At 59.7% G+C, this 57,671-nt stretch carries 50 protein-coding genes (2 of these 50 cut by a window edge); 9 read left to right on the top strand and 41 right to left on the bottom strand.

What is annotated here, in order from left to right; all coding sequences use genetic code 11:
- The 3 genes in view from hflK (M5G18_RS16820) to hflK (M5G18_RS16810) are tightly spaced (each overlapping or abutting the next) and all read right to left on the bottom strand, a layout consistent with a single transcriptional unit that may run on beyond the window.
- Positions 1 to 658 carry the 5' portion of a protease modulator HflK gene (gene hflK / locus M5G18_RS16820; protein ID WP_273898153.1) on the bottom strand. 401 nt of this gene lie to the left of the window's left edge, so only the first 658 of its 1,059 coding nucleotides appear in the window; the start codon lies at positions 656 to 658; its stop codon lies beyond the left edge, outside the window.
- Complete coding sequence (gene hflC, locus M5G18_RS16815; RefSeq protein ID WP_273898151.1) at positions 655 to 1,701, bottom strand: protease modulator HflC; 1,047 nt, start codon at positions 1,699 to 1,701, stop codon at positions 655 to 657. Before hflC ends, hflK (M5G18_RS16820) begins: the two co-directional genes overlap by 4 nt.
- The gene (gene hflK, locus M5G18_RS16810; RefSeq protein WP_273898149.1) at positions 1,698 to 3,644 is read right to left on the bottom strand and encodes a protease modulator HflK; all 1,947 of its coding nucleotides are present in this window, start codon (positions 3,642 to 3,644) and stop codon (positions 1,698 to 1,700) included. Before hflK (M5G18_RS16810) ends, hflC begins: the two co-directional genes overlap by 4 nt.
- A gap of 210 nt (positions 3,645 to 3,854) precedes the next feature.
- On the opposite strand from hflK (M5G18_RS16810), the gene lpdA reads away from it, so the two are divergent.
- Positions 3,855 to 5,255, top strand: a complete 1,401-nt coding sequence (gene lpdA / locus M5G18_RS16805) for a dihydrolipoyl dehydrogenase (RefSeq protein ID WP_273898147.1) — start codon at positions 3,855 to 3,857, stop codon at positions 5,253 to 5,255.
- A gap of 37 nt (positions 5,256 to 5,292) precedes the next feature.
- On the opposite strand, the gene M5G18_RS16800 is transcribed toward lpdA, so the two are convergent.
- Positions 5,293 to 5,766 (bottom strand): Lrp/AsnC family transcriptional regulator, encoded by a 474-nt coding sequence (locus tag M5G18_RS16800; RefSeq protein ID WP_007954205.1) that lies wholly within the window; start codon positions 5,764 to 5,766, stop codon positions 5,293 to 5,295.
- Between the two features lie 144 nt (positions 5,767 to 5,910).
- On the opposite strand from M5G18_RS16800, the gene M5G18_RS16795 reads away from it, so the two are divergent.
- Positions 5,911 to 6,540, top strand: coding sequence for a LysE family translocator (locus tag M5G18_RS16795; RefSeq protein ID WP_273898145.1), 630 nt, complete (start codon positions 5,911 to 5,913; stop codon positions 6,538 to 6,540).
- Here M5G18_RS16795 and M5G18_RS16790 read toward each other — a convergent pair.
- The 6 genes from M5G18_RS16790 to M5G18_RS16765 form a co-directional block, all read right to left on the bottom strand.
- On the bottom strand, positions 6,537 to 8,675 hold the full coding sequence (locus tag M5G18_RS16790) for a tetratricopeptide repeat protein (protein ID WP_273898144.1): 2,139 nt from the start codon (positions 8,673 to 8,675) through the stop codon (positions 6,537 to 6,539). The genes M5G18_RS16795 and M5G18_RS16790 overlap by 4 nt on opposite strands.
- The gene (locus M5G18_RS16785) at positions 8,662 to 9,858 is read right to left on the bottom strand and encodes a DUF3142 domain-containing protein (RefSeq protein WP_273898143.1); all 1,197 of its coding nucleotides are present in this window, start codon (positions 9,856 to 9,858) and stop codon (positions 8,662 to 8,664) included. Before M5G18_RS16785 ends, M5G18_RS16790 begins: the two co-directional genes overlap by 14 nt.
- A gap of 65 nt (positions 9,859 to 9,923) precedes the next feature.
- A complete protein-coding gene (locus M5G18_RS16780) occupies positions 9,924 to 10,748 on the bottom strand; it encodes a class I SAM-dependent methyltransferase (RefSeq protein ID WP_273898142.1) in 825 nt (274 codons plus the stop codon).
- Positions 10,742 to 11,665, bottom strand: a complete 924-nt coding sequence (locus M5G18_RS16775) for a class I SAM-dependent methyltransferase (RefSeq protein WP_273898141.1) — start codon at positions 11,663 to 11,665, stop codon at positions 10,742 to 10,744. Before M5G18_RS16775 ends, M5G18_RS16780 begins: the two co-directional genes overlap by 7 nt.
- Complete coding sequence (locus tag M5G18_RS16770) at positions 11,662 to 12,966, bottom strand: glycosyltransferase (protein ID WP_273898140.1); 1,305 nt, start codon at positions 12,964 to 12,966, stop codon at positions 11,662 to 11,664. Before M5G18_RS16770 ends, M5G18_RS16775 begins: the two co-directional genes overlap by 4 nt.
- Positions 12,960 to 14,522: a glycosyltransferase family 4 protein gene (locus M5G18_RS16765; protein ID WP_273898139.1), complete on the bottom strand. Its 1,563-nt coding sequence runs from the start codon at positions 14,520 to 14,522 to the stop codon at positions 12,960 to 12,962. The genes M5G18_RS16770 and M5G18_RS16765 overlap by 7 nt, the downstream gene beginning before the upstream one ends.
- A gap of 613 nt (positions 14,523 to 15,135) precedes the next feature.
- Between M5G18_RS16765 and M5G18_RS16760 the strand changes: the two genes are divergently transcribed.
- Together M5G18_RS16760 and M5G18_RS16755 are read left to right on the top strand one after the other, a co-directional pair.
- Positions 15,136 to 16,386, top strand: coding sequence for an ABC transporter ATP-binding protein (locus M5G18_RS16760; protein WP_273898138.1), 1,251 nt, complete (start codon positions 15,136 to 15,138; stop codon positions 16,384 to 16,386).
- Complete coding sequence (locus M5G18_RS16755; protein WP_273898137.1) at positions 16,383 to 17,795, top strand: glycosyltransferase family 4 protein; 1,413 nt, start codon at positions 16,383 to 16,385, stop codon at positions 17,793 to 17,795. Before M5G18_RS16760 ends, M5G18_RS16755 begins: the two co-directional genes overlap by 4 nt.
- On the opposite strand, the gene M5G18_RS16750 is transcribed toward M5G18_RS16755, so the two are convergent.
- The 26 genes from M5G18_RS16750 to rpmH all read right to left on the bottom strand — a co-directional run bounded on the left by M5G18_RS16750 (position 17,792) and on the right by rpmH (position 43,931).
- Entirely contained in the window at positions 17,792 to 19,822 is a 2,031-nt protein-coding gene (locus M5G18_RS16750) for a 2Fe-2S iron-sulfur cluster-binding protein (RefSeq protein WP_273898136.1), read from the bottom strand. The genes M5G18_RS16755 and M5G18_RS16750 overlap by 4 nt on opposite strands.
- Before the next feature lie 45 nt (positions 19,823 to 19,867).
- Positions 19,868 to 20,494 (bottom strand): glutathione S-transferase family protein, encoded by a 627-nt coding sequence (locus M5G18_RS16745; protein WP_273898135.1) that lies wholly within the window; start codon positions 20,492 to 20,494, stop codon positions 19,868 to 19,870.
- A gap of 104 nt (positions 20,495 to 20,598) precedes the next feature.
- A complete protein-coding gene (locus tag M5G18_RS16740) occupies positions 20,599 to 21,525 on the bottom strand; it encodes a LysR family transcriptional regulator (protein ID WP_273898134.1) in 927 nt (308 codons plus the stop codon).
- A 158-nt stretch (positions 21,526 to 21,683) separates the two neighbouring features.
- Entirely contained in the window at positions 21,684 to 22,460 is a 777-nt protein-coding gene (locus M5G18_RS16735) for a hypothetical protein (protein ID WP_273898133.1), read from the bottom strand.
- Positions 22,448 to 23,467: a hypothetical protein gene (locus M5G18_RS16730; protein WP_273898132.1), complete on the bottom strand. Its 1,020-nt coding sequence runs from the start codon at positions 23,465 to 23,467 to the stop codon at positions 22,448 to 22,450. The genes M5G18_RS16735 and M5G18_RS16730 overlap by 13 nt, the downstream gene beginning before the upstream one ends.
- Positions 23,468 to 23,723: 256 nt before the next feature.
- Positions 23,724 to 25,556 (bottom strand): glutamine--fructose-6-phosphate transaminase (isomerizing), encoded by a 1,833-nt coding sequence (gene glmS / locus M5G18_RS16725; RefSeq protein WP_273898131.1) that lies wholly within the window; start codon positions 25,554 to 25,556, stop codon positions 23,724 to 23,726.
- A 2-nt stretch (positions 25,557 to 25,558) separates the two neighbouring features.
- On the bottom strand, positions 25,559 to 26,335 hold the full coding sequence (locus M5G18_RS16720; protein WP_273898130.1) for a DeoR/GlpR family DNA-binding transcription regulator: 777 nt from the start codon (positions 26,333 to 26,335) through the stop codon (positions 25,559 to 25,561).
- Between the two features lie 129 nt (positions 26,336 to 26,464).
- Complete coding sequence (glmU, locus tag M5G18_RS16715; RefSeq protein ID WP_085612472.1) at positions 26,465 to 27,832, bottom strand: bifunctional UDP-N-acetylglucosamine diphosphorylase/glucosamine-1-phosphate N-acetyltransferase GlmU; 1,368 nt, start codon at positions 27,830 to 27,832, stop codon at positions 26,465 to 26,467.
- A 118-nt stretch (positions 27,833 to 27,950) separates the two neighbouring features.
- Complete coding sequence (locus M5G18_RS16710; protein WP_007954164.1) at positions 27,951 to 28,376, bottom strand: F0F1 ATP synthase subunit epsilon; 426 nt, start codon at positions 28,374 to 28,376, stop codon at positions 27,951 to 27,953.
- Positions 28,377 to 28,421: 45 nt separating this feature from the next.
- Entirely contained in the window at positions 28,422 to 29,798 is a 1,377-nt protein-coding gene (atpD, locus tag M5G18_RS16705) for a F0F1 ATP synthase subunit beta (RefSeq protein ID WP_007954162.1), read from the bottom strand.
- Positions 29,799 to 29,825: 27 nt separating this feature from the next.
- Positions 29,826 to 30,686 carry a F0F1 ATP synthase subunit gamma gene (gene atpG, locus M5G18_RS16700; RefSeq protein ID WP_007954161.1) on the bottom strand — a complete coding sequence of 287 codons (861 nt, stop codon included), beginning with the start codon at positions 30,684 to 30,686 and terminating at the stop codon, positions 29,826 to 29,828.
- 50 nt (positions 30,687 to 30,736) lie between these two features.
- On the bottom strand, positions 30,737 to 32,281 hold the full coding sequence (gene atpA / locus M5G18_RS16695) for a F0F1 ATP synthase subunit alpha (protein WP_011336716.1): 1,545 nt from the start codon (positions 32,279 to 32,281) through the stop codon (positions 30,737 to 30,739).
- 21 nt (positions 32,282 to 32,302) lie between these two features.
- Positions 32,303 to 32,839 carry a F0F1 ATP synthase subunit delta gene (locus tag M5G18_RS16690; RefSeq protein WP_007911956.1) on the bottom strand — a complete coding sequence of 179 codons (537 nt, stop codon included), beginning with the start codon at positions 32,837 to 32,839 and terminating at the stop codon, positions 32,303 to 32,305.
- Between the two features lie 12 nt (positions 32,840 to 32,851).
- Positions 32,852 to 33,322 carry a F0F1 ATP synthase subunit B gene (locus M5G18_RS16685; protein WP_003229781.1) on the bottom strand — a complete coding sequence of 157 codons (471 nt, stop codon included), beginning with the start codon at positions 33,320 to 33,322 and terminating at the stop codon, positions 32,852 to 32,854.
- 58 nt (positions 33,323 to 33,380) lie between these two features.
- Positions 33,381 to 33,638 carry a F0F1 ATP synthase subunit C gene (gene atpE, locus M5G18_RS16680; RefSeq protein WP_003097235.1) on the bottom strand — a complete coding sequence of 86 codons (258 nt, stop codon included), beginning with the start codon at positions 33,636 to 33,638 and terminating at the stop codon, positions 33,381 to 33,383.
- 134 nt (positions 33,639 to 33,772) lie between these two features.
- Complete coding sequence (gene atpB, locus M5G18_RS16675; protein WP_007954148.1) at positions 33,773 to 34,642, bottom strand: F0F1 ATP synthase subunit A; 870 nt, start codon at positions 34,640 to 34,642, stop codon at positions 33,773 to 33,775.
- Between the two features lie 16 nt (positions 34,643 to 34,658).
- Complete coding sequence (locus tag M5G18_RS16670) at positions 34,659 to 35,066, bottom strand: F0F1 ATP synthase subunit I (protein ID WP_003229783.1); 408 nt, start codon at positions 35,064 to 35,066, stop codon at positions 34,659 to 34,661.
- Between the two features lie 148 nt (positions 35,067 to 35,214).
- Positions 35,215 to 36,087, bottom strand: coding sequence for a ParB/RepB/Spo0J family partition protein (locus M5G18_RS16665; RefSeq protein WP_273898129.1), 873 nt, complete (start codon positions 36,085 to 36,087; stop codon positions 35,215 to 35,217).
- 9 nt (positions 36,088 to 36,096) lie between these two features.
- On the bottom strand, positions 36,097 to 36,894 hold the full coding sequence (locus tag M5G18_RS16660; protein ID WP_007954142.1) for a ParA family protein: 798 nt from the start codon (positions 36,892 to 36,894) through the stop codon (positions 36,097 to 36,099).
- Between the two features lie 18 nt (positions 36,895 to 36,912).
- Positions 36,913 to 37,557: a 16S rRNA (guanine(527)-N(7))-methyltransferase RsmG gene (gene rsmG, locus M5G18_RS16655; protein WP_007911906.1), complete on the bottom strand. Its 645-nt coding sequence runs from the start codon at positions 37,555 to 37,557 to the stop codon at positions 36,913 to 36,915.
- On the bottom strand, positions 37,554 to 39,452 hold the full coding sequence (gene mnmG, locus M5G18_RS16650) for a tRNA uridine-5-carboxymethylaminomethyl(34) synthesis enzyme MnmG (RefSeq protein WP_007954140.1): 1,899 nt from the start codon (positions 39,450 to 39,452) through the stop codon (positions 37,554 to 37,556). The genes rsmG and mnmG overlap by 4 nt, the downstream gene beginning before the upstream one ends.
- A gap of 551 nt (positions 39,453 to 40,003) precedes the next feature.
- Positions 40,004 to 41,374 carry a tRNA uridine-5-carboxymethylaminomethyl(34) synthesis GTPase MnmE gene (mnmE, locus tag M5G18_RS16645; protein ID WP_273898128.1) on the bottom strand — a complete coding sequence of 457 codons (1,371 nt, stop codon included), beginning with the start codon at positions 41,372 to 41,374 and terminating at the stop codon, positions 40,004 to 40,006.
- 81 nt (positions 41,375 to 41,455) lie between these two features.
- Positions 41,456 to 43,138 (bottom strand): membrane protein insertase YidC, encoded by a 1,683-nt coding sequence (yidC, locus tag M5G18_RS16640; RefSeq protein ID WP_007954136.1) that lies wholly within the window; start codon positions 43,136 to 43,138, stop codon positions 41,456 to 41,458.
- A 2-nt stretch (positions 43,139 to 43,140) separates the two neighbouring features.
- Positions 43,141 to 43,386 (bottom strand): membrane protein insertion efficiency factor YidD, encoded by a 246-nt coding sequence (yidD, locus tag M5G18_RS16635; protein ID WP_010465488.1) that lies wholly within the window; start codon positions 43,384 to 43,386, stop codon positions 43,141 to 43,143.
- Positions 43,379 to 43,780 (bottom strand): ribonuclease P protein component, encoded by a 402-nt coding sequence (rnpA, locus tag M5G18_RS16630; protein WP_011336726.1) that lies wholly within the window; start codon positions 43,778 to 43,780, stop codon positions 43,379 to 43,381. Before rnpA ends, yidD begins: the two co-directional genes overlap by 8 nt.
- Positions 43,781 to 43,796: 16 nt before the next feature.
- Positions 43,797 to 43,931, bottom strand: coding sequence for a 50S ribosomal protein L34 (gene rpmH / locus M5G18_RS16625; protein ID WP_003213577.1), 135 nt, complete (start codon positions 43,929 to 43,931; stop codon positions 43,797 to 43,799).
- Positions 43,932 to 44,500: 569 nt separating this feature from the next.
- Between rpmH and dnaA the strand changes: the two genes are divergently transcribed.
- From dnaA to gyrB, 4 genes are read left to right on the top strand one after another with little or no spacing between them, the layout of a single operon-like run.
- The gene (gene dnaA, locus M5G18_RS16620) at positions 44,501 to 46,024 is read left to right on the top strand and encodes a chromosomal replication initiator protein DnaA (protein WP_273898127.1); all 1,524 of its coding nucleotides are present in this window, start codon (positions 44,501 to 44,503) and stop codon (positions 46,022 to 46,024) included.
- Between the two features lie 39 nt (positions 46,025 to 46,063).
- Complete coding sequence (gene dnaN / locus M5G18_RS16615) at positions 46,064 to 47,167, top strand: DNA polymerase III subunit beta (protein WP_273898126.1); 1,104 nt, start codon at positions 46,064 to 46,066, stop codon at positions 47,165 to 47,167.
- A 14-nt stretch (positions 47,168 to 47,181) separates the two neighbouring features.
- The gene (gene recF / locus M5G18_RS16610) at positions 47,182 to 48,285 is read left to right on the top strand and encodes a DNA replication/repair protein RecF (RefSeq protein ID WP_273898125.1); all 1,104 of its coding nucleotides are present in this window, start codon (positions 47,182 to 47,184) and stop codon (positions 48,283 to 48,285) included.
- A 5-nt stretch (positions 48,286 to 48,290) separates the two neighbouring features.
- A complete protein-coding gene (gene gyrB, locus M5G18_RS16605; protein WP_007954129.1) occupies positions 48,291 to 50,708 on the top strand; it encodes a DNA topoisomerase (ATP-hydrolyzing) subunit B in 2,418 nt (805 codons plus the stop codon).
- Positions 50,709 to 50,770: 62 nt separating this feature from the next.
- Here the strand turns inward: gyrB and M5G18_RS16600 are convergent, their stop codons facing one another.
- On the bottom strand, positions 50,771 to 51,487 hold the full coding sequence (locus M5G18_RS16600; RefSeq protein ID WP_064592400.1) for a response regulator transcription factor: 717 nt from the start codon (positions 51,485 to 51,487) through the stop codon (positions 50,771 to 50,773).
- A gap of 166 nt (positions 51,488 to 51,653) precedes the next feature.
- Here M5G18_RS16600 and M5G18_RS16595 point away from each other — a divergent pair, with 166 nt between their 5' ends.
- Positions 51,654 to 53,195 (top strand): sensor histidine kinase, encoded by a 1,542-nt coding sequence (locus tag M5G18_RS16595; RefSeq protein ID WP_273898124.1) that lies wholly within the window; start codon positions 51,654 to 51,656, stop codon positions 53,193 to 53,195.
- Between the two features lie 157 nt (positions 53,196 to 53,352).
- Here the strand turns inward: M5G18_RS16595 and M5G18_RS16590 are convergent, their stop codons facing one another.
- From M5G18_RS16590 to glyQ, 4 genes are all read right to left on the bottom strand, one after another.
- Positions 53,353 to 54,132 carry a lysophospholipid acyltransferase family protein gene (locus M5G18_RS16590; protein ID WP_179693169.1) on the bottom strand — a complete coding sequence of 260 codons (780 nt, stop codon included), beginning with the start codon at positions 54,130 to 54,132 and terminating at the stop codon, positions 53,353 to 53,355.
- A gap of 82 nt (positions 54,133 to 54,214) precedes the next feature.
- Complete coding sequence (gene gmhB, locus M5G18_RS16585; protein WP_164872121.1) at positions 54,215 to 54,754, bottom strand: D-glycero-beta-D-manno-heptose 1,7-bisphosphate 7-phosphatase; 540 nt, start codon at positions 54,752 to 54,754, stop codon at positions 54,215 to 54,217.
- 4 nt (positions 54,755 to 54,758) lie between these two features.
- Positions 54,759 to 56,813: a glycine--tRNA ligase subunit beta gene (glyS, locus tag M5G18_RS16580; RefSeq protein ID WP_007954113.1), complete on the bottom strand. Its 2,055-nt coding sequence runs from the start codon at positions 56,811 to 56,813 to the stop codon at positions 54,759 to 54,761.
- Positions 56,810 to 57,671, bottom strand: partial view of a glycine--tRNA ligase subunit alpha gene (gene glyQ, locus M5G18_RS16575; RefSeq protein WP_003187265.1) — the 3' portion only. It continues 92 nt past the right edge of the window; 862 of the gene's 954 nt are visible here — the last part of the coding sequence; its start codon lies off the right edge, out of view — the gene reads right to left on this strand; it ends in the stop codon at positions 56,810 to 56,812. The genes glyS and glyQ overlap by 4 nt, the downstream gene beginning before the upstream one ends.

Genomic DNA, 57,671 nt, shown 5'->3' with positions numbered 1-57,671 from the left:
GCCCGCTCGCCTTCAACTCGGCAAGGCGTCGGTTGATGCCTTGCACCAGATCACCCCGCAGCCGTTCGCGACGTTCGGCGGCCTGATTATCAGCACCGATCAACTCCGGTCGCGCCACCAGAATGGTGTCCAGATCCCGCGCCGCCGTCAGTGCAACGGCGCTTCGCGTCACCACTCGATCCAGCGCCGGTAGCACATGCTCGCCTTGCAGTACGAAGTCATAGGGATCGGTGACCTTGTAGAACACCCGCACATCCAGTTGCACCACTCCAGCATCACCGGTGAGCAAATAACCGGAGCCGGCCAGCGCGTCACTCAGCGGCGTGGCGAAGGTGGCGACGCGATCGGCCTGCAAGGCCTGATCGCTGCGCAGCAGATTTTCCACCCGGCGTTCGATGACCCGATCCGCCGCTGGCAACAAAACCACCTGTTCAAACGGCTGCGGCCAGGCCAATAACAACCCGGCATTCTGAATGCGATCCAGCGCTCCGAAATGCAAAACCACCGCGCGATTTTGTGGGTCGATCTGCCGGACATTGGAAAATGCCCAGACCAATGCCGCCAGCACGGTCACCGCATACAGCGCGAAAAACGCCAGACGTCCCGCTTGAATCCACGGACTGTTCAGCGAATGTGTTCCACGTGGAACTTCATTCATGGCTGCGATCCGCTTTTGTTGTCGAGATTCGGCGGCCCGTCGACCAACACCCGGAATGGCGCAGCGTCGGTGCGCAGGATCAGTTTGGTGTCTGGCGAAACGATGGTGCCGAGGGTGTCCAGCGAGCGCAGCAAGTTGTACAGCTGCGGCGAACCGGCGTAAGCGCGCCCGTAAATCTGCGCCGCTTCCACCCGCGATTGAGCCTCGATATCGGCGGCTTTCACCGTGGCATCGGCTTGCACGATTCGCGCATCGCGTTCGGCGGCGGAGCGGATTTGCGCCGCCTCACGCTTGCCGATGGCAGTGCGTTCGGTGGCGATGGTTTCACGCTCGGCGCGCATCCGGTCGACCGTTGCGGTCAGGGTCACCGATGGCAATGTCAGACGCTCGATGCCCACCTGCACCACCCGCACGCCATAAGTGGCGAGCAGTTGCTGATCGATTTGCTGGCGCAACTGCGCTTCGAAATCGGCGATGCGAACCTGACTGGCATCGGTATTCACCAGATTGGCCAGATCGAAACTGCTGGCCGTGGTTTCCAGTGCCGAGCCGACAAAGGTCCGAATCTGCCGCGCAGCTTCGTCCGGCTGATTCTGCACGGCGCGCATGAAGCGCTGCACGTTGTCGGGATCGCCCTGCACCTGCCAAGCCACGTACGCCTGAACGATGATGCGCAAACCGTCGCGAGTGCCGACGTCCTGCAGGCCGCTGGAGGTTGTGCGCAAACGCAGATCCACCGGAATCGCCGCTTCGAACGGTGCCGGCCAGCGCCAGCTCAGACCCGGATCCAGCAACACGCGGGACGGATTGCCGAACCGGGTAATGACCGTGGCTTCACCGGAACGCACTTGCACCAGGCTCGCCGCCGCGATGGCGAACGCCACCAGCAACGCTGCCCAGCCCATGCGCTTCCACGGAAAAGGCCCCGCCTCCTCCGGCGCACCGTGGTGATGGTGATGATGCCCATGATGGTGATGACCGCCGCCATGAGCATGATCGTGGCCGCTGTGGTCATGGTGATCGTGAGTGTGCGACTGGCTCAATGGGTGGCTCCTGGCTGAGCGGTGGTGCGCGCCGGATCTGCCGGCAGCGTGAACGTACGCAGGTCGATGGTCGGTGCGTTACTGCTGCCGCCCAGACGATGGTCGAGTACCAGCAGTTTGGCTTTGCTCAAACCCTGGCTGAGTTGGCTGAGGTATTGCTCCAGCACGAAGGCTTGGCCGGCGCTGACGTAGGCCTTTTGTTCGGCGCTGAATTTCAGATCCGCCGCCCGGGCGGTGGCGTTGATTTCATGGGCGTTGGCACTGGCCTGATCCCGAGCGAGGCTGGCCTGCAACTGCGCCTGGTTACTCGCTTCGGCAGCGGCGCCGCGCTCGCGGGAGATCAACGCCTGAGCACCGATCTGAGCCGCCTGCACGCTGTGATAGGCATTGGCCGCCCCTGCTGGCGGGTGAATCGCTTCGACCACAGTGGCGAGAATTTCCACGCCGCTGTCGAGTTTCTGCAGATCGCTTTGCACGGCGCGGCCGATTTCGTCGGCGAGCCCGGTCCTGTCCTCGCCGAGCAATCCGTCGAGAGTGCGCGAGGCAAAATCATGCACCAGAATCCGGCTGGCGGTGCTGCGGATCAGCGTCGGCACATCAGCGCTGTTGTAGGTGGCGGCCAGCGCGGCTTGATCGCTCAGGCCAATGCGATAGACGAAGCGCACGTCCATGTTGACGATCTGAAAGCTCTGCTGATCGCCACGGCTGCTGGCGATAACCTGGGACTTGTCATTGACGTGGCTGGCGTCCCACAAACGGTTGGCAGTAAATGGCGCCGGGCCTTCAGCCGGATACAACTGTTCGGGGGCCGGGTTTTCACCGACGCTAGTTGCCAGCTCATGCACCACGCCGTTTTCAACGGTCAGCACACGCCCCAGCGGCCAAGGCAAACCGGCGTGTAAACCCGGCCCGAACACCTGCACCGGTTTGCCGAAGCGCTCGTAAATACCACGGCTTTGCATCGGTATTTCGTGAAGGCCGGTGAGCAACCAACCCACCGCTGCCACCAATACCAACACCGGCAAGAACGCGCGACGCATGTAACTGAAGGCCCAGATCTGACGCAGATCGATGCCGAAGCGGTTGTGCAATTCATGCTGCAATGCGAGCAAAGGTTGTGGCGGCCAGCGAAGCAGATCGGCGACGAAACTGCGGGCCAGCAACACCGGTTCGAGTTGTTCGCGGCGCGGGCTGAACAGCGACAGCAGCGCGCGCAACAGCAACTCCAGGGCAACCAGCCCCGGCAGAATGCCGATCAACACCGCCAGACGCACGGGCCAGATTGCACTGTCACTGGCGAACAACAGGCACAACGCGCCCAGTACAAGACTGATGATTGCTACGCGCGTCAGTTGCGCCAGCGCTCCGGCCTCGGGCCATTGCGCCGGGTTTTCCTGCGCCAGTTGCCGCTCCAGTACCAGCAGAGCGAACGCCAGCAGCAGAGCTATGGCCGCGCCGACCGTGGCGGACAACCCCACACCCGCCGCCGGCAGCGTCAGATTCCACATTTGCTCGACGCTTAACAGCACCAGCACCGACCACCCGCCCAGCCACAATGTGGGCGCGCCGATCTGCCCAAGCAGGTGCAGACTGCGCTGGCTCATCCGATCCAGCAGCCGTTCGTACCAGCCTTCCGGCGCAGGTTCTTCAGCAGCCGTAACCGGCACGACGGGATTGATCACCCGTGCCCGCCATCGCGTCACCCACCACGCCGATTGCAGTCCGGCCACCAGCACCAGCAACGCCGCGCTCTGATTGACCAGCAGCGAGGACCACAACGATTGCGGCGCAAACAGCCCGACAAAAAACGCCAGCACCCACCCTGCCCCGGCCAACGCGCCCAGACCGATCGCCAGGCGGCGCAAACGCCGGCCCTGCGTCGCCGCTTGCTGAAAGCGCGGCAACCCGGTCACCGGCGTGCCTTCATCCAGATCGACTTGCATATCCCCCCAATACCCTTGGCTCACTGCACATATCGTTACGATATAACGAAAGTCGTGAAATATTTGTACTCATTTGCATCATTCAAAGATGCGCAACCTGTCGCTTGCCTGAAGCCTTGACCGAAATGTCTGGAAACGCACATATTACGTTCGTAATTTTCAGTGCGAACTACTTTTACCGATCCGCATCCTTCAGCCAGGAGTAAGAGCATGAGCAACTATGACGTGGTGATTCTGGGCGGTGGCCCCGGCGGTTATAACGCAGCGATCCGCGCCGGCCAGCTGGGTCTCAAGGCCGCGTGCGTCGAAGGCCGCGCCACGCTGGGTGGCACCTGCCTGAACGTCGGCTGCATGCCGTCCAAGGCGCTTTTGCATGCGTCCGAACTGTACGAAGCGGCGCTGGGCGCGGAGTTCGCCAACCTCGGCATCGAGGTCAAACCCACGCTCAACCTTGCGCAAATGATGAAGCAGAAAGACGAAAGCGTGAGCGGCCTGACCAAAGGCATCGAATTTCTGTTTCGCAAGAACAAGGTCGACTGGATCAAGGGCTGGGGCCACATCGACGGCCCCGGAAAAGTCAGCGTGACCGGCGATCAGGGCAGCCGGATCGAGCTCACCGCCAAGGACATCGTCATCGCCACCGGCTCCGAGCCCACTCCCCTGCCCGGCGTGGAAATCGACAATAAGCGCATCCTCGACTCGACCGGTGCGCTGTCCTTGAGCGAAGTGCCCAAGCATCTGGTGGTGATCGGCGCAGGCGTAATTGGCCTCGAACTCGGTTCGGTCTGGCGCCGGCTCGGCGCGCAGGTGACTGTGGTGGAATACCTCGACCGCATCTGCCCCGGTGTCGACGGCGAAGCCGGCAAGACCCTGCAACGCTCGCTGAGCAAACAAGGCATCAGCTTCAAGCTGAGCTCGAAAGTGACCAGCGCCACCTCCTCGGCCACTGGCGTACAACTCAGCGTCGAACCCGCCGCTGGCGGAAGCGCAGAAATCCTCGAAGCCGATTTTGTGCTGGTGGCCATCGGTCGTCGTCCGTACACCCAGGGACTGGGCCTGGAAAACGTCGGTCTGAGCACCGACAAACGCGGCATGCTTGCCAATAAACAGCATCGCACCGAAGCACCCGGCGTGTGGGTGATCGGCGACGTGACGTCCGGACCAATGCTCGCGCACAAGGCCGAAGACGAAGCCATGGCCTGCATCGAACAGATCGTCGGCAAGGCCGGCGAGGTCAATTACGACCTGATCCCCAACGTGATCTACACCCGCCCGGAGCTGGCCAGCGTCGGCAAGACCGAGGAGCAGTTGAAGGCCGAAGGCCGGGCGTACAAGGTCGGCAAATTCCCGTTCACCGCCAACAGCCGGGCGAAGATCAATCACGAGACCGAAGGCTTTGCCAAAGTCATCGCCGATGAGCGCACCGACGAAGTCCTCGGCGTGCACCTGGTCGGCCCGAGCGTCAGTGAAATGATCGGCGAGTTCTGCGTAGCCATGGAATTCAGCGCCTCGGCCGAAGACATCGCGCTGACCTGCCACCCGCATCCAACCCGCTCCGAAGCGTTGCGTCAGGCGGCGATGAATGTCGAGGGGATGGCGACGCAGATGTAAGCACTGTGCGAATACTTCCCGCGCAATGCGGGAAGTATCAGGACGGCAGATGCCCCAGCGGCAACGCGCCGGGTGTCTTCACCGTGTGGATCGCAAAATTGCTGCGGATGTCGCTCACCCCCGGCAGCTTCAACAGGCAACCGGTAAGAAAGCGGTCATAGGCGCGCAGATCCGGCACCACCACTTGCAGCAGAAAGTCCGATTCCCCGGACACCAGAAACGCCGAAATCACCTCCGGCAACGCCGTCACTGCCCGGTGAAACGCCTCGGCCTGTTCGTCGTTGTGGCGCTCGACCTTGACCCCGACAAACACCGTCAGCCCCAACCCCACTTCATCGCGATCCAGATTGGCCTGATAACCGCGAATGACACCGGCCTCTTCGAGCATCCGCACCCGGCGCAGACACGGCGATGCCGACAGACCGATTTCGTCAGCCAGCTGCACATTGCTCAGGCGCCCGTCCCGTTGCAGCGCGGCGAGAATCTTGCGGTCGAAGGCATCCAGTTTCATGGTTGGCAGATCCTGATGGTTTACGCGGTAAAAGATCGCAGATTATGCCAATTCAGAGTCCTTTAGAAGCTGACTACGCAACCACCTGCCCTGCCCTTCGGCCCTAGACTGAGGCGACCGAATCGACAACGAAAGGGGTGCGGCATGGCGAGTCTCTGGCTGTTTTTCCTGGCTTTGGCGGTGGTCTATCTGCTGCCCGGCCCGGACATGATCCTGCTGTTGCAGACCGGCGCCCGCCAGGGTCGCGGCGCAGCGCTGGCCACAGCGGTGGGCCTGGCGATTGCCCGAGGTTGCCACGTCGCATTAGCCGCGTTGGGACTGGCGGCGCTGTTCAAGGCCGCGCCGTGGACGTTCGATGCCGTGCGGATTGCCGGTGCGGCGTACTTGCTGTGGATCGGCATTCAATGCCTGCGCACCACGCTGCTGCCGGATCTGAACGCCGACACCGTAACGGACAGCCATGCGCAGTGGTACGCAGCCATCCGTCGCGGCCTGTTGACCAATCTGCTCAACCCGAAAGCGTTGCTGTTCTGTTCGGTGCTGCTGCCGCAATTCATCGTGGCAGATGGTGCGCCGGTGCTGACGCAGTTTGCGCTGCTCGGCGCGATGCTGGTGGGCGCAGGCCTGCTGTTCGACAGCGCCTACGCCCTGTCCGGCGCCGCGCTGGGTCGCTGGCTGAAACACAGCCCGACGGCCCAGCGAGTACAGCAGTGGTTGTTCGGCAGCCTGTTGATCGGCTTTGCCGTGCGCCTGACCTTCGTCCAGCAGGCTTAGGTTTTGCGGGGCTTGCGCTGGCGGCGGGTGATCAGCAACAACGCCACCGCGGTGAAGGCCACGATCGCCCCGATTTGAACGGGCCATTTGTACGGCCGCAGTGTCGAGCGCACCGAATCTGTCACCTGAGTGACGTAGCGCTTGTCGGCATTTTCGAAGTCCGGGTAAGGACATTGATGGCCGAAATCCACTGCCCACAAAACGTACGGCCCTTCATCGACATAGCGTTTGTACAACGCGCTCTGCTCTTCCAGGCTGCTGTTCCAGCCCGCCGCCGAGCACAACACAGCGGCAAACGCCTGACTGGTGTGCGGCAGATTATCCGCCGCACGACTGGCCAGCGCCGTGGCAACAAAACGGTAGTGATAACGCTCGTCCGGCTGCGCTTCACTGGCCTTCTGACGTTGCACTTCGGCCTCGCTGACCAGCGGTCCGACTTTCAGCTCGGTGTTTTCCAGACTGTAGTTGCCACCGAAGGTCGCGTAATCCGGGGCCATTTCGTAGCCCAGAATGTCCATGCCCCACTCACGGGCCGTCCACGCGGCATTGAACAGCGCGCTGGCACGCTTGGTCGGCCACCACGCTGAGTCGGCCTTCATGCGCTGCTCGCCATAGAGCCGGGCCTTGTTCTGCAGATCGGCGCTGTCGAAATAGCCGACCGCTTCTTCGTAATGCCCCTCACGCAACAAACGCCGCCCCAGCAAATTACGCAGACTGGCGGCCACCGGCAGCGGGACGTAATTGTCGCGATCTTGCTGACTCAGCGCGGGCGGTGCCGGGACGTTGGTATCGACATAGTTTTTCAATTCTTCGACCGTCAGTACCCGCTCGGCCACGGTCGCGGCGTCGAACCAGTAAATGTGCTGGCTGCGATACAACTGATCGAACGCCTGCAGATACTCGCCACGTTGCAGGGCCAGAATCGCGCTTTCACCCTCGACCCGGCACTTGGGCTGCACGCTTTCGAGATTCCAGTCGGCGGTGCGCCGTTCGCCCCAGGACTCGTCCTGCGGGAACGCTTGCGCGGCTTTCGCATAGGCCGCAGCTGCCGCGTTTTTGTCGCCATCGCGCACGGCCAGTTTCGCCCGCAGCCACCACGCCAGACCGCTGTCGCCAGCGTGTTCGAGGAACGCCTTGGCGCTGGCGTAATCGCCCTGTTGATAATTCATCGCCGCCAGTCGATCGGCGTTATCGAGGCTGCCACGCGTGCTCGCTTGCAGCACCTTGACCAGCTTCTTCTCGTTCGGCGGCTCATCGCCGAACGACCAGCCGATCCGGCTGATCAGCGAGGCGGTCACCAGTTGCTGCACGGCTTTGCCACGCAGCAACTTCTCCAGTCGATCCTCGGGCTCTTCGGCCAGATCGTTCATCAACAGCTTCAGCGAGGTGTAGCCGACGTTCGAGCCATGCAGGTTTTGCGTGGCATAGAGTTCGATGGCTTTGTCCCAACTGCCCGCCGTACGCAGCGCTCGCGCTTCTTCGCCAAGGCTGGCCACGCCCAGTTCCAACGGATCGCTGAAACCGTCGATGCTCAGTTGTCGCGTCTGACGGAAGGCTTCGATGGCGTTTTCCAAGGCTTCGAGCGCATCGCCCGCTTCGCTGCTCATGGCAAAGAACGCCCGGCCCAGGGAATAAGCGGCCCAGGTGCTGCGCAACGCGCGTTGATCGGCCGGCAGCGCCAGCAACTGACGGAAATACTCGACAGCCAGTTGATGGTCACCGGCACCGAACGCCACGGCGCCCGCCACATACAGACGCAGTTCCGCCGGCAGGCTCGCACCCTGCACCTCGACCTGATGCGCATCGGTCAGGCTGCGCAATTGTTTGACCAGCGCTTGCTGTTCAGGCGTCAGGCCGATCTGCTCGGCCTTGTTGCGCAGATCGGCCGGCTCATCAGGTTCGCCATAGATGTCGTCCGGGTTATACGTGACCGCGGTGACGTTCTTCAGCCCGGCAATGGTTTTGCCGAGGCGGCTGATCTCGAACCTGAAGTTGCCCTCCGGCAGTTCCGCCAGCGATTGCCCGCGATCGTCGAGCAGACGCATCGGAAAATCCGGGCCGCAGGCCAGTGCCGATCCCACCGGCAGGCTGAGGCTCAGGCAAAGCAGATGGCGGGGCCAGTTACGGGTCAACATGCGAACCTCCTTGATCAATATTTGCGCAGCGTGCCCAACCGATCGCACGCTGCCCGCCCGCCGGCAATCGGCCGTCGCGCAGGCGGGTGAAGGTAAGCAGATCCGCCGTCTGTTGCAACGCATAACCGGCGAGCGCATCGGCGCCTTCGCAGTCCTGCGCCTTGACGATCAGCCGTGCAGGCCATGGGTTGTCGAGATTGCCCGGATTTTCGAGGTGGATGTCATAGAGGCCGCTCTTTTCGCTGAACGCCAGCACCGGTTTGCCAACCAGTGAATCGCCCCGGGCAACCGCACGCAAGGTGGTCAGGCTCCACGCCCGGCGATCATTGGCCAGCGGCAGACGAAACCAGATCAGCCCGGCCAGATGCGCCGGCCGATCTTCGCGCAGGGCTTTGGCCAGCGCACTCAATTGCAGCGGATCGGCCAGCAACTCGCGCCGCTCCCCTGCCCGCTCAAGCGACACCTCACTTTCCACCACCGGCGCACCACCGGCGTCAGGCAGCAACGCTACACCGTAGGCAGGTAACGCCAGATAGAACGGTTTATCGCTAATCCGTCCCCAAGCCTTGGCCCAGCGCTGCGCCTGCTGCGGATCGAACAAGCCGCGACGCGGATCGCTGACCGCATGCACCTGCAGCACGCTGCTGTCGACCGTGGCCAGCAACGCCGGCAGTTGCGGGCTGTCGAGCCACGCCGGCAGCGCGGTGATGCTCAACGGCAGCGTCGCCGGTAATGCCGAACGCAGATGACTCAGAAACCCGGCGTAGGCCGGCAGCCTTGCATTGCCGGCATCGTGGTCGATCTCGACCCCGGCCAGCGTAAGCCCCAGCCCGCGCCAGTCCTCCAGCAGCTGAAGAATCTGCGCCGTCAGTTGATCCTGATCCAGCGCCTTGAGCTGTCCATCGAGCCGGATCACCGCAATCAGCGGCCGCCCATCCTGCTTCAACAATTGCGGATCGATCCGCGCCCGGCTCGAGCCCACCTGGGGAAAGGCTTGCAACGCCAAAACGCGCAAGGTCGAAAAATCGTTTCGGCTATCGCGCAGAGCCGCTTCGTGGGCCGGTATCCACTGGCGCTGCCAGATATAGAGCTGTTGATCGAGCGGCCCGGCGTCCTGCCGTTCGCACCCCGAGAGCAGCGCCAGCGCTGTCAGCAAACCGATCAAACGCGTGAAAGAAACCATGAAAAGTCGTATCCCTGAAATGCAAAAAGGGCCGTTCAAGGCCCTTTGTCGCGTTGCCGCCTACCTTAGTCAGCCAGCGGCTTGCGGGCAATGATCACCTGACTTTTTGCCACGACGCCATCTAGCGCTTCCTTGATCTGCGCGCCGCGCGGCGAGTTGAGCACTGCCTGCCAGGTTTCGGCCCAGTGATTGAGCAACGGATGATCGGGGTTCGTCAGATCGACCTTGGCGTCCCAGAACAGCAGCATCCACATCGACCAGTAAAAACCGTACTGACTGTGGCTGATGATCTCCAGGCCCGACTCGCTGACCATCGCCTTGAACTGGTCTTCACTGATGATCCGAATATGGTTGGGATGCTCGAAATAGGCCGGCGCGGCGATATCCTTTTGCAGCTCTTCGGAGCTCGGGTGCGGCACGCTCAGCAGATACAGCGCCCCCGGCTGGCCGACGCGCACCAGCTCGGCAAGAAACTGCGCCGGGTCATCGACGTGTTCCAGCACTTCGGTAGAGACCACGCGGGTCGCGGTGTTGTCGGCAATTGGCAACGGATTGCCGTCGGTGACATGGCACTCGACACTTTGCGCCGTGGTTTCACCGAGCCGCTGACGGGCGGCGTCGATCTTCCCGGCGTCGATGTCGGCGACGATCAGACGCGCGCCACGATTGCCACAGAACTGCATATTGCCGCCATCGCCACAGCCGACATCCAGCACCGTGTCATCAGCGCTTACCGGAAAGCCTTTGTACAGCTCGCCGGTGGCGTGGTTGAACCAGCCGCTGAGCATCGCGTCGCGCAGGCCGAGTTCGAACGAGTTGATCTTGTCGGCCACCGGCGCAGCGGGCGGTGCAGGCGTCGCTGTCGTGAGTTTCTTCAAAAGGCTCAGCATGAGGTGGCTCCAGAATGAGGTTCGGCGGTGGACGAAGCGGTTTGCAGCGGTTTGCGGGCGATGATCACCTGACTCTTGGGCATCATGCGGTCGAGCACCTGCTTGATCGCCGGACCATCAGGCAGGGCCAGCAAGTCTTGCCAGGTGCGCGCCCAGCTCTCCATCAACGGTGGGTACGGCGCCTGGATCCGGTCACGCACCGCGCCTTCCAGATCCCGACCTGCCGCCCGCTCGCTGGCCCAGAAGAAGATCATGCCCATGACCCAGAAGAACCCGTTGGCCTGACGATGCTCGATCACCAGCCCCGCGCCCTCCACCAGTTCGGCAAAGCGCTCGGCGGTGAAGATCTGCACATGATTGGGCGACCGGTAATAGCTGTCCGGGGCGATGCCCTTCTGCAGATGCTCACCCACCGGCGCCGGGACGCTCAGCAAATACTGCGCGCCGGGCCGGCCCATGCGCACCAGTTCGGCCATGAACGGTTCTGGCTCATCGATGTGCTCCAGCACTTCCATGCACACCACTTTGCTCGCGCAACCATCGGCCAGAGGCAGTGGCAGGCTGTTGCTGACCAGGCCCAGATTGTCCTTTTGCGATTGCGCCCGGACCTGGCGGGCGAGATCGCGCACCTTGTCCAGTTCGCTGTCGGTGAAGATCACCGAGGCGCCCTGGCGCACCGCGAATAAAGTCGCCACGCCTTCACCGCAACCGACATCGAGCAACGTATCGTCGGCGCCGATGGCAAACCCCTTGAGCAGTTCACCCGTGTCACCGCGAAACCAGCCGTCGAGCACTGCGTCGAGCAGGCCGATATCCCGGGGCGAAGCGGTCGCCGTTGCAGGCGCGACTGGTGCAGGAGCAGGCGTTGGTGCTGGTGGCGCAGCCGGCAGCAGACGTCGGATCAAGGCGCGGATCATGAGTCGGTGGCTTCCACGGCGGTCACCGCGCGACGCTCGAACAATTGCGCGAGAAAAGCCTGCAAGCGCTGTTCGGCCACGGCCTGACTGCAGAACGCCTGGAGGCTCTGGACTGCTTGCGCCGACATTTGCGCGTAGCGTTGCGGTTGGTTCTTCGCCACGTCGTAACTGTCGCGATAGGCGACGCAGACCGACGCCCAGTTGGTCATGTAGCGTAACGTGCGGAACGCCTTGCGCGGATCGTGAGGCCAGGCAGTGAGTTCATCAGTGGATTCGACCAGGAACGCGTTGTCGGTGCTCAGGTAATCGATCATCGCCGTGGTGCGCGGCGCCACGGCCGGCTTGCCGCAGGACATGAATTCCATCAGCGGCAGGCACTGGCCCTCGCCGTAGGAAGTGTTCACCACGTAACGGGTGGCCTGCACCAGACGCTCGTAGTCCGCGTCCGCGAGGTAGCCATAAATCAGCACGATGCGGCAGCGGTAGGACTGGTTTTTGTAAAGGTGATGAAGAATGTCGCCGAGCGCTTCTTCGGCATCGTGGTGCGTGAGCTTGAGCACCAGCGTTGCGTCTTCGACCTCGCGAAAGGTCACGCAGAAGGCGCTGAGCATGTCTTCCCAGTTCTTGCGGCCGTCACCGGGATTGAACACCGACGTGTAGACGACCCCGTCCAGCAGCAATTCCTGCTCGCTCACCGGTGCCTGGAAATCGATGCCTTTGCCACGGCGCAGATGTTTCGGGCCAAACGCGTTGACGTCGAGCTGACGACTGTCGGCAACCAGCCCCTTGATCGTCAGTCGCACCGGCCCTGTCGAGGGCTGCCCCTGAAGCTGTGCGCCCCGGGCCGCGAAGCGATCCCACACCGGCGCCGGCACCGCGACAATCGGGTAATCGGTACCCATGGCCTCGCGCACGGCGTTGACCGTGTAGCTGGAATGAGTGATCGCCGCGCCACAGGCCCGGAGCACCGTGCGCCAGTCATTGCGTGGCTCGTTGTCGAAGGGTTCGTTGGGGATGGTGCTGAACTCCCAGGCGAACACCGGCAGCGTCGGACACGCCAGATGAATCGGCGTGCGGTGCGGCGGCGAGAACGACAGGAACACGCAGGGCTCGCCACGGGACAGGCATTCCAGATACAACGCATCGACTTCGCGCGCCGGGTCGACGACTTCCACCACACGCCCAAGGCGTTCGAGTACCGGCCGGTATTCCTTGAGCACGAAGTAATAGCTGTACTCCGAACGCCCCAGGTTCTGCGCGATGGTGTGCTGGTTGGTTTCCGAATGAATGATGATCAGCATGAGGCGTTGTCCGTCACGGGGGCGGCATCGGCAGCCAGCGGCACGAGGCCGAAAAAGTCCGCCATGCGCCGCTGCACCGGAGCAAACGCGCAGTAGTCGTGCATGCGTTCGACAGCGGCGGCAGACATGCGCGCGTATTCCTGCGGCTGCGCCTTGGCCATCCGGTAGCTGTTCTCATAGGCGCTTTTGAGCGAAGCCCAGTCCGGCCGATAGCGCAGGGTGCGGTAGATGATGCGGGTGTCCTGGGGCCAGATCGTCAACTCTTCGCTGGACTGCACGACGAAGGCCACCGAGTCATCGATGTAGTCTTCCATGGCCGTGTGATCCGGGGCGATCACCGGTTTGCCGCTGGACATGAACTCCATCAGCGGCAGGCACAGGCCCTCGCAGCGTGAGGCGTTCACATAAAAACTGGCGGCCTGGTAGAGCCGCGCGTATTGCGCGTCATCCAGATAACCGTGCATCACCAGCACCCGGCAGGCGAACGGTGTCAGTTGCGCGAGCAGGGTCATCAGTTCGCTGTAGTAGGACGCCAGATCGTTCTGGGTAATCTTCAGCACCAGCGTCGCGTCAGGCGTTTCGCGAAAGGCCCAGCAGAACGCGGTGATCAGATGGTGCCAGTTCTTGCGGCCGTCTTTGGGGTTGAACACGGTCACGTAGATCACGCCGTCGACGGTGGTTTCCACCACGGCTGACGTATCCGGCAGATCCAGTGGCGGCGGTTCGTCCACCGCCACTTCATGGGGGCCGGCAATGTTCGGCAGACGTCGCTCGAGCCATTCGTGAGCCTTGTCTGACAGCAGGTCGCGAAACCCTTCCCAGTACCCGTGATGCAAATATTTCACCCGGGCCATGGGCTTGGGTTGATCGCTCGGGTTCAACGCCCACAGGCGCAGATAATGACGGGCGATGACCAGTCGACGCTTGAGTGTCAGAGGTGGTGGGCGGCGCGCCTCGATGTCGGCCAGCTGTTCGGCAGTCAACGGTTTTGGCAACAAGTCATCGGCGCAAAGGCCCAGCGTGCGGCTGTCGAAAACACAGCCCTTGATCGCCAGGGTCGCGCCAGGATTGATCGGCGCACCGACATGTTGCTCACGAATGGCGGCGAAGTTTTCCCACAATGGAGTCGGCAGCACGAGTACCGGAAAATCCTCACCCATGGCGCGACGGATCGCGCGGGCGGTGTGGCTCGACAGCGTGATGACCCGCCCCTGTCGTGCAAGCATCTGCGTCCAGTCGTGGCGCGGATCATCGTCCCAGGACTCGTCGGGGATCGAATCGAACTCCCATGCGATCACGCAGATCGTCGGGCACTCGAGATCGGTCGGAGTATTTTGCGGCGGAGTAAAAGACAGAAACACACTGCGCTCACCGGCGGCGAGCAGCTGTCGATAGAGCGGATCGACCTCGGCGGTGGCGGACACCACATGCACCCGACCCAGGCTTTCCAGCACCGGACGATAGGCCTTGAGCACGAAGTAATAGCTGTATTCGGGACGCCCGAGACTCTGGCTGATGGAGCGGTCGTTGACGTCCGAGTAAAGAATGAAATTCATGGCATCCCACGGTGAAACCGCCATCCCGGCAGCTTCACGCTGTGACGGCCAGGCATTGGCCCAAGTCGGCAGGGCCGATACTTGTCCAGTGTTCCGGGGCACGTCTTCGTTCTTGTTTTAGTGGTCAGGTTCACCCGGTTGCACACCCACTCCGGCAGCGTTCGGGAAACTCGACGAAGGGCATTCTAAACACATCCGTCGAGGATTCGGGAACCGCCCTGCGAGAAAAACCCGGCTACGCTGACGAGAACTGACCAGTCACGGTTTGGCCGGTTGAAATTGCGGCGCAATTGGCACAGATTGGCAACCAAACAACTACAACAACGACTTCACCCGTCTTCTGGCCTGATTTTTCTCTCGGTCTGACAGACATCCCCTTAAAGCCTGAGGGAAGAGGTGAAGGTTAAAGACCAAGGGGTCGCTGTTTGAAAAGAAGTCTGTTCATCGCGAGTCCGGATGGATTCGCAGGACAACCTATCAAGTCGCGCTGGAGGCTCGACGGCTCGGCATGGGAACTGCCGCCTGCAGCTGCGCCCTTTGACCTGAGGAGCCCACAACGCCTTGGCGGCCTCTGGCGGCAACCGTCCGACGCCATGATTCAGGACGAACGCTGATGGGGCACATACGCGTCACGGACCTGGGCAAGGCCTACAAGCAATACCCCTCTCGCGGGAGTCGCCTGGCCGAATGGCTGATCCCTTTTTCGCCAATGCGTCATCGCCAGCACTGGGTACTGCAGGACGTTAATTTCGAAATTGCTCCCGGTGAAGCCGTGGGCATCGTCGGGGTCAACGGTGCTGGCAAAAGCACTTTGCTGAAAATGATCACCGGCACCACTCAGCCCACCTGCGGCCAGATTCAACTGCAAGGACGGGTCGCAGCACTGCTTGAACTGGGCATGGGGTTCCACCCGGATTTCACTGGCCGGCAAAACGCTGTAATGGCCGGTCAACTGTTGGGCATGCAGGTCGAAGAGATCGAAAAACTGATGCCCGCCATCGAGGACTTCGCAGAAATCGGCGACGCCATCGATCACCCGGTCCGTACCTATTCCAGCGGCATGCAGATGCGCCTGGCCTTCAGCGTCGCGACTGCGCGCCGGCCAGACATTCTGATCGTCGACGAAGCACTTTCAGTGGGCGATGCGTATTTCCAGCACAAGAGCTTCGATCGCATTCGCAGCTTCCGCAAGGCCGGTACCACGCTGCTGATCGTGTCCCATGACCGGTCGGCGATCCAGTCGATCTGCGATTCGGCGATCCTGCTCGAAGGTGGCCGCATGGCCATGCACGACAGACCCGAAGCCGTGATGGATTACTACAACGCCCTGCTCGCCGAGCGCGAAGGCCAGACACTGCGTCAGGAAAAACTCCCCGGCGGGCAGGTGCAAACCGTGTCCGGCACCGGGGAGGCCGGCATACTCAGCGTGAGTCTGCTCGATGAACACGAACGCTCCATCGACGCTGCCGAAGTCGGTCAGCCGGTGGTTCTGGAGGTGCAGGTCAGGATCCGTCAGGACATCGAACGGTTGGTGCTGGGGTTCATGATCAAGGATCGCCTTGGCCAGGCCATGTACGGCATCAACACCCACCGCCAGAACCAGGCTTTGGAAAACCTGCATGCGGGCGAGCAGGTCACCTACCGTTTCGCCTTCGTGATGGGCCTGGGTAAAGGCAACTATTCCGTGGCCCTGAGCCTCTCGCGGCTGGACTCGCACCTGGATCGCAATTTCGAATGGCGCGATTACGGGCTGGTGTTCCACGTGATCAACAACCGTCAGGAAGATTTCGTCGGCTGCTCCTGGCTGGGAGCCAGCACGTCAATCACCCGGCGCACTTCAGCCCTGGTGGAGCCCGCGCCATGACCCGCCTACTGGTCGAATGCACCCACGTTTTCAGAAACCCGCGAGTCAATTCTGGGATTCAGCGAGTCGTGCGCAACGTCATCAACCAGTTGCCGCCAAGCGCTGGAGGTGTCGAGTGCATGCCGGTCGTGCTGCTCAAGGGCAAGCTCTACCGCGTGACGCGCCTGGCTCCACTGGACTCGCCATTGTCCAATGCCATCGTGACGTTCGGCGAACGCGTGGAGCGACTGGCCCACCGCTTCGGGCAGCTCTATCACCGGCTTGACCGCCGTTGCCGGACCAAGCTGACGCAACGCGCACTGTACGTTGGCTACCGCCTCTCTGCGTTCGCGCTGTTCGGCCTTGCGCTGCGGCTTGTCGAGAGGGTCAACCGCTACCAGCTGCCCCAGCGCTGTGAGCCGTTGCAGCACCGGCCGGGCGATCACCTGGTGTTGCTGGATTCATCCTGGCACTCGGATTTTTTTCAGCATGCCGAACAGCTCAAGCACGAGGGCGTAGGCATCATTGCGGTGATCTACGATCTGATTCCGCTGACCCACCCGCATTTTTATGAAACGCGACTGGTGCAGGTTTTCAGTGAATGGTTTGACTGGATCACCCGCACCGCCGACGGTTACGTGGCGATTTCCGCCACGGTGCGTGATCAGTTGCGCGAAGAGGTGCAGCGGCGCATCGGTCCAAAGCAGGCCGAAAAACGCTGGTTCGACTATTTCCATCTCGGATCGGAACTGGATCTGCGCAGCATCAAGGCCATCGTCGAACCGCGCCTGGAGCGTTTGTTCACGACCCCGGAGCCGGTGTTCCTGATGGTCAGCACCATCGAGCCGCGCAAAAACCACGAATACCTGATGGATGCCTTTGACCGGGCCTGGGCCGCCGGTTCAAGCGCACGATTGTGCATTGTCGGAAGCATCGGCTGGAAGTGCGACGCCCTGCTCACCCGGGTGCGCACTCATCCCGAGTACAACCGGCGTCTGTTCATGTTCAACGACCTGAGCGATACCAGCCTCGAACATGCCTACGCCCATGCCAGTGCACTGGTGTTTCCGTCGTATGTCGAAGGCTTCGGGTTGCCGCTGGTTGAAGCCATGCAACGCGGGTTGCCGGCCATGGGCAGCGACATTGCGGTGTTCCGGGAGATCGGTGGCGAGTTCATGGCCTATTTCGATCTGCAGGATCCACAACGTCTCGCCGACCTTGTAACCGGCTTCGAGCTGAGCGGCCAATTCCCTGCCAATCGCGAAGTGACAGACTGGCAGTGGATTGGCTGGCGTGAGGCGAGTCTGCAACTGGTTGAACGCACTGCAGGCCATGTATTGCAAGCGCCTGCGGTACCGGCGAAGTCGCCGGCGTCGAACCCGACGCCCGAAGTCCACAGACCTGGCGCTGTCGTACGCTTCGGCCGCTAAAGATCCAGCACCAACGGCTGGGCGCTCTGCGCCGGCACCGCGCAGCAGATCAGCACTTGCCCTTCCTCCGGCACTTCCGCCGGAGGCTGTGGATAATTCACCGCGCCGCTGATCAGCCGCGTTTTGCAGGTGCCGCACGAACCTCCTCGGCAACTGAATTCCGGGCGCAGGCCGCGGCTTTCCGCCAGCTCCAGCAAACTACCGCCATCGGGCTGCCAGCGCGCTTCCTTGGCCGAACGCTCGAACAGCACCGGCACCGATGTGGTCGCGGCGGGCAATTGCTCGATCACGATCGCATCCGGATCGGGTTCGCGCTTGAGAGTCGAAGGCCCGAAGGTTTCCGCGTGTATTTGTCCGTCCCGCACATCCAGTTCACGCAAAGTGTCGTAGATGCCCTGGGTAAAACCGCCGGGGCCGCAGAGTACGAAGTCGACCTGATCGAAGTCCTCGTCGGTCAGCAGATTGCGCAATAGATCGCCATCGATGCGGCCACGAATATCGAAATCCTCGCCTTGCACCAGATCGTCCTCCGGCTGGCTGAGCACTCGCAACACCTTCACGGCGTCACCGGCGTCCTCCAGCAACCGGTCCAGCTCCGCGCGAAACGGCTGGTCGGCGAGGCTGCGGGAACTCTGAACAAACAATGTCGGACGAATACGCCGTGTCCGTAGGCCCTGATACACCACCTCACGCAGCATCGACAGCAACGGCGTGATGCCGACCCCGGCGGCGAGCAGCACCAATGGCTTGCGCTCCAGCGCGGCTACGGTGAAATGCCCCTGTGGAGAACGTGCCTCCAGCACATCGCCAACGCGGATCTGTTCGTGAAGGTGCGTCGATACCCGCCCTTCGCGTTTCACGCTGATCCGGAAGAAATCATCCGACGGCGCGCCCGACAGGCTGTAAGTGCGAATATGCACATCGCCATCGAGGTTGAACCGCAGCGGCAGATGCTGCCCGGCCAGAAACACCGGCAGACCGGCGCCATCGTCCGGCTCCAGATAGATCGAGCGGATGTGGCGGCTTTCCTTTTCAATCCGTGTCACGCGCATCGGACGCCAGGCATCGCCCAGCGCTTGCGCCTGCAACCGCGCATCAGCCTGGGCCCAGGTGCCGGTCAACAGGCTGGTGGGCGACATGCCGTCGAAACGCCAGCGCAGAGCCAATGCCGCCGGACGTCGAACCAGTTTCTCCACCTCGAACGTCCACAACCGTTCGGCGCCCTGAAAGGCTTCGATCTGCGGCGCTTCGAGAATGACCTCGGTGCGGCCGCTGAGCTGCAACACGTCGCCTGTGGAAAAGTCGATAAAAAGCAAACCCGCCAAGGGATTGAGCAGCAGATTGCCGAGGGTATTGAAGTGCAGGTTGCCGGCAAAATCCGGGATCGTCAGGCGATTGCCCTCGATCCGCACAAAACCCGGCTGACCGCCACGATGGGAAACATCGACTGAACGCTCACCGTCGACATCAACGTAACTGGCGACAAAGAAGGTGTCGGCGCTTTCGATCAGCGCAATGGCGGCGTCGTCGAGGCTGTCACGGTGCTCGGCCTTCCGGGTCTGCGGATCCGTCAGTGACACCCGCTGAAACTGGCGCAACTGAATGTACTGCGGGCAGTTACCGAACGACTGATCCACCGTCAGCGAAAAACCGTCCGCCCCAAGGCTGCCGATGTGGCCATTGAGCCGATTGCGTCGGCGAGTGTGCAGCTCGATGCCAAGCAGGCCGATCGCGGCACCGGCCTGCAACTGCGCCGGATCATCGGCAGCCGGCAGACTGGCGAACTGCAGTTGCGTCGGCTCGGGAGAGTGGGCGAACCCGGGTTCGCCCTCCAGCATGCTGGCCCAGGGACGACCCTCGGCATCCACCGCGCCGTACAGCATGAAGGGCAATTGCTGAAAGAACTGACGGTGCTGATCCGGCATCCAGGTGCGAATCACCTTACGCCCGAATTCCGCCATGCGCTCGGCAACGCCGACATGGGCCTGCAACTGTTGCTCGCCAGCGTGCCACGGTGAACGTTCCATCTCGGCCTCTCCCCTGCACCGTCGGCGCAGTGTGGATGATCAAAGTCAGGCGGTGGTTTGCAGGCCGGCGACGGTGCGCGGCATGCCGACAAAACCGGGCAACGCCTCGATGCGCGCCAGCCAGGCGCGAACGTTGGCGTAGTCGTCCAGCGCCACATTGCCTTCCGGCGCATGGGCGATGTAACTGTAGGCCGAGACATCGGCGATGGTAGGCTCAGTGCCGGTCAGGTACGGGGTTTTGCCCAGTTCCACATCCATCACCTTGAGAAAGTTGTGCGCACGGGTGATGACTTCTTCGGCGTTGAACTTCGCCCCGAACACCGTGATCAAGCGTGCGGCGGCGGGACCGAAAGCAATCGGCCCGGCAGCCGCCGACAACCAGCGCTGTACGTGCGCGGCGCCGACCGGATCGCTTGGCAGCCAGCGACCGTTGCCGTATTTCTGAGCCAGGTAGACGAGGATCGCATTGGAGTCGGCCAGCACCACGCCGTTGTCATCAATGGCCGGCACTTGCCCGAAGCTGTTGATAGCCAGGTAACCCGGCTGCTTGTGCTCACCTTTCGCAAGGTCGACAAACACCAGCTCGGTCGGCAATTGCAGCAGGGACAACATCAGTTCGACGCGATGGGCGTGGCCGGAACGCGGGAAGTTGTAGAGTTTGATCGCTTGCATGGTCGACTCCGCTGAACGAATGCGCCGTTCAGGATCGACGGCGGCCGTGGCAGCCATCTTCCACCTATCGCGAAAACAACAGAATCACCAGCAAACGCAATCCATTATTTCTTCGGATGAAATAAAGCCGCATTTTTCAGCGCTGGATGTTCACGCAATGCGTTCACCATGAAGTCGACAAAACTGCGGACCCGCGCCGGCGCCTTGCGCCCGCCCTGATACACCACATGGATCGGCAGCGCAGGCAGTTCGAACTCGGCGAGGACGATTTCCAGTTCACCGCAAGCCACCTTGCTGGCCACCTGATAAGACAGCACCCGGGTCAGCCCCAGGCCCAGCGACGCTGCCGTGATCGCAGCCTGATTGGCCGTGACCACCAGACGCGGCTCCGGTTTTACGCCAATGAGTTCACCGTGTTCCATGAATGGCCAACTGCGCTGCTGGCCGATGGCCGACGTCGCGACCACCGGCGCCCCGGCCAAGGCCTGTGGATGAGTTGGCCGGCCATGGATCGCAAAGTACTCCGGCGAGCCGCAAATCACCCGCCGCACCTCGCCGACCCGGATCGCATGCTGATTGCTGTCCGGCAACTCACCGATACGCACCGCGACATCGACACCCTCCTCGACCATGTTCACCACCCGGTCGAGCAACAGGGCATTGATGGAAACGTCCGGGTATTGCGTCAGATAACGCGCCATCACCGGTGTGACGAACTGTTCACCGAATAAAACCGGCGCCGTCACCGTCAACTGCCCACGGGGCTGGGTATGACTGCCGGCAGCGGAGTCCTCCGCTTCCTGCACCTCGGCGAGAATTCTCCGACAGTCTTCCAGGTATCGCAGACCCGCTTCGCTCAAATGCACGCTGCGGGTGGTACGGATCAACAACTGCGTGCCGATCCGCTGCTCCAGCGCCGCCACCGCCCGGGTCACGCTGGCCGCCGACAGCCCCAGGCGCCGCGCGGCAGCGGAGAAGCCCTGCTCCTGGGCGACGATGGCGAAGACCTGCATTTCCTGGAAGCGATCCACTTTTCCACTCCTAAACCGCGGCGTTCATCCGCTGATGCAAGTCCGGTCCAAGCAGAATCACGGATTTTTCCGCGGATTCAAGGCTACGTTCGAAGCCTTTAGTTACCTGGCTTTGAGTGCCGTAAGAAATTCAATTATCAGGCGTAGTTCGCGGATTTTTATGAGGACCGTTGAAGACCAAACGACTCTGCGATGCGACTGATAATGGACGGAAGATCGCCCCGCATCTTCAGTGTTTTGAGGTCGATGTTTTCAGCTGCCATAAGCTCAAGGAACTGTGCCATATCTACGGTGAGGCTTTCGGGCAACTCGAACACCTCGCCGGTCAATAGGCCGGAAAGGCGCAGGACGTCGTTTCGGTGCTTTTTAATGTCCCGACTATCGATCCCACTTTCTCCGTTTTCTTTGCGCTGAGAAAGGTCGAGCCAGGCTTTGGCCTTGAAGGGGATGAGCCGATCAGCGCTGATGTAGGTAAGCTCCTCACTCTGCTGGCGGCCCGCTAGAAGGAAACTGTAGTAGTCCTGATTTAGAAGGATGGCACTCAAGCTCGAAACTGACTCACCTGTAGGGATAAGGGTCAGCGTCGCGTTCTCCTCATGCTCCAAACCTTCAGGTACACGTGAAAAGAGTTCGATCATGACCGGGTACGCTTCGTCTTTCGGGCCCTGGAATCGATAAAAGACAGGGTTAGGACGATCACCGCCTCTCTGCCTGATCTCATACCCGCCCGCTTTGATGAAGTCCCAGAAATGCGCGACGAATTCAGCATCCAGGGCTTCGATCACCAGGACGATGTCCAGGTCCTTGGTGGCCCTGAAGCTTTCACCCGCGTCTTCCATTGCCAGAGCGGAGGCAACGCCACCGATCAGGACGTAGCGATCGCGGTATTCGCGAAAATGCCGACCGAATACGTCTAGACCTCTCACGCTAACCATTCAACTTGCTCCTTGAGTTCATCCAACGCAATCTGAATGCGTTCGTCAGGATTATCTTCCAAGCTCAAAAACAGCGATGCTGCATCAGCTATGTAGCGTCTTTCACTGAGCGACGGATACGCCCAAATCTCCACCCATTCCTTGATCGCATCCACCGACTCGACTACCTCGAACGCATCAAGCGCCAGCATGTCGTCAAACACTTTCTTGGTCATGCCCCATACGGCCTGCTCGGGCTCCGCCAGCATCGTGCACTTCGCCAGAGCAGTTTCTCCTGCGAGACATACACCGGGCGCCATGGGAATAGTGTTGCGAGTGATGCCAACTCTCTTTTTGACGGGTGAGCGCAGGTATTGCTTGGCTTTTCGGAACACCTCAGAAGGAGATCCGCTGAAAGCGTAGGTTCTCCAGTGCAGTTGGCTTTTCACTGGGATAATCACCTCCAGCGAGGTCAGTTGCTCCACTGCTTTCGATAAGGTCACACGGCTGTATCCCAAATCACCCAGCAAAGCGTTGGTCGTGAAGTAGGTTTTGTCGGGGATGCCCGCATAAAGGCACGAGAGAAGCATGGCTTGAGCGGCGGGAAGGAGGGCAATAACCTCGCTTCGCTCTCGACGCTGGCGGAAACTTTCGCGTAGGTCTAGCGCCATCTCCGGTATGAACATCTGGAAGCCGGGCTGGATAAAATTGATCTGATGCGTGATCAGGCTGCGCCTGTCTTGGATCGTCAGAGATCTGCAGACGAAGGTTATTACCTGGTTGGTTGCTTTGCGCACCAACTCGACGTGCTTCTGCAGTTTCACGATGCCTGGGTAATCAACGTCGTCACGGGTGACTAGTAGCATCATGTTAAGCGCTGAGTGATGCCCCATCGGGATGCTCAGTTCGTAGGTTTTGTAGTTATCCCGGATGTTGAAAGGAACTCTAGGGTGCGCCAGCTCAAGTCGCGCAGTCACGCCGAGCACGGACTCGATGTAGGCCTTGGCTTCGTCTTGTAAATTCGGCATGTCCTAGCTTCTTGTTAACCATATTTTCAAACTGTAAACCACAGTGGTTTACACGTCAAAAAAATGGTTAACAGACCAGTATGTACCGGAAGAAAATGGATAATGTGCCATCTATAGGGAATTTGAGGCAGCGCGCATCTCAGCATGCGCGCTGGGTGCACGGCCCCCTACTAGAGGCCGTGGTCACGCATGACAGGTTTTATTGTCGCAATACCGCTTGTTTCGGAAACCCAAATCAACCGCAGTACAACCTCAATCACTCCACCGTCACCGACTTCGCCAGATTGCGCGGCTGATCCACGTCCGTGCCCTTGAGCACAGCAACGTAGTACGACAGCAGTTGCAGCGGAATGGTGTAGAGGATCGGCGACAGGATGTCGTGGATGTGCGGCATCTGTACCACGTGGGTGCCTTCGCCGTTGGTCATCCCGGCTTTTTCGTCGGCGAACACGATCAGTTCGCCGCCACGGGCGCGGACTTCCTGCAGGTTGGACTTGAGCTTCTCCAGCAGCTCGTTGTTTGGTGCGACGGTCACGACTGGCATGTCGTTATCCACAAGCGCCAGCGGGCCGTGTTTCAGTTCACCGGCCGGGTAGGCTTCGGCGTGGATGTATGAGATTTCCTTGAGCTTCAAGGCCCCTTCCATCGCCACCGGGAATTGCGCGCCACGGCCCAGGAACAGCGTGTGGTTCTTCTCGGCGAACAGCTCGGCAATCTTTTCCACGGTGCTGTCCATCGCCAGGGCTTCGCCGAGGCGGGTAGGCAGACGGCGCAATTCTTCGACCAGCTTCGCTTCCACGCCATCGGCCAAGGTGCCACGAACCTGACCCAGGGACAGTGTCAGCAGCAGCAGACCCACCAGTTGCGTGGTGAAGGCTTTGGTCGAGGCCACGCCAATTTCACGACCGGCCTGGGTCAGCAGGGTCAGGTCGGACTCACGGACCAGCGAACTGATGCCGACGTTGCAGATCGCCAGACTGGCGAGGAAGCCCAGTTCCTTGGCGTTGCGCAGGGCGGCCAGGGTGTCGGCGGTTTCGCCGGACTGGGAGATGGTGACGAACAGGGTGTCCGGCTGCACCACCACCTTGCGGTAGCGGAACTCGCTCGCGACTTCGACCTGGCACGGAATCCCGGCCAGCTCTTCGAGCCAGTAACGGGCAACCATGCCGGCGTGGTAGCTGGTGCCGCACGCCACGATCTGCACGTTGCGTACTTTCGCGAACAGCTCGGCGGCTTGCGGGCCGAAGGCTTGTACCAGAACCTGATTCTCGCTCAGACGCCCTTCGAGGGTACGTTGCACCACGACCGGTTGCTCGTGGATTTCCTTGAGCATGTAGTGGCGGTACTCGCCTTTTTCTGCCGCTTCGGCGCCATCGCTGTACTGCACGGTCTGGCGCTCGACCGCCTGGCCGTTCACGTCCCAGATCTGCACGCTGTCACGGCGGATCTCGGCGATATCGCCCTCTTCCAGGTACATGAAGCGGTCAGTCACCTGACGCAGGGCCAATTGATCGGAGGCGAGGAAGTTCTCGCCCAGGCCCAGGCCGATCACCAGCGGGCTGCCGCTACGGGCAGCAACCAGACGGTCCGGCTGCTGCGCATTGATCACCGCCAGACCGTAAGCACCGTGCAGTTCCTTGACGGTGGCCTTGAGGGCAACGGTCAGGTCGTGCAGATCCTTGAGTTTGTGGGTGAGCAGGTGGGCGATGACTTCGGTGTCGGTGTCCGATGTGAACACGTAACCCAACGCCTTGAGTTGTTCGCGCAGCGCCTCGTGGTTTTCAATGATGCCGTTGTGCACCACGGCGATGTCGCCGGAGAAATGCGGGTGGGCGTTACGTTCGTTCGGCGCACCATGGGTTGCCCAGCGCGTGTGGGCAATACCGAGGCGACCGACCAGTGGGTGTTCGGCCAGCGCAGCATCCAGTTCACTGACCTTGCCCACACGACGTGTGCGCTCCAGAGTGCCGTCATTGGTGTAGACCGCAACACCGGCGCTGTCATAGCCCCGGTATTCCAGACGCTTGAGGCCTTCGAGCAGGATGGCGGTGATATTACGTTCAGCAACGGCGCCGACAATTCCACACATGCTTATTTCTCCTGACTGACAGTCGCGCAAATCAAGTTGATACCGCGAGCCTGAATCTGATCCCGTGCCTCTGAAGGCAGGCGATCATCGGTAATTAGGGTATGAACGCTGCTCCATGGCAGCTCCAGGTTGGGAATCTTGCGGCCGATCTTGTCGGCCTCGACCATCACGATCACTTCCCGCGCCACTTCGGCCATCACCCGGCTCAGGCCGAGCAATTCATTGAACGTGGTGGTACCACGCACCAGGTCGATGCCATCGGCACCGATAAACAACTGGTCGAAGTCGTAAGAGCGTAGTACCTGCTCGGCGACCTGGCCCTGAAAGGATTCCGAGTGCGGATCCCAGGTGCCGCCGGTCATCAGCAGCACCGGCTCGTGTTCGAGTTCGCTCAGGGCGTTGGCCACGTGCAGGGAGTTGGTCATCACCACCAGTCCCGGCTGTTGGCCGAGCTCGGGGATCATGGCGGCGGTGGTACTGCCGCTGTCGATGATGATGCGGGCGTGCTCGCGAATGCGTGTGACCGCTGCGCGGGCGATCGCCTGTTTGTATTTGGAAACGTTGAGGCTGGTGTCTGCCACCAGCTCCTGCGGCATGGTGATGGCTCCGCCGTAGCGACGCAGCAGCAAGCCGTGGCTTTCCAGGGCGGCGAGATCCTTGCGAATCGTAACTTCCGAAGTTTCGAAGCGCTTGGCCAGTTCATCCACACTCACCTCGCCCTGCTCATTGAGCAAAGCCAGAATGTTGTGACGGCGCTGAGGTGTATTGCGTTTCGACATGGTTGATTAAGTTTCGATTCGAAAGATAACGGAAGCAATCAAAACCTATCAGCTGCAAATCGTCAAGCAGGCGCCCATAAAAAAGACCGCTGGCGGCGGTCTTATTTTGATTCGAGCGTTGTGGATAACTCAGCTTTTCTTGATCTTCTCCGGCCGCTTCCAGCCATCGATGTTCTTCTGCCGCGCACGGCCAACGGCCAATTGCGCGTTATCCACATTCTGGGTGATGGTCGAACCGGCTGCGGTGGTCGCCCCGGCGGAGATATCCACAGGCGCCACCAGCGAGTTGTTCGAACCGATGAACACGTCCTCACCCAACACGGTTTTCCACTTGTTGGCGCCGTCGTAGTTGCAAGTGATGGTGCCGGCGCCGATGTTGGTGCGCGCACCGATCTCGGCATCGCCCAGGTAAGTCAGGTGCCCGGCCTTGGCGCCTTCACCCATGCGCGCGTTCTTCAACTCGACAAAGTTACCCACATGGGCACGGGCCTCCAGCACAGTGCCCGGACGCAGTCGGGCAAACGGGCCAGCATCGCTGCCTTCGCCCAAAACCGCGCCTTCAATGTGGCTGTTGGCCTTGACCACCACACCTTTGCGCAACGTGCTGTCCTTGATTACGCAGTTCGGGCCGATGACCACGTCGTCCTCGATGACGACCTTGCCTTCGAGTATCACGTTGATGTCGATCAGCACATCGCGACCGACGGTCACTTCGCCACGCACATCAAACCGGGCCGGATCGCGCAGGGTGACACCCTGAGCCATCAAACGGCGACCGGCGCGCAACTGGTAATGACGCTCCAGCTCGGACAGTTGCTTGCGATCGTTGGCGCCCTGCACTTCCATCGGGTCGTGCGGTTGTTCGGTGGCGACGGTCAGACCATCGCTGACTGCCATCTCGATGACGTCGGTCAGGTAATACTCGCCCTGAGCGTTGTTGTTCGACAGGCGACTCATCCAGTCCGCCAGACGGTTGGCCGGCACCGCCAGAATGCCGGTATTGCCTTCGGTGATCGCGCGTTGCGCTTCGCTGGCGTCCTTGTGCTCGACGATCGCGGCGACCTTGCCGTCGGCATCGCGCACGATACGGCCGTAACCGGTAGGGTCGTCCAGTTCGACTGTGAGCAAACCCATCTGCCCGGGAACAACGTGCTTGAGCAAGCGCTGCAGGGTCTCGACTTCAATCAGCGGCACATCGCCGTAGAGAATCAGTACGGTATCGGCGGTGATGAACGGAACAGCCTGGGCAGTGGCGTGGCCGGTGCCCAGTTGCTTGTCCTGCAAAACGAAATTCAGATCGTCAGCGGCCAGACGCTCGCGTACCACATCAGCGCCGTGGCCGATGACCACGTGAATGCGCTGTGGATCTAATTGACGGGCGCTGTGGATAACATGACCAAGCATGGAATCGCCGGCAATCGGGTGCAGCACTTTTGGCAGCGCGGAGCGCATGCGGGTGCCTTGACCGGCCGCGAGGATTACGATTTCAAGAGACATGACTGGCTACCAATCCTGGGTGGTCAGCAACTGCGACCGGGTTTTTGAAAGTCGGAAAAGAAAAAAGGGTAGCCGAGGCTACCCTTTTTTATCAATCGCACAACAAGTGGCTGACGGATTAACCGCCAAACTTCTTGCGGATCTGCTGGACGGTGCGCAGCTGAGCTGCAGCCTCGGCCAGACGTGCGGACGCAGCTCCGTAGTCGAAATCTGCGCTCTTCTCATGCAGAGCAGCTTCGGCAGCCTTGAGAGCTGCTTGAGCCTGAGCTTCATCCAGGTCGGCGGCACGTTGCACGGTATCGGCAAGCACCTTGACCATGTTCGGCTGAACCTCGAGGAAACCACCGGAGATGTAGAACACCTCGGCTTCCCCGCCTTGCTTGATCAGGCGGATCGGACCTGGCTTCAGATTAGTGATCAGCGGCGCGTGGCCCAGAGCGATACCAAGATCACCCAGAGCACCGTGCGCAATCACCATCTCGACCAGGCCGGAAAAGATTTCTCCTTCCGCGCTGACGATGTCGCAATGGACTGTCATAGCCATCTGATTGCCTCAACCTAAATTAGCGCCCGTTGCCAGGCGCCTGGATTACAGTTTCTTGGCTTTCTCGATCGCTTCTTCGATGCCGCCGACCATGTAGAACGCTTGTTCTGGCAGGTGGTCGTAGTCACCGTTGAGGATGCCTTTGAAGCCAGCAATGGTGTCTTTCAGGGAAACGTATTTACCCGAAGCACCGGTGAAGACTTCAGCCACGAAGAACGGCTGCGACAAGAAGCGCTGGATCTTACGAGCACGGTTTACCAACTGCTTGTCGGCTTCCGACAGCTCGTCCATACCCAGGATCGCGATGATGTCCTTCAGCTCTTTGTAACGCTGCAGCACGTACTGAACACCACGAGCGGTCTCGTAGTGATCGTTGCCGATCACGTTCGGGTCCAGCTGACGCGAAGTCGAGTCCAGTGGGTCTACCGCTGGGTAGATACCCAGGGAAGCGATGTCACGGGACAGAACGACGGTGGCGTCCAGGTGAGCAAACGTGGTCGCTGGCGACGGGTCAGTCAAGTCGTCCGCTGGTACGTATACGGCCTGGATCGAAGTAATCGAACCTTGCTTGGTCGAAGTGATGCGCTCTTGCAGCACGCCCATCTCTTCAGCCAGGGTCGGCTGGTAACCTACTGCCGAAGGCATACGGCCCAGCAGTGCGGATACTTCGGTACCGGCCAGGGTATAACGATAGATGTTGTCGACGAACAGCAGAACGTCGTTACCTTCGTCACGGAACTTCTCGGCCATGGTCAGACCGGTCAGCGCTACGCGCAGACGGTTTCCCGGTGGCTCGTTCATCTGACCGTAGACCAGGGCTACCTTGTCGAGAACGTTGGAGTCCTTCATCTCGTGGTAGAAGTCGTTACCCTCACGAGTACGCTCACCCACACCGGCGAACACGGAATAACCGCTGTGCTCGATGGCGATGTTACGGATCAGTTCCATCATGTTTACGGTCTTGCCTACACCGGCACCACCGAACAGACCGACTTTACCGCCCTTGGCGAACGGGCAAACCAGGTCGATAACCTTGATGCCTGTTTCCAGCAGCTCGTTGCCACCAGCTTGTTCAGCGAAGGAAGGAGCGGCGCGGTGGATACCCCAGCGCTCTTCTTCGCCGATCGGGCCAGCTTCGTCGATCGGGTTGCCCAGTACGTCCATGATCCGGCCCAGAGTCGCTTTACCGACCGGTACGGAGATGGCTGCGCCAGTGTTGTTGACGTCCAGACCGCGCTTCAAGCCTTCGGTGGAGCCCATCGCAATGGTACGAACCACGCCGTCGCCCAGCTGCTGCTGAACTTCCAGAGTGGTTTCGGCGCCTTGAACCTTCAAGGCGTCGTAGATGCTCGGTACGCTGTCGCGTGGAAATTCCACGTCGATAACGGCGCCGATGATTTGAACGATACGTCCGCTACTCATAGCTGGATCCTCTGAATATTTGAACCGTTAAACCGCGGCAGCGCCGCCGACGATTTCCGAGATCTCTTGGGTGATCGCAGCCTGACGCGCCTTGTTGTAGATCAGCTGCAAATCGCTGATCAAATCACCGGCGTTGTCGGTAGCGTTCTTCATCGCGATCATCCGCGCAGCCTGTTCAGCCGCGTTGTTCTCGACCACCGCCTGGTACACCTGCGACTCCACGTAACGCACCATCAAGCCGTCAAGCAGCTCTTTGGCGTCTGGTTCGTAGAGGTAGTCCCAGTGGTGCTTGAGTTCTTGATCCGGGGTCGCCACCAGTGGAATCAACTGCTCCACGGTAGGCTGTTGCGTCATGGTGTTGATGAACTTGTTGGACACCACGGACAGGCGGTCAATACGGCCGTCCAGATAGGCATCCAGCATCACCTTGACGCTGCCGATCAGATCATTGATCGACGGCTCTTCACCCAGGTGGCTGATAGCTGCAACGACGTTACCGCCGAAGTTGCGGAAAAAGGCCGCACCCTTGCTACCAACGACACACAGATCGATCTCGACGCCGTTTTCGCGGTTTACCGCCATGTCCTTGACCAGGGCCTTGAACAGGTTGGTGTTCAAGCCGCCGCACAGACCACGGTCACTGCTCACCACGACATAACCGACGCGCTTTACTTCGCGATCGATCATGAACGGGTGGCGGTATTCCGGGTTGGCGTTGGCCAGATGCCCAATTACCTGGCGGATACGCTCCGCATAAGGACGGCTAGCAGCCATGCGCATTTGTGCCTTGCGCATTTTGCTGACCGCCACTTTTTCCATGGCGCTGGTAATTTTTTGCGTGCTTTTGATGCTCGCAATCTTACTGCGAATCTCTTTTGCGCCTGCCATGTAACACCTATCAGGTTAGCAAGCGGGAGCCTTGCGGCTCCCGCTGCGGCTTACCAGGTTTGGGTGGCCTTGAACTTCTCGATACCAGCCTTCAGGCCAGCGTCGATTTCGTCATTGAAGTCACCTTTAACGTTGATCTTGGCCATCAAATCGGCGTGATCGCGGTTGAAGAAAGCGATCAGCGCTTGTTCGAAGCTGCCGATCTTGGTGATTTCGATGTCGGTCAGGAACCCACGCTCAGCGGCATACAGCGACAGCGACATGTCGGCGATCGACATTGGCGCGTATTGCTTCTGCTTCATCAGCTCGGTAACGCGCTGACCATGCTCAAGTTGCTTGCGGGTCGCTTCGTCCAGGTCAGAAGCGAACTGGGCGAATGCCGCCAGTTCACGGTACTGAGCCAGAGCGGTACGGATACCACCGGACAGCTTCTTGATGATCTTGGTCTGAGCGGCACCACCCACACGGGATACCGAAACACCGGCGTTCACTGCAGGACGGATGCCCGAGTTGAACATGGCCGATTCCAGGAAGATCTGACCGTCGGTGATGGAAATCACGTTGGTCGGAACGAACGCGGAAACGTCGCCAGCCTGAGTTTCGATGATCGGCAGTGCGGTCAGGGAACCGGTTTTGCCGGTCACTGCGCCGTTGGTGAACTTCTCTACGTACTCTTCCGAAACGCGGGATGCGCGCTCCAGCAGACGGGAGTGGAGATAGAACACGTCGCCTGGGTAAGCTTCACGGCCTGGTGGACGGCGCAGCAGCAGGGAAATCTGGCGGTAAGCCACTGCTTGCTTGGACAGATCGTCATAAACGATCAGCGCGTCTTCACCGCGGTCGCGGAAGAATTCACCCATGGTGCAACCGGAGTACGGAGCCAGGAATTGCAGTGCTGCAGATTCCGAAGCGCTCGCTGCAACGATGATGGTGTTAGCCAGTGCACCGTTTTCTTCCAGCTTGCGAACCACGTTGGCGATGGTCGATTGCTTCTGACCGATTGCCACGTAGACGCAGAAAATGCCGCTGTCTTTCTGGTTGATGATCGCGTCGATCGCCAGAGCGGTTTTACCGATCTGACGGTCACCGATGATCAGCTCACGCTGGCCACGGCCGACAGGGATCATGGCATCGACAGCCTTGTAGCCAGTCTGTACAGGCTGGTCTACCGACTTACGCCAGATCACGCCCGGAGCAACTTTCTCGACCGCGTCGGTCTCGGTGTTGCCCAGTGGACCTTTGCCGTCAACAGGGTTACCCAGTGCGTCGACAACGCGACCCAGCAGTTCCTTACCAACCGGAACTTCGAGGATGCGGCCGGTGCACTTGGCGCTCATGCCTTCAGCCAGAGTCGTGTATGCGCCCAGTACAACGGCACCTACGGAGTCTTGCTCCAGGTTGAGGGCCATACCGTAGACGCCGCCCGGAAACTCGATCATCTCGCCGTACATGACGTCGGCCAGACCGTGAATCCGCACGATACCGTCAGATACGCTGACGACAGTGCCTTCGTTACGGGCTTGGGAGGTCACATCGAGCTTTTCGATGCGGCCCTTGATAATTTCACTTATTTCGGAAGGATTGAGTTGCTGCATTGCTCTGCTGCCCCTTCAAACTCAAGATTTCAATGCTTCGGCAAGTTTCGCGATTTTGCCGCGAATCGAGCCATCGATAACCAGGTCGCCGGCGCGGATGACGACACCACCTATAAGGGCAGCATCCTCCGCAACTTGCAGGCGCACTTCCCGGTTGAGTCGTGCACTGAGAACCTTGGCGAGTTTGTCTTGCTGTTCTTGGTTCAATGCAAAAGCACTGGTCACTTCAACGTCTACCGATTTCTCTTGTTCGGCCTTGTACAGGTCGAAAAGAGCGGCGATCTCCGGCAGAAGCGGGAGACGGTCGTTTTCGGCAACGACATTGATGAAGTTCTGTGCCTTGGCATCAAACTTGTCGCCGCACACGTCAATGAACGTGGCGGCCTTTTCTGCGCTCGTCAGTCGCGGGGCCTTGAGCACGCGCTGCATGGTGTCATCTTGTGACACCGCTGCAGCCAGGCCGAGCATGGCTGACCAATTGGCCAGTTGCTGGTGGGCCTGAGCGTGCTCGAAGGCCGCCTTAGCGTAAGGTCGGGCCAACGTGGTCAGTTCTGCCATGATCGCCCTCGCTTAGATTTCAGCAGCCAGTTGGTTAACCAGCTCTGCGTGCGCGTTTTGATCGATTGTGGCACCCAGGATCTTCTCGGCGCCGCCGACAGCCAGCAAGCCCACTTGGGCGCGCAGCTTGTCTTTGACACTGTTCAGTTCCTGTTCGATCTCGGCTTGAGCCTGAACCTTCACACGGTCAGCGTCGACACGGGCCTTTTCAACGGCCTCTTCGACAATCTGGTTACCGCGTTTCTTGGCTTGCTCGATGATTTCAGCTGCCTGAGCTTTCGCTTCGCGCAGTTGCTGACCCGCTTTCTCTTGGGCCAACTCCAGGTCGCGAGCTGCACGGCTGGCAGCGTCCAGACCATCAGCGATCTTCTTTTGACGTTCGTGCAGAGCAGCGATGACCGGAGGCCATACATACTTCATGCAGAACAGTACAAAAATCAGGAACGCAACGGACTGGCCAATCAGGGTCGCATTAATGTTCACGCCAACACCTCGCAGTTACGTTGTCCATCACACCAAATCACTCGGAAAATCCGAATGATTAGCCAGCGATTTGACCAACGAACGGGTTCGCAAAGGTGAAGAACAGAGCGATACCAACACCGATCATGGTTACGGCGTCGAGCAGACCGGCAACGATGAACATTTTAACTTGCAGCATTGGAACCATTTCTGGCTGACGCGCTGCGCCTTCCAGGAACTTGCCGCCCAGCAGGCCGAAACCAATTGCGGTACCCAGTGCGCCCAGGCCGATCAACAGTGCAACAGCGATAGCGGTTAGACCAACTACAGTTTCCATCTTTCCTCCCGACTTTTACGTCGTATGGTTTAGGTTTTTTAGATTAAAGCGGTAAAACAAATCGTTTCATGGTGCCCCGTGAGGAGCCCCTTCCCGTTTGACCGGGAAGGACATCAGACTAGTCGAGACTGGTCTTAATGGTTTTCTTCGTGCGCCATCGACAGGTAGACGATGGTCAGCATCATGAAGATGAACGCCTGCAGGGTGATGATCAGGATGTGGAACACAGCCCACGCCCACTGCAGAACAACACCCAGGCCGCTCAGCCAGAGCAGGCCGCTGCCGAACATCACAGCGATCAGGATGAACACCAGCTCGCCGGCATACATGTTGCCGAACAGACGCAGAGCCAGAGAGATCGGTTTGGCGATCAGGGTCACGAATTCCAGCAGGAAGTTCACCGGGATCAGCAGGGCCTGAACGAAGATGTTCTTGCTGCCGAACGGGTGCAGGGTCAGCTCGCCGATGAAGCCGCCGAGGCCCTTGACCTTGATGCTATAGAAAATGATCAGTGCGAAAACCGAGAACGCCATGCCCAGGGTCGCGTTCGGGTCGGTAGTCGACACGGCGCGGAACGGGATGTGGTGGTCGCCGGAGATCAGGATGGCCAGCTGAGGAATCCAGTCGACCGGTACCAGGTCGACGGCGTTCATCAGGAACACCCAGACGAAGATGGTCAGTGCCAGCGGTGCGATCACCGGGCTACGGCCATGGAAGCTGTCTTTCACGCTGCCATCGACGAATTCGACCAGGACTTCAACGAAGTTCTGCAGTGCACCCGGCTGACCGGAAGTCGCCTTCTTGGCCGCCATGCGGAAAAGAAGAACGAAGATCAGACCCAGCGCGACCGACCAGCCGAGAGTATCGACGTGGAAAGCCCAGAAGCCCATTTCCTTGGCTTCTGCTGCGGTGTGGGCAAAGCCCCAGCCGCCGTTGGGTAGCTGACCGAAGGTCAGGTTCTGCAAGTGGTGCTGGATATAGCCCGAAGCGGTTGTTTCTGCCATGGTTGCCTCAAACGCCCTAAGGTCTCGAAAGTCTTGTTCTCATCAGCAGGGGAGCGAACCAGCTGACCGACTGAGTCAGCACGAAGGCGCCGAATACAGCGATCGGCGCCAGTGGCTTCACACCTGCAAACACCAGTGCAAACAGCACTGCCGTCAAAATCAGTTTGCCTGCCTCGCCGGCATAGAAAGACCGGACGATGGACTGGGCTGCTCGGGCGCCGGAAAACCGAAATGCCTTGTGAGCGAAATAAACATTGGGCAGCAAGGCTATCAGGCCTCCGCAAAGTCCCGAGTATCCGGCAACGACTCCGTGCCATTGCCAGAGCGCCAAAGCGGCAATGAGCAAAATGACAAATTGAGCCATTAACACCGGAAAAACCGCCAGGCGATGGAACGGCAGGCGGTTTGGCTTGCGGGTTTCCATCACTATTGCTCTCCAATGGTCGGCTGCCGAAATTCAATAACTTGGCATAATTTGTGCCGACAAAATGCGCGCAGAGTATAGGGGCGGTTCTGCCCCTATTCAACTGTCAGGTAGTGATTTCCGACTGCGCGCTACAAGAGGAATTGTTTCAGCGGATGTGTGCGAGCACACCTTGAAGCTCGTCGAGGGAGTTGTAACCAATCACCAACTGACCCTTTCCCTTCTTGCCGTGGCGGATCTGCACCGCAGAGCCTAGGCGCTCGGCCAGACGTTGCTCGAGACGAGCGATATCCGGGTCGGGTTTGGACGGTTCGACGTGCTCGGGTTTGCCACTCAACCACTGACGAACCAGTGCCTCGGTTTGGCGCACGGTGAGGCCGCGTGCGACAACATGTCGCGCCCCTTCCACCTGCTGATTGTCCGGCAGACCGAGCAATGCACGGGCATGACCCATTTCCAGGTCGCCGTGGGACAACATGGTCTTGATGACTTCCGGCAGCGCAATCAGGCGCAACAGGTTGGCCACGGTGACGCGGGACTTACCCACAGCCTCGGCAACCTGTTGCTGGGTGAGCTGGAATTCCTGCTGCAAGCGCTGCAGGGCCACCGCTTCTTCGATCGGGTTCAGGTCTTCGCGCTGGATGTTCTCGATTAGCGCAATGGCGATCGCGGTTTCATCCGGCACGTCGCGGACCATCGCAGGAATGGTTTCCTGGCCAGCCTGCTGACTGGCGCGCCAGCGACGTTCGCCCGCAATGATTTCATAACGACCACCACCAATCGGGCGAACCACGATCGGCTGCATCACGCCCTGGGCCTTGATCGACTGCGCCAGCTCTTCCAGCGCCTGTGGATCCATGTCCCGGCGTGGTTGATACTTGCCGCGTTGCAGCAGATCCAGTGGCAGGTGCTGCAACTCACGGCTGTCAGCCTGCGCCGCTTGTTCTTCCAGCGCGCTGACAGTCGGACCGCTCAGCAGTGCATCCAGTCCTCGTCCGAGACCTCGTTTCTTGACGGCCATGGGGATTCCTTAAGTTGGCTGGGCAGCGGCGATACGTGAATTTTTGCGCTGACGGCGAACCATCTCGCCCGCCAGGGCCAGATAGGCCAGCGCGCCACGCGATTGCTTGTCGTAGGCCAGCGCCGGCATGCCGTAGCTTGGAGCTTCGGCCAGGCGGATGTTGCGCGGGATGACAGTGTCGTACAGCTGATCACCGAAATGCTCCTTGAGCTGGGCCGAAACGTCGTTCATCAGGCTCAGACGCGGGTCGTACATGGTCCGCAGCAGGCCTTCGACTTTCAGGTTCGGGTTCAGCAGCTCGGCGATGCGCTTGATGTTATCCACAAGGTCGCTTAACCCTTCGAGCGCAAAGTACTCGCACTGCATGGGGATAATGACCCCGTCAGCAGCGACCAGTGCGTTCAGTGTGAGCATCGACAGCGACGGCGGGCAGTCGATCAGGATGTAATCGTAGTTTTCACGGATCGGCGCCAGCGCGCTGCGCAGACGGCTTTCCTTCATCTGCATTTCCAGCAGCACCACTTCGGCCGCCGTCAGGTCGCGGTTGGCCGGCAGCAGTTGATAACCGCCGTGTTCGGAGTAGTGCATGGCCTGGGCCAGATCGCATTCGCCGATCAGCAGGTCGTAGACCGAGTTTTCCAGGCCATGTTTATCCACACCGCTACCCATGGTGGCGTTGCCCTGTGGATCGAGATCGATCAACAGCACCCGGCGCTTGGTCGCGACCAGGGATGCTGCGAGGTTGATGCAGGTGGTGGTCTTGCCCACACCACCCTTCTGGTTCGCTATCGCGAATACCTTAGCCATTCTTGCTTGTGTTCCCAATCATGCCGTGCGGCGCAGTATCAGCAGATGGCGTTGGCCTTGGCAACCGGGTACGGCCAGGGCGTGTTCGCTATCGAGTTTGAAGTCTGCCGGCAATGCTACCAGCTCATCGGCCGGATGGACGCCCTTCATTGCCAGCCAGCGCGTATCGGCGTCGCCGAGGTGGCGAGTCCAGTTGGTGAAGTTCTCCATGCTGCTGAACGCCCGGGAAATGATCCCGTTGAACGGCTGTGCAGGCTGGAACGCTTCGACGCGACTGTGGATAACTTGCAGGTTATCCAGTTTGAGTTCGAGTTTGACCTGGGTCAGGAAGCGGGTTTTCTTGCCGTTGCTGTCCAGGCAGGTCACTTGCGAGTCCGGATACAGGATCGCCAGAGGGATCCCCGGCATGCCGCCGCCGCTGCCGACATCCAGCCAACGACCGTTTTCGATGAACGACATCACGCTGAGGCTATCGAGCAGGTGACGGGAAACCATTTCATCCGGATCGCGAACGGCGGTCAGGTTGTAGGCCTGGTTCCATTTGATCAACAGGGCCAGATAACCCAGCAGCAACTCGTGCTGGGTTTCAGTGAGATTGACACCGAGCTCGCGGGCTCCTGTGGATAACTCTTCGGCGTGTTGCGAAGTGACCTTAGAACTCAAGCGCTTTGCTCCAACTGACGGCCCGCGCCGCGTTTTTTCAAATGAATCATCAACAGCGAAATCGCTGCCGGGGTCACACCCGGGATCCGCGAAGCCTGGCCAAGCGTCTCGGGACGAGTCGCGCCAAGCTTGCTCTGGATCTCCTTGGATAGACCGGAAATGTTGGTGTAATCGATATCCACAGGCAGTTTCGTGTCTTCGCTTGCACGCAGACGGGCGATTTCATCCTGTTGACGGTCGATGTAACCGGCGTATTTGGTCTTGATTTCGACCTGTTCGGCGACCTGTGGATCTTCGGCGCCCTGCCCGGTCACTTCGACCAGACCAGCGTAGTCGATTTCCGGACGGCTCAAGAGATTGAGCAAGTTGTATTCGTGAGTCAGCGGCGTGCCGAATTTCTCGGCAATCGCATCGCCCTGCGGAGTGCCCGGGCGAACCCAGGTGCTTTTCAGGCGTTGCTCTTCGAGCTCGATGCTTTCGCGTTTCTTGCAGAACGCCGCCCAGCGCGCGTCATCGACCAGACCCAGTTCGCGACCTTTTTCGGTCAGACGCAGGTCCGCGTTGTCCTCACGCAGGATCAGGCGGTACTCGGCACGGGAAGTGAACATGCGGTACGGCTCTTGGGTACCTAGGGTGATCAGGTCGTCGACCAGTACCCCGATGTACGCTTCATCGCGACGCGGGCACCAGGCTTCTTTGCCCTTCGCGCGCAGTGCGGCGTTCGCGCCAGCCAGCAAACCCTGGGCGCCGGCTTCTTCGTAACCGGTGGTGCCGTTGATCTGGCCAGCGAAGAACAGACCGCCGATCACTTTGGTTTCCAGGCTGTACTTCAGGTCGCGCGGATCGAAGTAGTCGTACTCGATCGCATAACCCGGACGCACGATGTGCGCGTTTTCCATGCCGCGGATCGATTGCACGATCTGCAATTGCACGTCGAACGGCAGGCTTGTGGATATCCCGTTCGGATACAGCTCATGGGTGGTCAGGCCTTCCGGCTCGATGAACACCTGATGGCTTTCCTTGTCGGCAAAGCGGTGGATCTTGTCTTCGATCGACGGGCAATAACGCGGGCCGATGCCTTCGATCTCGCCGGCAGCGGAATACATCGGCGAACGATCGAGGTTCGCGGCAATGATTTCGTGGGTACGGGCGTTGGTGTGGGTAATCCAGCAACTGACTTGCCGTGGATGTTGTTCCTTGTTGCCCATGAACGACATCACGGGAATCGGCGTATCGCCTGGCTGCTCGGTCATCACCGAGAAATCCACAGACTTGCCGTCGATACGCGGTGGTGTACCGGTTTTCAGGCGCCCGACACGCAGCGGCAGTTCACGCAGACGATGCGCCAGGGCGATCGATGGTGGATCACCGGCGCGACCACCGGAAAAATTCTGCAAACCGATGTGGATAAGTCCGCCCAGGAACGTACCGGTGGTCAACACCACGGAATCGGCGAAGAAGCGCAGACCCATTTGGGTGACAACACCGCGTACTTGTTCCTGCTCGACGATCAGGTCGTCAGCAGCTTGTTGAAATATCCACAGGTTCGGCTGGTTTTCCAGAATTTCGCGGACAGCGGCCTTGTACAAAATCCGGTCGGCTTGCGCACGGGTCGCCCTTACGGCCGGGCCTTTGCGGCTGTTCAACACGCGAAACTGGATACCACCCAGATCGGTGGCCATGGCCATCGCGCCGCCGAGGGCGTCGATTTCCTTGACCAGATGGCTTTTGCCAATGCCGCCGATGGCCGGGTTGCAACTCATGGCACCGAGGGTTTCCACGTTATGCGTCAGCAGAAGGGTTTTTGCGCCCATGCGTGCTGAGGCCAGTGCTGCCTCGGTACCGGCATGACCGCCGCCGATGACGATCACTTCAAAACGGGAAGGGAAATCCACCACGCACCTCGTGCCTGCTTAAGTAGGTAATTCAGGAATAGTTTGAGATCAGGTTTCTGGACCTGGTCGGCAAGTATAGGGACTTCGCCCTTCCTAAAGAACCCTTTGCACAAAATTTAACCAGCTGTGGAGAACTCGCGGTTAAAAGAATAAAAAAGAGAGAAATTTATAAAACCTTTGTTTTAAAGCTTATTCTTACTGCCCATGATTTCTGTGGATAGATTTCTACAGGCCTTTATTTTCAATGTGTACAGAGATTCAAAACCCTGTGGCCATATCGCCATGAGGCCCTTGGATAACCGGTGTAAGCCTGTGGATTAATGAGGTGGTTATCCACAGTGGCAGTTATGTTCAGTTTTCACGCCCTGTTATCAACTGCCCTTAGCGGCAGTTATTCACAGGGCTTAATCCACAGAAATCGGATGAATGAAGGAATCGCGGACACGGAAAATCCGCTCAGGAACAGAAATCTGTTCGGCAATGGAGGAAGGAAATACGAGGAAGGAGGACAGACAGGTCGCGAACGGACCTGTCTGTGGACAACGGAAGGATTATTTACCGATGCAGAAGCTGGAAAAGATCCGTCCCAGCAGATCATCGGAGCTGAAGGCGCCGGTGATTTCCCCGAGAGACTGCTGGGCCTGACGCAGGTCTTCGGCCAACAGCTCACCAGCACCCGCCAAGGTCAGTTGGGCACGTCCATGTTCCAGGGCATCACTGGCATGACGCAGGGCTTCGAGGTGTCGGCGGCGTGCGCTGAAGCTGCTTTCCGATGTTTGTTCATAGCCCATGCAGGCCTTGAGGTGATCACGCAGCAGATCCAGACCTTCACCGGCGGATTTGGCGCTCAGACTGATCGTCACGTGGCCATCGTCACTGACTTCCAGGGCAATGGGTTCACCGGTGAGATCAGCCTTGTTACGAATCAGGGTGACCTTCGCCGGATCTGGCCGTGTTTCAAGGAATTCCGGCCAGAGGGCGAACGGATTGGCGGCCTCTGGTGCAGTGGCATCGACGACCAGCAGCACTCGGTCAGCTTCGCCAATGGCTTTCAAAGCTCGCTCAACGCCGATCTTTTCCACATGGTCATCGGTATCGCGCAGACCAGCGGTATCCACAACATGCAGCGGCATGCCATCGATGTGGATATGTTCGCGCAGGATGTCCCGGGTGGTGCCGGCAATTTCGGTCACGATGGCGGCTTCACGACCGGCCAATGCGTTTAGCAGGCTGGATTTGCCGGCATTCGGACGACCGGCAATCACCACGGTCATGCCGTCACGCAGCAATGCGCCTTGCCCGGCTTCGCGCATTACGGTGGATAACTCGTTACGAACCTTGTCGAGCATGCTCAGGACGTGGCCGTCGGCGAGGAAGTCGATTTCTTCTTCCGGGAAGTCGATAGCCGCTTCGACATAGATCCTCAGGCCGATCAGCTGTTCGGTGAGGTTATGCACACGCTGGGAGAACGCCCCCTGCAGAGAGCGCAAGGCATTGCGTGCGGCCTGTGCAGAACTGGCTTCGATCAGGTCGGCAATGGCCTCTGCCTGCGCCAGGTCGAGTTTGTCATTGAGGAAGGCGCGTTCGCTAAATTCGCCGGGACGGGCCAGACGGCAGCCTAGTTCCAGACAACGCTTGAGCAACATGTCGAGGACGATAGGGCCGCCGTGTCCCTGCAATTCCAGTACGTCTTCGCCGGTGAACGAGTTCGGCCCGGGGAAATACAGCGCCAGGCCTTCATCCAGAACCTGTTGATCGTCACTGAGGAACGGGCCGTAGTGGGCAAACCGTGGTTTCAGTTCACGGCCGTTGATGGCTTTGGCCGCAACGCTGGCCAGCGGCCCGGAAATTCGAACGATGCCCACGCCGCCACGGCCCTGGGCGGTGGCGACAGCTGCGATGGTTTCACGAGGTGCGCTCATAAACCGGTATCCAGACAAAAATGGCAGATAGCAAAACGCCCCACTAGGGGGCGTTTTGAGTGGTGTTATCCACAGAGTAAGTTACGCCTCGGCTTTTTTCGTCGCCGCTTCGATCTTACGCGTGATGTACCACTGTTGGGCAATCGACAGGCAGTTGTTCACAACCCAGTACAGCACCAGACCCGCCGGGAACCACAGGAAGAAGAAGGTGAAGATGATTGGCATCATTTTCATCACCTTGGCCTGCATCGGATCCGGAGGTGTAGGGTTCAGACGCTGCTGGATGAACATGGTCGCGCCCATGATGATCGGCAGGATGAAGAACGGATCCTTGATCGACAGGTCAGTAATCCACAGCATGAAAGGCGCCTGGCGCATTTCAACGCTTTCCAGCAGAACCCAGTACAGGGAAAGGAAAACCGGCATCTGCACCAGGATCGGCAAGCAGCCACCCAGCGGATTGATCTTCTCTTTCTTGTACAGCTCCATCATGGCTTGCGACATTTTCTGCCGGTCATCGCCATGTTGCTCTTTCAGTGCAGCCAGTTTCGGAGCCACGGCGCGCATGCGGGCCATCGACTTGTAGCTGGCGGCCGACAGAGGGAAGAAGATCCCTTTGATCAGCATGGTCAGGAAGATGATCGACCAGCCCCAGTTGCCGACGATGCTGTGGATATGTTGCAGCAGCCAGAAGATTGGCTGGGCAATGAACCACAGAATGCCGTAGTCGACAGTCAGTTCCAGACCTGGGGACAACTCTTTCAGCACAGCCTGGCTCTTCGGACCGGCGTAAAGAACAGCGCTGGTCTCGACTTTCGCACCCGGTGCAGCGGTCAACGAAGGACCGGTGTAACCGATGATGTAGTTGCCTTTGCTGTCTTTACGGGTCTGGACGATGTTGTTTTCGCCCTTCGGAGCAACCCATGCAGTCACGAAGTAGTGTTGCAGCCAGGCTACCCAGCCACCGGTGACGGTTTCCTTGAGCTGACCTTTGTCCATGTCCTTCATGGACACTTTCTTGTACGGCTCGGAACTTGTCCACAGGGCGGCGCCCAGGTAAGTCGCGGTACCGGTAGCAGTGGTCGACGAAGGATCGGCGCTTGCATCGCGTTTCAGCTGGGCAAACATCGAACCGGACCAGGGCTGAGCACTCTGGTTGTCGATCAGATAAGTGACGGTTACGTCATACAGGCCACGTTTCAGAGTGAAACGCTTGATGTAATTGACGCCGTCCTTGCTGAACTTCAGGTCGACGACCAGTTGGTCCTGACCGTCAGCCAGTTGATAAGTCTTCTTCTCCGAGGAGTAGATCGGACGACCGGCCGGGTTTGCATCCGGACCATTGGTGCCAATCAGACCGCTCTGTGCCAGATAAGTACGTTCGCCACCGTTGTCGAACAGCTGGAACGGAACGTCCGGACGATCCTGACGACGTGGATACAGCGGCAAGGTCAGCTGGGCAACATCGCCACCTTGTGGATCGATCGCGAGATCGAGCACGTCGGTTTTGATCTGGATCAGATCCTTGCTGACGGCGACCGGTGTTTCGGCAGGTGCGCTGGTATCGCTTGCGGCGCGCGGAATATCGTCACTGGCAGCAGCATTATTGCCAGTGGCGGTGTCCGGTAAACCGGATGTAGTCGTACTGGAAGCAACATTCTGAGTCGGCAGGGCAGCCTGGCCATAGTCCTGGTTCCATTTAAGGACCATGACGTAGGACACGATTGCCAGGGCGACGATCAGGATCGTGCGTTTGATATCCATGATTACTCGGCCATCGAAGAAGAACGGGAGGTAGGGATAGGTGGAACCGGGTCATAACCACCGGGATTCCACGGATGACAGCGACCTAAACGACGAAAGGTCAGCCAGCCACCGCGCAGAAGGCCATGATTTTCGATGGCTTCATACGCGTAGCAAGAACAACTGGGGTAGAAACGACAGTGACTGGCCATCAGGGGACTAATGGCGTAGCGATAAAACTGGATCGGAACGAGTGCCAGTTTACGCATCTGGACTGTCTACCCCTACAGTTTCGGTTTTGACTGCTGGTACTGGCTTGTTGCGCGCCAGACGTTTCCAGAGTTTGCCGAAATGCTGAATCAATTCGGGGTTTTCTACGTCACCCAAACCTTTGCGCGCGACGATAACGATGTCCCAGCCGACCAGTGAATCCTGGTGCAGGCGAAACGATTCGCGCATAAGACGTTTGAGGCGATTGCGCTCGACGGAGAGCTTGACGCTCTTTTTCCCGATAACCAGCCCGAGACGGGGGTGATCGAGATCGTTATTGCGCGCAAGGAGCAGGAGATTTTTCCCCGGAACCTTGCCGGTAGGGGAGTCAAAGACTGCCTTGAAATGCCGGGGAGTAAGCAGACGCTTTTCCCGACTGAAGTCCTGACTCACCTCCAGTGCCGGATTATCAAACTGCCAGACGTGCGCGGCCTTTGGCGCGACGACGCGACAGTACGGCACGACCGTTCTTGGTAGCCATGCGAGCACGGAAACCGTGGGTACGAGCGCGTTTGATAGTGCTTGGTTGGAAAGTACGTTTCATGTCGTGTTACCTGGTTCGTCCACAACGGGCCGGAATGGCCCCCGTTTTTAGAGACCGGGGATTCTAGAGAAAGCAAGCCAATAGGTCAATTTCCAACCAACGTTTCCTTATAAATAGATCTTCGGAGCTGTCGGGATCTGATTTACCCGGTTTGCCAAAGATAAAAATAAAGAAGGGAATTATTTAAAGCTTTTCTGTAAAGTTTGTAAAAGCTAGGCACACCGTTCTCTGTGGATAACTGGCTCAAGGCCTTGTTTCAAGCGATGTACAGAGAATGACAACTACAGTGGAAAACCGTGTTCAGCCTGTGCTGCGCTGTCGGATAACCTGTGTGTGGAACAGGTGGTTATCCACAGGCTGGTTATCCACCGACTTTCGCCCCCAGTTGTCCAGTGTGCTCAGATAGGGTTATCCACAGAGCTTATGCACACACCGTCGGTCGACTTTTTCGCGTTTAACGCATTGATAAATCATGTCCACCGGGCAACCTGCATGTGGATAAGTGGACGACTGGCCGCTACAATGGCCGCTTGTTTTTGCCTCACCGGCTTTCAACTTAGGGGATATCCGTGTCAGTGGAACTTTGGCAGCAGTGCGTGGAGCTTTTGCGCGAAGAGCTGCCTGCCCAACAATTCAACACCTGGATCCGTCCACTACAGGTCGAAGCCGAAGGCGACGAGTTGCGCGTCTATGCACCGAACCGTTTTGTTCTGGACTGGGTCAACGAAAAGTACCTGGGGCGCGTCCTTGAACTGCTGGATGAGCATGGCAACGGTCTGGCACCGTCGCTTTCCTTATTAATAGGCAGCAAACGCAGTTCGGCGCCGCGTGCCGCACCGAATGCGCCATTGGCTGCTGCACAAGTGTCCCAGGCTCAGGCCAACGCTGCGCCGGCCAGCTCGCCAGCGCCTGCTCCAACGCCTGCACCGACCAAACGTTCGACGCAGAAAACCGAAGAAATCAGTGAAGAGCCGTCCCGCGACAGCTTCGATCCGATGGCCGGTGCCGCGTCGCAACAGGCCCCGGTGCGCGCCGAACAGCGCACCGTGCAGGTCGAGGGCGCGCTCAAGCACACCAGCTACCTCAACCGCACCTTCACCTTCGAAAACTTCGTCGAAGGTAAATCCAACCAGCTCGCCCGTGCGGCGGCCTGGCAGGTGGCAGACAACCCGAAGCACGGCTACAACCCGCTCTTCCTTTATGGCGGCGTGGGTCTGGGTAAGACGCACTTGATGCACGCGGTGGGTAACCATCTATTAAAGAAGAACCCGAATGCCAAGGTTGTGTACCTGCATTCCGAGCGTTTCGTGGCCGATATGGTCAAGGCGCTGCAACTGAACGCGATCAACGAGTTCAAGCGCTTCTACCGTTCGGTGGACGCTCTGCTGATCGACGACATTCAGTTCTTCGCCCGCAAGGAACGTTCCCAGGAAGAGTTTTTCCACACCTTCAACGCCCTGCTTGAAGGTGGCCAGCAGGTCATTCTCACCAGTGACCGCTACCCGAAAGAAATCGAAGGCCTTGAAGAGCGCCTCAAATCCCGCTTCGGCTGGGGCCTGACGGTTGCCGTCGAGCCGCCGGAGCTGGAAACCCGCGTCGCCATCTTGATGAAGAAGGCCGACCAGGCCAAAGTCGAGTTGCCACACGATGCGGCGTTCTTCATTGCCCAGCGTATTCGCTCCAACGTCCGTGAGCTGGAAGGCGCGCTGAAACGTGTGATCGCCCACTCGCACTTCATGGGCCGCGACATCACCATCGAGTTGATTCGCGAATCCCTGAAAGACCTGTTGGCGTTGCAGGACAAACTGGTCTCTGTGGATAACATTCAGCGCACCGTCGCCGAGTACTACAAGATCAAGATCTCCGACTTGCTGTCCAAACGCCGTTCGCGTTCGGTTGCTCGTCCGCGTCAGGTGGCCATGGCATTGTCCAAGGAACTGACCAACCACAGCCTGCCGGAAATCGGCGATGTGTTTGGCGGCCGCGACCACACGACCGTGTTGCACGCCTGCCGCAAGATCAACGAACTTAAGGAATCCGACGCGGACATCCGCGAGGACTACAAGAACCTGCTGCGTACACTGACCACTTGATGAACACCAGCGCAGCTTATTAAGGCAAGGGACTAGACCATGCATTTCACCATTCAACGCGAAGCCCTGTTGAAACCCCTGCAACTGGTCGCAGGCGTCGTCGAGCGCCGACAGACCTTGCCGGTACTGTCCAACGTGCTGCTGGTTGTCGATGGCCAGCAACTGTCGCTGACCGGTACCGACCTGGAAGTCGAGCTGGTCGGTCGTGTGCAACTCGAGGATCCGGCTGAAACAGGTTCCATCACCGTGCCGGCGCGCAAGCTGATGGACATCTGCAAGAGCCTGCCGAACGATGCGCTGATCGACATCAAGGTCGACGAGCAGAAGTTGGTGGTGAAAGCCGGCCGTAGCCGTTTCACCCTGTCGACCCTGCCGGCCAACGATTTCCCGACTGTGGAAGAAGGCCCGGGTTCGCTGACCACCAGCCTGGAACAGAGCAAGCTGCGTCGCCTGATCGAACGCACCAGTTTCGCCATGGCCCAACAGGACGTGCGTTACTACCTCAACGGCATGCTGCTGGAAGTCTCGACCGGCGTGATCCGCGCCGTGGCTACCGACGGTCACCGTCTGGCCATGTGCTCGATGCAAGCCGACATCGGTCAGCAGGAACGCCATCAGGTGATCGTGCCGCGTAAAGGCATTCTCGAACTGGCACGTCTGCTCACCGAGCCGGACGGTAACGTCAGCATCGTTCTGGGCCAGCACCACATCCGTGCGACCACTGGCGAATTCACCTTCACCTCGAAACTGGTCGACGGCAAATTCCCGGATTACGAGCGCGTTCTGCCGAAGGGCGGCGACAAGCTGGTACTGGGCGATCGTCAGGCGCTGCGCGAAGCGTTCAGCCGTACCGCGATTCTGTCCAACGAGAAATACCGCGGCATCCGTCTGCAACTGGCCAGCGGTCAGTTGAAGATCCAGGCCAACAACCCGGAGCAGGAAGAAGCGGAAGAAGAAGTAGGTGTGGAATACAACGGCGGCTCCCTGGAAATCGGCTTCAACGTCAGCTATCTGCTGGACGTGCTGGGCGTGATGACCACCGAGCAGGTTCGTCTGATCCTGTCCGACTCCAACAGCAGTGCGCTGGTGCAAGAGTCCGACAACGACGATTCGGCTTACGTTGTCATGCCGATGCGTCTGTAATCAGCTGACTCTAGATGTCGCTAAGTCGCGTCTCGGTCACCGCGGTGCGCAATCTGCACCCGGTGACCTTCTCCCCCTCCCCCCGAATCAACATTCTTTACGGCGCCAACGGCAGCGGCAAAACCAGTGTTCTGGAAGCCATTCACCTGCTGGGGCTTGCCCGTTCGTTTCGTAGCACGCGGCTGTTGCCGGTCATTCAGTATGAGCAGCTTGCCTGCACCGTATTCGGTCAGGTCGAGCTCGCCGAGGGTGGCCACAGCGCACTGGGGATATCCCGCGATCGTCAGGGCGAGTTCCAGATCCGCATTGACGGTCAGAACGCTCGTAGCGCTGCGCAACTGGCGGAAACCCTGCCGCTGCAGTTGATCAACCCCGACAGCTTTCGCCTGCTGGAAGGCGCGCCGAAGATTCGTCGGCAGTTCCTCGACTGGGGTGTGTTCCACGTCGAGCCTCGGTTCATGGCCACCTGGCAGCGTTTGCAGAAGGCCTTGCGCCAGAGAAACTCCTGGCTGCGGCATGGTACACTTGACGCCGTTTCGCAAGCGGTTTGGGACAGGGAACTGTGCCAGGCCAGCGCTGAAATAGATGAATACCGCCGCGCTTACATCAAAGCCTTGAAACCAGTCTTTGAACAAACCTTGAGCGAACTGGTTGAGCTCGAAGGTTTGACGCTCAGCTATTACCGAGGCTGGGACAAGGACCGGGAATTGAGCGCTGTACTCGCTGGATCCGTGCAACGGGACCAGCAAATGGGTCATACCCAGGCTGGGCCACAACGGGCTGACTTGCGTCTTAGATTGGGCGCACACAACGCCGCGGACATCTTGTCCCGGGGTCAGCAGAAGTTGGTGGTCTGTGCATTGCGGATTGCCCAGGGGCATCTGGTGAGCCAGGCCCGACGCGGCCAGTGTATTTATCTGGTGGATGACTTGCCGTCCGAACTGGACGAGAGCCACCGTCGCGCGCTGTGCCGCTTGCTGGAAGACTTACGCTGCCAGGTTTTTATCACCTGTGTAGATCACGAATTATTGAGGGAAGGCTGGCAGACGGAAACGCCAGTCGCTCTGTTCCACGTGGAACAGGGCCGTATCACCCAGACCCACGACCATCGGGAGTGAAGGCATTGAGCGAAGAAAATACGTACGACTCATCGAGCATTAAAGTGCTGAAAGGCCTGGATGCCGTGCGCAAACGTCCCGGTATGTACATTGGTGACACCGACGATGGCAGCGGTCTGCACCACATGGTGTTCGAGGTGGTCGACAACTCGATCGACGAAGCCCTCGCCGGCCACTGCGACGACATCAGCATCATCATTCACCCGGATGAGTCCATCACCGTTAAAGACAACGGCCGTGGCATCCCGGTAGACGTGCACAAAGAGGAAGGCGTTTCCGCCGCCGAGGTCATCATGACCGTCCTCCACGCTGGCGGTAAGTTCGACGACAACTCTTACAAGGTATCCGGCGGTCTGCACGGTGTAGGTGTTTCGGTTGTGAACGCGCTTTCCGAAGAGCTGGTCCTGACCGTTCGCCGCAGCGGCAAGATCTGGGAACAGACCTACGTCCACGGCGTGCCTCAGGCACCGATGGCGATCGTTGGCGACAGCGAAACCACCGGTACCCAGATTCACTTCAAGGCTTCCAGCGAAACCTTCAAGAACATTCACTTCAGCTGGGACATCCTGGCCAAGCGCATTCGTGAACTGTCCTTCCTCAACTCCGGTGTCGGCATCGTCCTCAAGGATGAGCGCAGCGGCAAGGAAGAGCTGTTCAAGTACGAAGGCGGCCTGCGTGCGTTCGTTGAATACCTGAACACCAACAAGACTGCGGTCAACCAGGTGTTCCACTTCAACATCCAGCGTGAAGACGGCATCGGCGTGGAAATCGCCCTGCAGTGGAACGACAGCTTCAACGAGAACCTGTTGTGCTTCACCAACAACATTCCGCAGCGCGACGGCGGCACCCACCTGGTGGGCTTCCGTTCTGCACTGACGCGTAACCTGAACAACTACATCGAGCAGGAAGGTCTGGCGAAGAAGCACAAAGTCGCCACCACCGGTGACGATGCCCGTGAAGGCCTGACCGCGATCATCTCGGTCAAGGTGCCGGATCCGAAGTTCAGCTCCCAGACCAAAGACAAGCTGGTGTCTTCCGAAGTGAAGACCGCGGTCGAACAGGAAATGGGCAAGTACTTCTCCGACTTCCTGCTGGAAAACCCGAACGAAGCCAAACTGGTTGTCGGCAAGATGATCGACGCTGCCCGTGCCCGTGAAGCGGCGCGCAAGGCCCGTGAGATGACCCGCCGCAAAGGCGCGCTGGACATCGCCGGCCTGCCAGGCAAGCTCGCTGACTGCCAGGAAAAAGACCCGGCGCTATCCGAACTGTACCTCGTGGAAGGTGACTCCGCGGGCGGCTCTGCCAAGCAGGGACGTAACCGCAAGACCCAGGCCATCCTGCCGCTGAAGGGCAAGATCCTCAACGTCGAGAAAGCCCGTTTCGACAAGATGATCTCGTCCCAGGAAGTGGGCACCCTGATCACCGCGCTGGGCTGCGGTATCGGTCGCGAAGAGTACAACATCGACAAGCTGCGCTATCACAACATCATCATCATGACCGATGCTGACGTCGACGGTTCGCACATCCGTACCCTGCTGCTGACCTTCTTCTTCCGTCAGTTGCCTGAACTGATCGAGCGCGGCTACATCTACATTGCCCAGCCGCCGCTGTACAAGGTCAAGAAAGGCAAGCAAGAGCAATACATCAAAGACGACGACGCCATGGAAGAGTACATGACGCAGTCGGCCCTGGAAGATGCGAGCCTGCACCTGAACGAAGACGCCCCGGGCATTTCCGGCGAAGCGCTGGAACGTCTGGTGAATGACTTCCGCATGGTGATGAAGACCCTCAAGCGTCTGTCCCGCCTTTACCCGCAGGAGCTGACCGAGCACTTCATCTACCTGCCGGCCGTGAGCCTGGAAATGCTCGGCGACCACGCCAAGATGCAAGACTGGCTGGCCCAGTACGAAGTCCGTCTGCGCACCGTCGAGAAATCGGGCCTGGTCTACAAGGCCAGCCTGCGTGAAGACCGTGAACGTGGTGTGTGGCTGCCAGAGGTCGAGCTGATCTCCCACGGCCTGTCGAACTACGTCACCTTCAACCGCGACTTCTTCGGCAGCAACGATTACAAAACTGTCGTCACCCTCGGCGCTCAACTGAGCACCCTGCTCGACGACGGCGCGTACATCCAGCGTGGCGAGCGCAAGAAAGCGGTTACCGAGTTCAAGGAAGCCCTGGACTGGTTGATGGCCGAAAGCACCAAGCGCCACACCATTCAGCGATACAAAGGTCTGGGCGAAATGAACCCGGATCAACTGTGGGAAACCACCATGGACCCAAGCGTGCGCCGCATGCTGAAAGTCACCATCGAAGACGCCATCGGCGCAGACCAGATCTTCAACACCCTGATGGGTGATGCGGTCGAACCTCGCCGTGACTTCATCGAGAGCAATGCTCTGGCGGTTTCCAACCTGGATTTCTGATCCCGGTCGGCACCAACGAAAAGGCCAACGCACAAGCGTTGGCCTTTTTTATTGCCCGCGATTCACTCCCCTGCCGCCACACTCTCCAACCGATATCCATACCCATAAATCGTCAGCAACTGCCAACCCCGATCCGCCGTCAGCCCGAGCTTGTTGCGCAGGCGATAGATATGGGTGTCCAGCGGTCGAGACGTGGACATTTCTTCGTGGGGCCAGAATCGTTCGTACAGATAGTCCCGTGACAGCGGTCGCCCAAGGTTGCTGAACAGGCAATGAGCGAGACGATATTCGCGCTCGGTCATGACAATCGGTTTTCCGTCGCGGGTGACGGTCAGTTCGGCGTCGTCGAACACCAGGTCGTTGAAACGCAGGACTTCGGCCGGGGCGCTGCGTTGCAGGCTGTGCCGACGCAGTACCGCTGCAACCCGCGCCTTCAGTTCATTGGGTCGAAACGGTTTGCTGACGTAATCGTCGGCCCCGGCATTCAGGGCCTGGACGATGTCGCTTTCACCATCGCGGCTGGTGAGCATGATGGCGGCCGGCGGGGCTTCCATGTGTTCGCGGGTCCAGCGCAGCAGCGCCAGGCCGGTGAGGTCGGGCAATTGCCAGTCGAGGATCAGCAGGTCGAAGGTTTCCCGGCGCAACTGTCGCAGCAGGTCTTCACCGCTTTCGAAGCTGTGCAGTGACCAGGGCTGTCCTCCGGCTTCGGCCATTTGTTGCAGGGTCTGCTCGACCCGGCGCAGTTCGGCGGGTTCATCGTCCAGTATCGCAACGCGCATACGCGGTGGTTCCTTGTCGCTCGGGCAATGGGTGCCGACCGGATCGGCTCACTCCATGCAGTGAAAGTAAGCGGCACGCCGTGGGGTGAGCCGCTATGATTCTTCGGGTCTACGTCCTCAGACCGGCCGCCTATGAAACCATTCAACCCGCCCTGCCCTGTTTCCCATGAATAACCAGCGCCGACACGAAAGCCGCGTACCCAGCCAGGTTCAGCGATTGTTCCGGCAACTGGTGCGCGAGTGGGTGTGGATAAGTCTAGTGCTGTTGCCGCTGACTGCACTGCTTTCCTGGCGTGCGCAGATCAATTTGCATGACCCGGCCCCGTTGATGGGCGCGGGACTCTCGGTAGCCATGATCGCGTGCGTACTTGGGTTGCTGCTGTGGCGCCCGCGTCTGGCGCTCTGGCTGACATTGGGCGGAATTGCCTGCGTGCTGTTGACCAGTGCAGGCCTGGCTGAAATGCGGCGTTGGTGGTCGCCGACGCCTGCGGCGCTCGGGATGCTGTTCGGCTATCTGATCTGGAACTGGCGGCGCCTGAGTGTGGTGCTCACTTACTTCGGCTGGGAGCTGGCACGGCTGGACAGTGAACCGAAAGTCTTTCCCGAACGACGTCGGGCGCAGTTTCCCAGCGCCGACCGCTTGCAGGGGCAGATCATGGCGCTTGAGCAAGCCATGAGCCGTACCCGCGATACCCGCCGATTCATTGCCGACGGGCTGGAGTATCTGCCGGTCGCAACGCTGATCAGCGATCCACGGGGGCAAGTCTTGTTGGGCAATCGCAAGGCCCGGAGCCTGTTCGATCACAATCTGGTGGGCGAGGATGTGCTCGATCAACTGGCGAGCCTGGGCTATCCAGAGTTGTCCACAGAGTCGCGTCCGCCACTATCCGAGCTGCCTCTGCTGGAATTTCGTGACCACAAGGAACGTAGCCTGCGCCTGGAACGCGCCGCGTTGTTGCCAGTTGATGGCGACTTGCCGATCGGCTGGCTCCTGAGTCTCACTGACCTGAGCGCCGAACGCGCCGCCGAGGAGCAGCGCGGTGTGTTGCTGCGCTTCCTGTCCCATGACCTGCGCGCTCCCCATTCGGCGATTCTCGCCTTGCTTGATGTACACCGGCATCAGGCGGGAACGGATTCGCCGCTGTTCGAACAGATTGAGCGCCAGGTACGTCGGGCGCTGGAGCTCACCGACGGCTTCGTTCTGCTGGCCCGGGCCGAATCCGAGGCGTATCAGTTTCAACCGAGCCTGTTCGGGATGCTGGTCATGGACGTGCTGGATCAGGCCTTGCCCATCGCCCAGCAAAAACGCATCGAGCTCTTGAGCGACATGGACGAACAATCCCACGAGCGCCTGATCCTGGCCGATCAGGGCTTGCTGACCCGCGCACTGTTCAACCTGCTGGAAAATGCGATCAAGTACAGCCCGGCCGGATCCACCGTCGACCTGCGTGTCAGTTGCCACGACGACTGGCTGCGTTGTGAACTGACCGATCAAGGCAAAGGCATCGCTGCAGAGGAACTGCCCGATCTGTTCAGCCAGTACCGGCGCTTTTCTTCTGCGCAGGGCATCGATGGCGTGGGGTTGGGGTTGTCGATGGTCAAAGCCGTGGTGGATCACCATGGCGGCCGAATCGAATGCCTGAGCGTAGTCGATCAAGGCACGACATTCCGTCTGGAGCTGCCGCTGTTCGCTGAAGAGCAGGCATAAAAAAACCGGCTATATCAGCCGGTTTCCTTACTTCCGAAAAAAACTTATGCACCTTTTACGGTGTTTTAGCAGCTTCGGAAATATATAAGTAAATCAGTCACTTAATTTGATAATTCGGGACTTTGCGAACAAACCGTACACAGGTTATCCACAAATCTCAGACAGCGATCTGATCGTTCGCAGCCGGTGCCTCAGGGGCCGGAGGCAGCGAGCCCATTTCCCGTTGGGTCTTCTCGTTCCACGCTTGCACCCGATCATTCAAATCGGCGATGGCGCGGGGGCCACTGCCCTCGGCGTACATCGGCTCACCGATCACCACAGTGATCACGCCCGGCTTTTTACCCCAACCGATTTTCGGCCAGAACTTGCCGGCATTGTGCGCAATCGGCAGTACTGGAAGCGCGGCATTCACCGCCAACGCGCTGCCACTGCGGGAGAACTTGCCGATGGTGCCGTGGGGAACGCGAGTGCCTTCAGGGAAGATCAGCACCCAGACATTGTCCTTCAGCAGCTCGTCACCCTTCGCAGCGACTTGCTTGAGGGCGGCTTTCGGGTTGTCGCGGTCAATCGCGATCGGCCGCAGCATGGCCATCGCCCAGCCGAAGAACGGTACGTACAGCAATTCGCGCTTGAGCACCTGGCTCAAGGGCGAGAAATAAGCGGAGAGAAAGAACGTCTCCCAGGTGCTCTGGTGGTTCGATTGAATCACGCAGGGCCGGTCAGGCACGTTTTCTGCGCCTTTGACTTCGTAACGGATACCGAGGAACACCTTGGTCAACCACAAGGCGCAACGGCACCAGTACACGTTGATGAAGCGATAGCGCGCCTTGAACGGCAGAAAGGGCGCGATAAAAAAGCTCAGGCTGCACCACAGCAAGGACGTGGTGCCCAGCAGCAGGTAAAAGAGGAAGATTCTGATGGCCTGCAGTATCGACATGGCGACGTTTACCGTTACGGGCAATGCCCGACTGTTCAAGCGCACTCCCGATCAATCCCTGGTCAGGAACTTCAGAAGTACTCTAGTTGTGGATAAGTTCTGCGGCAATCGCCGCGAGATCGTCAAAAATCAGGGTGCCCACCGGCAAGGTCTTGGCCTGAGTCTTTTCGCCTTTCCCGGTCTTTACCAAAACGGGCTGTGAATCGACGGCTTTGGCGGCCTCCAGGTCACCAAGGCTGTCGCCGACGAACCAGACATTCGTCAGCGCGACGTTGTAATGCTGCGCGATGGTTTTCAACATCCCCGGTTTCGGCTTGCGGCAGTCGCAACCCTCGTCCGGCCCATGCGGGCAATACACGATCAGCCCGACTTCACCGCCCTGCTCCGCTACCAGTTCGCGCAGGCGCGCATGCATGGCATCCAGGGTGGCGAGGTCGTAGTAGCCGCGAGCAATGCCCGACTGGTTGGTGGCGACCGCCACCGTCCAGCCGGCCTTGCTCAACTGCGCAATCGCTTCGATCGAGCCGGGAAGCGGAATCCACTCCTCCACCGACTTGATGTAAGCGTCGGAGTCGTAATTGATCACTCCGTCCCGATCGAGAATCAGCAGTTTCAACAGCAATCCCTCAACCCAGCAGCGAAATGTCGGCAACGCCCAGGAACAGGCCACGCAGACGCGCCAGCAGCGCGTAACGGTTGGCCCGCACATTGGCGTCTTCGGCATTGACCATCACCGCGTCGAAGAACGCGTCCACCGGCTCGCGCAGGGCGGCCAGACGTGCCAGCGATTCGTTGTACTGACGCGCCGCGGCCATTGGCTGTACAGCCTGGTCCGCTTGCTGGATCGCCGAGTACAGCGAGAACTCGTTGGCGTTGTCGAAGTACTTGGCCTGGACCTCGGTCGGCACCGAGCCTTCCACCTTGCTCAGCAGGTTCGACACACGCTTGTTCACCGCCGCCAGCGCTGCCGCTTCCGGCAGTTTGCGGAAGGCCTGAACCGCTTGCACACGCTGGTCGAAGTCCAGCGCCGAACCCGGCTTCAGGGCACGTACCGACAGGTAGGTGGCCACATCCACGCCTTCGTCTTCGTAACGCGCACGCAGACGGTCGAAGATGAACTCCAGCACCGCGTCGTTCAGGCCGGCAGCCTTGACCTTGGCACCGAACGCATTCACGGCGAACGCCACGGCGTCGTTCAGGTCCAGATCCAGTTGTTTCTCGATCAGGATCCGCAGCACGCCCAGTGCCGCACGGCGCAGGGCATACGGGTCTTTGCTGCCGGTCGGCAACATGCCGATGCCGAAGATGCCGACCAGAGTGTCGAGCTTGTCGGCGATGGCCACGGCCGCACCGGTCAGGGTGGCTGGCAGTTCAGCGCCGGCACCGCGCGGCATGTACTGCTCGTTCAGCGCCAGGGCAACGTCTTCCGGCTCGCCGTCATTGAGGGCGTAGTAGTAACCGGCGACACCTTGCATCTCCGGGAACTCGCCGACCATTTCGGTGGCCAGGTCGCACTTGGACAGCAGGCCTGCGCGGGCAGCCCACGAAGCGTTGCCGCCGATGCGTGCGGCAATGTAGGCCGCCAGTTTCGAAACGCGCTCGGCCTTGTCGTAGACGCTGCCGAGTTTTTCCTGGAACACCACGTTCTGCAGGCGATCGTTGAACGCTTCGAGCTTCTGCTTCTTGTCCTGCTTGAAGAAGAACTCGGCGTCGGTCAGACGTGGGCGAACCACCTTCTCGTTACCGGCGATGATCTGCTGCGGGTCTTTGGATTCGATGTTGGCCACGGTGATGAAACGTGGCAGCAACTTGCCGTCGGCATCCAGCAGGCAGAAGTACTTCTGGTTGTCCTGCATGGTGGTGATCAGCGCTTCTTGCGGCACGTCGAGGAAACGTTCCTCGAACGAGCACACCAGCGGCACTGGCCACTCGACCAGCGCAGTCACTTCGTCGAGCAGCGCCGGCGGCACAATCGCGGTGCCTTCCTGACGGGTCGCCAGCTCTTCGGTGCGCTTGCTGATGATTTCGCGACGCTCGTTGGCGTCGGCCAGCACGTAAGCGGCACGCAGGTCGGCCAGGTAGCTCGACGGCGAACCGATGCGCACGCTTTCCGGGTGGTGGAAACGGTGGCCACGGGATTCACGGCCAGCCTTCTGCGCGAGGATCGTGCAGTCGATGACCTGGTCGCCGAGCAGCATCACCAGCCACTGGGTCGGACGCACGAACTCTTCCTTGCGCGCACCCCAACGCATGCGTTTCGGGATCGGCAGGTCGTTCAGCGAGTCTTCGACGATGGTCGGCAGCAGGCTCGCGGTCGGCTTGCCGGCGATGTTCTGGCTGTAGCGCAGTTTCGGACCGCTCTGGTCGATTTCGCTCAGCTCGACGCCGCACTTCTTGGCGAAGCCCAGGGCCGCTTGAGTCGGGTTGCCTTCGGCATCGAACGCAGCCTGACGTGGCGGGCCGTCGAGGTTGATGCTGCGATCCGGCTGCTGGGTGGCCAGCGCAGTGATCAGCACAGCCAGACGACGCGGTGCGGCGTAGACGGTTTTGGTCTCGTAATTCAGGCCGGCAGCTTGCAGGCCCTTGTCGATACCGGCCAGGAACGCTTCGGCCAGGGTGTTCAGGGCTTTGGGTGGCAGTTCTTCGGTGCCCAGTTCAACCAGAAAATCTTGAGCACTCATTGTGCAGCCTCCAGCTTGGCCAGTACTTCGTCACGCAGGTCCGGGGTTGCCATCGGGAAGCCCAGCTTGGCGCGGGCCAGCAGGTAGGCTTGGGCGACGGAACGCGCCAGGGTGCGAACGCGCAGAATGTATTGCTGACGCGCAGTCACCGAGATCGCCCGGCGTGCGTCCAGCAGGTTGAAGGTGTGCGAGGCCTTCAGGACCATTTCGTAGCTTGGCAACGGCAGCGGCTGGTCGAGTTCGATCAGGCGCTTGGCTTCGCTTTCATAGAAGTCGAACAGTTCGAACAGCTTGTCGACGTTGGCGTGTTCGAAGTTGTAGGTGGACTGCTCCACTTCGTTCTGGTGGAACACGTCGCCGTAGGTCACTTTGCCGAACGGACCGTCAGCCCAGACCAGGTCGTAGACCGAGTCCACGCCCTGCAGGTACATGGCCAGACGCTCAAGACCGTAGGTGATCTCGCCTGTCACCGGGTAGCACTCGATGCCGCCCGCCTGCTGGAAGTAAGTGAACTGGGTCACTTCCATGCCGTTCAGCCAGACTTCCCAGCCCAGACCCCAGGCGCCGAGGGTCGGCGATTCCCAGTTGTCTTCGACGAAGCGGATGTCGTGGACCAGCGGATCCAGGCCGACATGCTTGAGGGAGCCCAGGTACAGCTCCTGGAAGTTGTCCGGGTTCGGCTTCAGGACTACCTGGAACTGGTAGTAGTGCTGCAGACGGTTCGGGTTTTCGCCGTAACGGCCGTCAGTCGGACGGCGGCTTGGCTGCACGTAAGCGGCGTTCCAGGTTTCCGGGCCGATGGCGCGCAGGAATGTCGCGGTGTGGAAAGTGCCGGCGCCTACTTCCATATCGTAGGGC

Source organism: Pseudomonas aphyarum (assembly GCF_028657055.1).
Taxonomy (GTDB): Bacteria; Pseudomonadota; Gammaproteobacteria; order Pseudomonadales; family Pseudomonadaceae; genus Aquipseudomonas; species Aquipseudomonas aphyarum.
This window is presented reverse-complemented; position numbering and strand designations above follow the sequence as displayed.

Coding starts and splice junctions, on each gene's coding strand:
- atpB (WP_007954148.1), bottom strand. CDS start 34,642: ATGGCAGAAACAACCGCTTCGGGCTATATCCAGCACCACTTGCAGAAC.
- M5G18_RS16760 (WP_273898138.1), top strand. CDS start 15,136: ATGGGGCACATACGCGTCACGGACCTGGGCAAGGCCTACAAGCAATAC.
- M5G18_RS16690 (WP_007911956.1), bottom strand. CDS start 32,839: ATGGCAGAACTGACCACGTTGGCCCGACCTTACGCTAAGGCGGCCTTC.
- dnaN (WP_273898126.1), top strand. CDS start 46,064: ATGCATTTCACCATTCAACGCGAAGCCCTGTTGAAACCCCTGCAACTG.
- M5G18_RS16770 (WP_273898140.1), bottom strand. CDS start 12,966: ATGCTGATCATCATTCATTCGGAAACCAACCAGCACACCATCGCGCAG.
- M5G18_RS16600 (WP_064592400.1), bottom strand. CDS start 51,487: ATGCGCGTTGCGATACTGGACGATGAACCCGCCGAACTGCGCCGGGTC.
- glmU (WP_085612472.1), bottom strand. CDS start 27,832: ATGTCTCTTGAAATCGTAATCCTCGCGGCCGGTCAAGGCACCCGCATG.
- yidC (WP_007954136.1), bottom strand. CDS start 43,138: ATGGATATCAAACGCACGATCCTGATCGTCGCCCTGGCAATCGTGTCC.
- atpG (WP_007954161.1), bottom strand. CDS start 30,686: ATGGCAGGCGCAAAAGAGATTCGCAGTAAGATTGCGAGCATCAAAAGC.
- M5G18_RS16750 (WP_273898136.1), bottom strand. CDS start 19,822: ATGGAACGTTCACCGTGGCACGCTGGCGAGCAACAGTTGCAGGCCCAT.
- M5G18_RS16595 (WP_273898124.1), top strand. CDS start 51,654: ATGAATAACCAGCGCCGACACGAAAGCCGCGTACCCAGCCAGGTTCAG.
- M5G18_RS16665 (WP_273898129.1), bottom strand. CDS start 36,087: ATGGCCGTCAAGAAACGAGGTCTCGGACGAGGACTGGATGCACTGCTG.
- glmS (WP_273898131.1), bottom strand. CDS start 25,556: ATGTGTGGAATTGTCGGCGCCGTTGCTGAACGTAATATCACCGCCATC.
- recF (WP_273898125.1), top strand. CDS start 47,182: ATGTCGCTAAGTCGCGTCTCGGTCACCGCGGTGCGCAATCTGCACCCG.
- M5G18_RS16800 (WP_007954205.1), bottom strand. CDS start 5,766: ATGAAACTGGATGCCTTCGACCGCAAGATTCTCGCCGCGCTGCAACGG.
- M5G18_RS16785 (WP_273898143.1), bottom strand. CDS start 9,858: ATGGTTTCTTTCACGCGTTTGATCGGTTTGCTGACAGCGCTGGCGCTG.
- rpmH (WP_003213577.1), bottom strand. CDS start 43,931: ATGAAACGTACTTTCCAACCAAGCACTATCAAACGCGCTCGTACCCAC.
- atpD (WP_007954162.1), bottom strand. CDS start 29,798: ATGAGTAGCGGACGTATCGTTCAAATCATCGGCGCCGTTATCGACGTG.
- lpdA (WP_273898147.1), top strand. CDS start 3,855: ATGAGCAACTATGACGTGGTGATTCTGGGCGGTGGCCCCGGCGGTTAT.
- M5G18_RS16775 (WP_273898141.1), bottom strand. CDS start 11,665: ATGATCCGCGCCTTGATCCGACGTCTGCTGCCGGCTGCGCCACCAGCA.
- M5G18_RS16660 (WP_007954142.1), bottom strand. CDS start 36,894: ATGGCTAAGGTATTCGCGATAGCGAACCAGAAGGGTGGTGTGGGCAAG.
- M5G18_RS16790 (WP_273898144.1), bottom strand. CDS start 8,675: ATGTTGACCCGTAACTGGCCCCGCCATCTGCTTTGCCTGAGCCTCAGC.
- M5G18_RS16755 (WP_273898137.1), top strand. CDS start 16,383: ATGACCCGCCTACTGGTCGAATGCACCCACGTTTTCAGAAACCCGCGA.
- M5G18_RS16745 (WP_273898135.1), bottom strand. CDS start 20,494: ATGCAAGCGATCAAACTCTACAACTTCCCGCGTTCCGGCCACGCCCAT.
- glyS (WP_007954113.1), bottom strand. CDS start 56,813: ATGAGTGCTCAAGATTTTCTGGTTGAACTGGGCACCGAAGAACTGCCA.
- hflK (WP_273898149.1), bottom strand. CDS start 3,644: ATGCAAGTCGATCTGGATGAAGGCACGCCGGTGACCGGGTTGCCGCGC.
- M5G18_RS16710 (WP_007954164.1), bottom strand. CDS start 28,376: ATGGCTATGACAGTCCATTGCGACATCGTCAGCGCGGAAGGAGAAATC.
- atpA (WP_011336716.1), bottom strand. CDS start 32,281: ATGCAGCAACTCAATCCTTCCGAAATAAGTGAAATTATCAAGGGCCGC.
- mnmE (WP_273898128.1), bottom strand. CDS start 41,374: ATGAGCGCACCTCGTGAAACCATCGCAGCTGTCGCCACCGCCCAGGGC.
- M5G18_RS16735 (WP_273898133.1), bottom strand. CDS start 22,460: ATGGTTAGCGTGAGAGGTCTAGACGTATTCGGTCGGCATTTTCGCGAA.
- M5G18_RS16590 (WP_179693169.1), bottom strand. CDS start 54,132: ATGTCGATACTGCAGGCCATCAGAATCTTCCTCTTTTACCTGCTGCTG.
- M5G18_RS16780 (WP_273898142.1), bottom strand. CDS start 10,748: ATGCTGAGCCTTTTGAAGAAACTCACGACAGCGACGCCTGCACCGCCC.
- M5G18_RS16795 (WP_273898145.1), top strand. CDS start 5,911: ATGGCGAGTCTCTGGCTGTTTTTCCTGGCTTTGGCGGTGGTCTATCTG.
- M5G18_RS16670 (WP_003229783.1), bottom strand. CDS start 35,066: ATGGAAACCCGCAAGCCAAACCGCCTGCCGTTCCATCGCCTGGCGGTT.
- yidD (WP_010465488.1), bottom strand. CDS start 43,386: ATGCGTAAACTGGCACTCGTTCCGATCCAGTTTTATCGCTACGCCATT.
- M5G18_RS16730 (WP_273898132.1), bottom strand. CDS start 23,467: ATGCCGAATTTACAAGACGAAGCCAAGGCCTACATCGAGTCCGTGCTC.
- M5G18_RS16765 (WP_273898139.1), bottom strand. CDS start 14,522: ATGAATTTCATTCTTTACTCGGACGTCAACGACCGCTCCATCAGCCAG.
- atpE (WP_003097235.1), bottom strand. CDS start 33,638: ATGGAAACTGTAGTTGGTCTAACCGCTATCGCTGTTGCACTGTTGATC.
- M5G18_RS16720 (WP_273898130.1), bottom strand. CDS start 26,335: ATGTCGAAACGCAATACACCTCAGCGCCGTCACAACATTCTGGCTTTG.